Source organism: Streptomyces atroolivaceus (assembly GCF_000717025.1).
Classification (GTDB): Bacteria; Actinomycetota; Actinomycetes; order Streptomycetales; family Streptomycetaceae; genus Streptomyces; species Streptomyces atroolivaceus.
Map to the genome: position 1 here is coordinate 114789 of NZ_JNXG01000017.1, position 57671 is coordinate 172459.

The following is a 57671-nucleotide window of genomic DNA, read 5'->3' on the forward strand; positions in this document are numbered from 1 at the left end:
AGACGCCGTAGGGCGCCTTCGCAGCGGCCAGTTCGACGACGTGCGAGACGATCTCGATGCCCGCGGTCTCCTTGAGGTAGGAGCGGGCGACGGCACCGAGGGCGACACGGGCTGCGGTCTCCCGGGCGCTGGCGCGCTCCAGGACCGGCCGGGCCTCGTCGAAGCCGTACTTCTGCATCCCGGCCAGGTCGGCGTGGCCGGGCCTGGGGCGGGTCAGCGGGGCGTTACGGGCCTGCGCGGCCAGCACCTCGGGGTCGACGGGGTCGGCCGACATGACCTGCTCCCACTTCGGCCACTCGGTGTTGCCCACCATGACCGCGACGGGCGAACCCATGGTCAGGCCGTGCCGCACGCCGCCGAGGAAGGTGACCTCGTCCCTCTCGAACTTCATCCGGGCGCCGCGCCCGTAACCGAGCCGTCGCCTGGCGAGCGCGTCCGCCACCATCTCCGTGGTGACGGGGATACCGGCGGGAAGACCCTCCAGCGTCGCCACCAGTGCGGGGCCGTGCGACTCTCCGGCGGTCAGCCAGCGCAACCTGCTCAACGGTGCTCCTCATGCTCGCGCCTGTAACTGCAACGGCGCGACCGGGTGCGCGGCCCTGGCCCGCCACCCCCGATCCTCCCACGATCAGGAGGGCAGGCCTGCCGCCGGTCCAGCAGACGGACGTCCCGGACCCGTCCCTTGCGGGCGGGGAGCCGGCGCCGGAGCATGTGGGGGCGCCGGTCTCCCCGCGGGGAGGGGCCCCCGCACGACCTGCTCGCGGGTGTGGCCGTACCGGCCCCTCAGGGTGCCGGCGGGCGCTCGCGCGGAACTAACCCTCGCGCGCCGCGAGCGCCGCGGGAGGCGAGCGCGGTCGGCCAGGGCTCGTACAGCACGTCGAACAGCGTGCCGGGGGCCTCGGGGACGGCGGCCGCCAGGGAGTCCGTGGTTCCGGCCGGGGTGGTGGCGATCACCAGAGGGGCGTGCAGTGCCTCGCCGGCCCTCCCCCAGTCCGCGACGCGTACGTCCACCCCGAGGCGATCGCCCCAGCCGCGCATCTCGTCGCCACGCTCCCGGCTGCGCACGAATGCCGTGACCGGTCCCGTGCAGATCTCCGCCAGGGCGGCCAGCGCCGAGGACGCCGTGGCACCGGCGCCGAGGACGGCGGCGGACTCCACCTTCTCCACGCCGCGTTCGCGCAGGGCCGCGATCATGCCGGGGATGTCGGTGTTGTCACCGGTCCGGCGGCCGTCCTCGGTGAGGACGACGGTGTTGACCGCCTCGACCGAGGCCGCGGTACCGGTGATCTCGTCCAGCAGCGGGATGACCGCCCGCTTGAGCGGCATGGTCAGCGAGAGCCCGGCCCAGGAGGAGTCCAGACCTTCGACGAAGCCGGGGAGCCCTGCCTCGTCCACCTCGAAGCGGTCGTACGACCAGTGGCCGAGGCCGAGCTCCGCGTACGCCGCCCGGTGCAGGACCGGGGAGAGGGAGTGCGCGATGGGCGAGCCGAGGACGGCCGCCCTACGGACGGTACTCACTAGTTTTCCTGGTTCTCTTGGTACTTCTCGCGGTTACGCTCGTGCTCCTCGTTCGTCACCGCGAACAGCGTCTGGTCCTCGGTCACGGAGACGAAGTAGTACCAGGGGCCGGATGCCGGACTGATCGCCGAGTGCAGTGCCTCAGCGCCCGGGTTGGAGATCGGGCCGACCGGGAGCCCCTTGATGCGGTACGTGTTGTACGGATCGTCGATCTCCCGCAGTGCGTCCACCGCTCCCACATCCAGCGTGCTCTCAGCTCGGATGTAGTTGATCGTCGAGTCGAATTCCAGCCTTCCGACCGTTTCCAGGTTATCCGGCTTGAGGCGGTTGTAGACCACCGTGGCGACCTTGTCGAAGTCGTGCTTGTACTTGCCCTCTTTCTGGACAAGGCTCGCCACGGTAACGAGGTCGAGCGGAGAGTCCAGCTTCAGCCTCTTCGCGTTCGCCTCGAGATCAAGCTTGGCGTATTCCTTGTTCGCCCGCGTGACCATCTTCTTCAGCGCGTCCTCGGGCTTCGAACCCTTGGGTACCGCGTACGCCGCCGGGAAAAGGAAACCTTCCAGCGGATCCTTGATCTCCGGATTGTCATCTGCCCATTCGGGCAACCCGAGGCTCTCGGCCTTCGTCTCCGCGACACCTGCGGTGGTACCGGCCTTCAGCCCCAGCCTCTTGTCGATCGCCGTGTAGATGCCAGTGGTACTCGTTCCCTCGGGAATGACGAGTGCGTTCTGGCTCTTCGGGTCCAGCATCAGTTCGATGGCACTGTCGGCGGACATCTTCTCCTTCAGAAGATAGACGCCGGCCTGCAAGGAGCCACCCTTGGGATTCCCGTTCTGCGCCGAGACGAAGGCGTCCACGGACTTCACGACGCCGGCCTTCTTCAGGATGTTCGCGATCTCGTTGCCCAAGGCGCCCTCGGGGATTTCCACCTCGACCGAGCCCGTGCCGCTGCCCGCGTAGTCGGGCGCCGACCCGAACTGGTTCTGGAAGAACGAGTAGCCGACGTACCCCACCCCGCCGAGGCCGCCGACGAGGACCGCCGCGACGCCCAGGCAGGCGCAGCCGTTGCGGCTCTTCTTCTTGCCCTTGCCCCGGCGCTCGCCACCGCCCCTGCGCGACTCACGCGGGTCGTCGTCGTGTCCGTCGTCCTCGCCGGAACGGGAGTCACGGCCGTCGCCCGGCTCGTCCGCGCCCGTGAAGAAAGGATGCGTCTCCTCCTGCGGCACCTCCGGGTCCCAGTCCTGTCCCTGCTGCTGGGGTTCCTGCTCACGGCGGCCCGGGGGCTGCGGTGGCGGGTAGGCCTCGGGGGTCCCGTAGTGGTCGGCCTGTTCGCCGTAGCCGCCGGAGTTGTCGCTGTACTGGGGTTGCTGGGCCGCGTACGGCATCGCCGCCTGCTGACCGGTGTCCCAGCCGCCGTCGTACTGCGGCTGGGACTGCTGAGGCTGGGGCTGCTGCGGCTGCTGGGCGTACGGGTCGTGCGGCGCGCCGTACGGCTGCTGGTGCGGGTCCTGCTCGTGCTGATGCCGGTACGGGGCCTGCTGGTGCTGCTGCTGGTACGGGGCCTGCTGGTAGCCCTGCTGGGCGTACGGGTCCTGCGGGTAGGGCTGCTGCTGGCCTTCGTACTGGCCCTGGCCGTGGGCGGCCTGGTGGCCTCCCCATCCCTGGTCCCCGTACAAGGGGTCCTCGGGATGCCACGGTTCGGAGCCGGGGCCCCGGCCATACTCAGTCATCGATCCCCTTGAGCCGCGAGACGACGCTCCGTCTCTTCGCTTTGCTGTGCGGTGTCTGTTCGAACACCGGCGCATCGCGCGGAACGTTACCGTATCGCGATCAGACAACCACTTCGACGCCCTCGCCCGGAGCAGCGCCTGACGCCCGTTCGGACTCCAGAGCGTTCTGAAGGATCACCACAGCGGCAGCTTGGTCGATGACAGACCGGCCCTTCTTGGACTTCACGCCCGAAGCGCGCAGCCCCTGGGTGGCCGTGACTGTGGTCATCCTCTCGTCCACGAGACGTACAGGAACCGGTGCGATCGCGCGGGCGAACACCTGGGCGAAGGCACGGACCTTCGCGGCCGCCGGGCCCTCGCCACCGCCCAGGGAGCGGGGCAGTCCGACGATGACCTCGATCGGTTCGTACTCCTCGACGATCTGGCCGAGCCGCCGGTGGGCGGCCGGGACGTCGCGTCCCGGCACGGTCTCCACCGGCGTGGCGAGGATCCCATCGGGGTCGCACGAGGCGACCCCGATACGGGCGTCACCGACATCGACGGCGAGCCGGCGTCCACGGCGCATCTGCGACATGTCCGGCGTCACGCCGTCTCGGTGACGAGGCGTTCGACAGCGGCGACGGCGTCACCGATGGCGTCCGGGTTCTGGCCACCGCCCTGGGCGACGTCCGGCTTGCCGCCGCCACCGCCGCCGAGGGTCTTCGCGGCGGTACGCACCAGGTCACCGGCCTTGAGGCCGCGTTCGCGGGCGGCCTCGTTGGTGGCGATGACCGTCAGCGGACGCCCGTTGGCCGTGGTGAACAGGGCCACGACGGCCGGACGGCCGCCCTGGATGCGCCCGCGCACGTCGAGGACGAGCTTGCGCAGGTCGTCGGCCGAGGTGCCGTCCGGCACCTGTCCGGTGACCAGGGCGACACCGCGCACGTCCTTGGCCGACTCGACGAGCCCGGCGGCGGCCGCCAGGACCTTCTCCGCGCGGAACTTCTCGATCTCCTTCTCGGCGTCCTTCAGCTTGCCGAGCATCCCGGAGATCTTCTCGGGGAGCTCCTCGGGGCGGCCCTTGAGCAGCTCCTGGAGCTGGGCGACGACCGTGTGCTCCTTGGCGAGGAAGTTGTAGGCGTCGACGCCGACCAGGGCCTCGATGCGGCGTACACCCGAACCGATGGAGGACTCGCCGAGCAGCTTCACCAGGCCCAGCTGGGAGGTGTTGCGGACGTGCGTACCGCCGCACAGTTCCTTGGAGAAGTCGCCGATGGTGACGACGCGGACCCGCTCGCCGTACTTCTCGCCGAACTCCGCGATGGCGCCCTGCTTCTTGGCGTCGTCGATGGACATGACCTCGGCCTGGACGTCGAGTTCCCGGGAGAGGACCTCGTTGATCTTCTGCTCCACGTCGGTCAGGACCGTGCCGGGTACGGCGGCGGGCGAGCCGAAGTCGAAGCGGAAGCGTCCGGGCGAGTTCTCCGAACCGGCCTGGGCGGCCGTCGGCCCCAGGGCGTCGCGCAGCGCCTGGTGCGTGAGGTGCGTGGCGCTGTGGGCGCGGGCGATGGCGCGGCGGCGGGTGTTGTCGATGGCGGCGAACGCGGAGGCGCCGACCGTCACCTCGCCGACCTGGACCGAGCCCTTGTGGACCGAGACGCCCGGGACCGGCTGCTGTACGTCGCGGACTTGGATGACCGCACCCGTGTCGAGCCTGATCCTGCCCTGGTCGGCGAGCTGGCCGCCGCCCTCGGCGTAGAACGGGGTGCGGTCGAGGACGACCTCGACCTCGTCGCCCTCGGTGGCGGCCGGCGAGGGCACGCCGTCGACGAGCAGGCCGACGATCTTCGACTCGCCCTGGACGGAGGTGTAGCCGGTGAACTCGGTGACGCCCGACTTGTCGGCGACCTCACGGTAGGCGGACAGGTCGGCGTGACCGGTCTTCTTGGCCTTGGCGTCGGCCTTGGCGCGCTCCCGCTGTTCCTTCATCAGGCGGCGGAAGCCGTCCTCGTCGACGGAGAGGCCCTGTTCGGCGGCCATCTCCAGCGTGAGGTCGATCGGGAAGCCCCAGGTGTCGTGGAGCAGGAACGCCTTGTCGCCGGCCAGGACCTTGCCGCCGGCGGCCTTGGTCTCGGTGACGGCGGTGTCGAGGATGTTCGTGCCGCCCTTGAGGGCCTTGAGGAAGGCGGCCTCCTCGGCGAGGGCGACGGTCTCGATGCGCTTGCGGTCGGTGATCAGCTCCGGGTACTGCTGCCCCATGGTGTCGACGACGACGTCGACGAGCTCACGGACGACCGGGCCGGTGGCGCCCATGAGCCGCATGTTGCGGATGGCGCGGCGCATGATGCGGCGCAGGACGTAGCCGCGGCCCTCGTTGCCCGGGGTGACGCCGTCGCCGATGAGCATCACCGACGTACGGATGTGGTCGGCGACGACGCGGAGGGAGACGTCGGACCCCTGCTCGGCGCCGTAGCGCACGCCGGTCAGCTCGGTGGCCTTGTCCATGACGACGCGCAGGGTGTCGGTCTCGTACATGTTCTGTACGCCCTGCAGGATCATGGCGAGGCGTTCGAGGCCGAGACCGGTGTCGATGTTCTGCGACGGCAGGTCACCGAGGATCGGGAAGTCCTCCTTGCCGTCGCCGGCGCCCCGCTCGTACTGCATGAAGACCAGGTTCCAGATCTCCACGTAGCGCTCGTCGTTGACGGCGGGGCCGCCCTCGACGCCGAACTCGGGACCGCGGTCGTAGTTGATCTCGGAACACGGACCGCAGGGACCCGGGACGCCCATGGACCAGAAGTTGTCCTTCTTGCCCAGGCGCTGGATGCGCTCGGCCGGGACGCCGATCTTCTCTCGCCAGATCTGCTCGGCCTCGTCGTCGTCGAGATAGACGGTGATCCACAGACGCTCGGGGTCGAGCCCGAAGCCGCCGTCCTCCACGGAGTTCGTGAGCGCCGCCCAGGCGAACTCGATGGCGCCTTCCTTGAAGTAGTCGCCGAAGGAGAAGTTGCCGCACATCTGGAAGAACGTGCCGTGCCGGGTGGTCTTGCCGACCTCTTCGATGTCCGGCGTGCGCACGCACTTCTGCACGCTGGTGACGCGCGGGGCGGGCGGCTTGACCTCGCCGAGGAAGTAGGGCTTGAAGGGCACCATGCCGGCGGGGACCAGCAGCAGAGTCGGGTCGTCCGCGATGAGCGACGCCGAAGGCACGACGGTGTGACCGCGCTCCTCGAAGAAGCTCAGCCAGCGGCGGCGAATTTCAGCCGACTCCATCAGTAGTCCTCATTCCGGTTGCTCGAGTTGTAGGGAAGTGTCCGGTGGACGACGATCTCGGGTTCGGCCGGCGCCTCGATACCGAGGGCCCCGCCCAGTTCGGCCTCGCGCCTGACCATGCCCTCGCGCACGTCGAGGGCGAAGTCCTTCAGCTTGTGACCCGCCTCGATCGCCTTGTCGGCGGCCTGCGCCGCGAGGCTCTCGGGGGTCAGCTGCCGGATCTTGCGGTTGACCTTGGTGGTGGCCCAGACGCCGGCGGCTGCGCCGGCGGTGAACCAGAACGTACGGCGGAACATCGCTGGCTCAGTCCTTCTGTCCACGGGAGCTTCGGCCGTTCCGCCTCTTGTCGCGGGCGGACGGCACTGTACGGCCGACAATCACGGCGCGGCGGGAGGTCCGGCGTGCCGGTTCCGGCTCGGGGGCGGTGCGGCGGCCGATCGCCTGCCGCACCCCGTAGCCGAACGCGGCGACCTTCACGAGCGGGCCGCCGAACGTCGACGCGACGGTGGTGGACAGCGCGGAGGCGTTGGAGGTGACCTCCTGGACGTCGCTCGCGATGGCGTCGACCTTGTCGAGCTGGGTCTGCGCCGAACGCAGTGTGGCGGAGGCGTCGGCGAGCAGCGGGACCGCCTGCTCCGTGACGTCCGCCACCAGCGCGGTGGTCGCCTTCAGCGTCTGGGCCAGCCTCACCAGTACCACGGCGAGGAAGGAGACCAGGATCGCCCAGAAGACAGCCACCAGGATGCCGGCCACCTCTCCACCGGACACAGTGCACCGCTCTCTGTTCGTCGCCCGCATCGGCCGGGACTTCCCCCCGGCCGGTATCTGCCTGTCTCTGCTCGGCCGGCGCGTCCTGCCACCACTGCCGATCGTCGTCCCCCGAGCCTATCGCGCCGGGCGTCACGCGCCGTACCGCATTAGGAGCGGGCGGCGCGAGCCCCGGACCCGGGGAGATTGTACGGAGAGCTTATGTGCCAGTACTCTGCGTGTTCCATGCGACGCCCTCACAGCCCCTCCCCCGCCCCCGACGACGCGGAATCCGCGCCCGCGCGCGGAAATCTTCCGGCGGAGCTGAACACCTTCGTGGGCCGCGACGACGAACTGGCGGAGGTCGAGCGCCTCCTGGGGGAGTCCCGGCTCGTCACCGTGGCAGGGGTCGCCGGGGTCGGGAAGACCCGGTTCGTGACCCGGGTCGCCGCACTGATGGAGAAACGGTACTGCGATGGCGTCTGGATCGCCGAGCTGTCGGCCGTCCATGACCCCGAGCTCCTCGGACACGCGATCGCCGACGCGCTGGGACTCACCGACCACACCAGCAGACCGCCTCGCGTCACGCTGGCCGAACACTGTGCGGAGCGCCGGCTCCTGCTCGTGATCGACGGCTTCGAGCACCTCGCCGACGCGTGCGCCGGGCTCGTACGGGAACTGCTCCGCCGGGCGCCGCACCTCCAGGTGCTCGCGGCGGGGCGCCGCCCGCTGCGGGTGGACGGTGAACTCTGCTTCCCTCTGATGCCGATGAAGGACGACGACGCCCTGGAACTGTTCGCACGGCGCGCCATCGCCGTTCGTCCGGGGTTCCGGCTCACGGACGACGACCGGGAGACCGCGCGGGAGCTCTGCCGCCGGCTCGACGGCATCCCACTGGCGCTGGAGCTCGCCGCGGGGCGGTTGCGGGCCCTGACGACGGAGCAGGTGCTGCACCGTCTCGACGACCGTTTCCGGCTGCTGACCGGGGGCAGTCCGAGCGCGCTCCCCCGCCACCGGACACTGCGTACGGCCATCGGCTGGAGCCATGAGCTGTGCGCTCCCGAGCAGCGGCTTCTGTGGGCGCGGCTCTCGGTGTTCGCCGGGCAGTTCGACCTGGAGGCCGTCGAGTACATCTGCAGCGGGTCCGGCCTGCCCGCCGACTCCGTGCTGGACGTGCTGGACGAACTGCTGGCGCAGTCCGTGGTGCTGCGCGAGGACTCGGCCGTGGGCAGTCGCTACCGGCTGCTGGACACCGTCCGGGAGTACGGCGCCGAGTGGCTGCGGGCGACCGGGGACGCCGAACGGCTGCGCCGTAGGCACCGGGACTGGTATCTGGGACTCGCGACGTGGTGCGAACTCGACTGGTTCAGCCCCAGGCAGGCGGAGGCGGCGGCACGGATCGACTGCGAGCTGCCCAATCTCCGCCGGGCGATGGAGTGCTCGATGGAGAGCCCGGAGGAGGTCCATCTCGCGCAGTACCTGGCGGGCACGCTCTGGTTCTACTGGGCGGGCTGCGGCCGCCTGTCGGAGGGACGCCACTGGCTGGACCACGTACTGGAGGAGGACTCCCCGTACGACCACTCGCGGCTGAAGGCCCTGTGGGTGCTCGGGTACGTCGCGGTGCTGCAGGGGGACCCGGTCGGCGCGGTGTCGGCCCTGCAGGAGTGCCGCGAGGAGGGCGAGCGCGCGGGGGACGCCACCGCCGTGGCCTACGCCGTGCACCGCACGGGCTGCCTCTCGATCGTCACCGACGACCCGATCCGCGCCGAGGAGCTGCTGCGCGAGGCGCTCAGGCGCTACCGGGAGATCGGCGAGCTGAACAGCAACGTGCTGATGGCCCAGGTCGAACTGGGCATGGCGGTGGCGTTCCGCGGGGACCTGGACGCCGCCGCGGCGATCTGTGACGAGGTCCGGGAGATCTGCGAGGACCACGGCGAGCGGTGGACGCTGGCCTACGCGCTGTACGTCCTGGGATACGCGGCGCTCCGGTCCGGTCCTGGCGGGCGGGCGCGCCGGATGCTCGGGGAGTCCCTGTCCATCGCGCACGCCTTCCACGATCTGCTCGGCACGGTCCTCTCGCTGGAGTTGCTGGCCCTCATCACCGTGGCCGAGGGCGACGCGGCGGAGGCGGCGGTGCTGCAGGGTGCGGCGGACCGGATCTGGCCCTCGGTGGGGCTGCCGCTGTTCGGCTCCGCCCACTACGGCAGGCCGCGGGCCGAGTGCGAGGAGCGGGCCAGGGCGGAGCTCGGCGACGCACGGTACGACGCATCGCGGCGCTCGGGCCGGCAACTGGACGCGCAGGCCGCGGTGGCGCGCGCGCTCCGGGCCGGGGCGGACACCGGAACGGCCCCGGAGGGAACACCCCAGGGGAACCCGGAGGGGAAAACGCGAAGGCCCGCCGCCTCCCGTACACCAGGGAGGGGCGGGCCCGAGCTCGGTTGAGAGCTATGCCTGCGTGATCAGCGGGCGTAGTACTCGACGACGAGCTGCTCGTCGCAGATGACCGGGATTTCCTTGCGGTTCGGGTCCCGGTCCAGGCGGAAGGCCAGGGCCTTCAGGTTCACCTGGAGGTAGCGCGGGGTCTCACCGTCGGTGTCGAAGCCACCCTCACGGGCCACCTGGAAGGGGACCTTGGAGCGGCTGCGCTCGCGGACCTGCACGACGTCGTCGGGGCGCACGCGGAAGGACGGCTTGTCGACCTTGCCACCGTTGACCTCGATGTGGCCGTGGACGACCATCTGACGGGCCTGGTAGATGGTCTTGGCGATACCCGACCGCAGGACCAGGGCGTCGAGGCGGCGCTCGAGCTCGACGACCAGCGCCTCGCCCGTCTTGCCCTCGGCCTTACGGGCGCGGTCGTAGGCGCGCGCCATCTGGCGCTCGCTGATGTCGTACTGCGCACGCAGACGCTGCTTCTCGAGCAGACGGACCTTGTAGTCCGAGTTCTGCTTGCGGCCACGGCCGTGCTCGCCCGGCGGGTAGGGGCGGGCTTCGAAGTACTTGACAGCCTTCGGCGTCAGGGCGATGCCGAGGGCACGCGACTTCTTGACCTTGGGACGCGACTGGTTAGGCACGTTCTCCAGACCTCCGTTGTAGGTTAGGTTAGGCTTACCTTACTCAAGGAGATCGCATGTCTCGCCCTGGGAACACCACACACGTCACGGACAGCACAGACAGCGACGGCGCGCACGAAGGCGCCGTAACGACGGAAGGCCGATCTGATCGTGGTCAGCCGCGTCCCAGCGGGCTTGAAAACACTCGGATGCCGTCAGCAGCCGAACGCACACGAACTCTCGTACAGAGTACCTGCTCCGCGGTGCTGCTCGTACCGGGGCTGTCGGTGGTCCATCCGGACCAGGTGATGCCCGACAGCAGGAGCATCGGTCCGGAGGGGGATCTCTTCCTCGGCTTCCCCGTCGATTCCCCGGTCGTACGAGCCGCGACGCGCGCCCAGGGCGACGAACTGACCGCCGTGCTGGAGATCACCGACGTCGCACCGGTCTCCGTCCCGCACCGGATCCGCGGCCGCGCCCGGATCGCCGGCTGGCTCACGGCCGTACCCGGGCTCGCTCGGCCCGGCCGGATGATGCTCCGGCTGGAGACCGGGGAGGCGTCGGTCGACGATCTGTGGGGATTCGAGGAGGTGGATCCGGACGCCTTCCGGGACGCCGTCGCCGATCCGCTGGTCAGCCATGAGGCAGAGCTGCTCCAGCATCTGCACGCCGCACACAGCGACCGGATGGCCACACTGTCCGCACTGCTCGGTGACCGGGCCGAGTGCGGCTGTGAGGAGCACGGGCTCGGCGCCGTCCCGGTCGCGCTCGACCGCTTCGGCCTCCGGGTGCGGTTCGTCGAGGGCGGCGATGCCTGCTTCGACGCCCGGTTCGAATTTCCCGAGCCCGTGCGCGACATCGGCGAGCTGCGCCGCGCGATGCACACCCTCTTCGAAGCGGCGGCCTGCTGAGCGGCGGTCACGAGGACGCCGGGCCGCCCTTCTCACGGCCGAGCCGCTCGCGGACCCGGTCCGCCACGTCGGCGTAGCGCGCCTCGGCGCCGTACCGCGTGGGCTCGTAGTAACGCCTCCCGCGGACGGCGTCCGGGGCGTACTCCTGGGCGGCGATACCGCCGGGCACGTCGTGCGGGTAGACATAGCCCTGGGCGTGGCCGAGCTTGGCGGCGCCCTTGTAGTGGCCGTCGCGCAGATGGGCCGGGACCGGGCCCGCGAGTCCCCGGCGCACGTCTTCCTGCGCGGCGGAGATGGCCAGCGTCGCCGCATTCGACTTGGGGGCGAGCGCCAGCGCGATCGTGGCGTGGCTGAGGGTGAGCGCCGCCTCGGGGAAGCCGATCATGGCGACCGCCTGGGCCGCCGCCACCGCCGTGGGGAGCGCCGTCGGATCGGCGAGCCCGATGTCCTCGCTGGCGGAGATCATCAGCCGCCGGGCGATGAAGCGCGGGTCCTCCCCCGCCTCGATCATCCGGGCCAGATAGTGCAGGGCGGCGTCCACGTCGGACCCTCGGATCGACTTGATCAGGGCGCTCGCCACGTCGTAGTGCTGGTCGCCGTCACGGTCGTACTTCACAGCGGCGCGGTCGACGGTCTCCTCGAGCGTCGTGAGGGTGATCTCCCGCTCGTGCGTGGTGAGCGCCGCACCGGCCGCAGCCTCCAGCGCGGTCAGCGCACGCCGCGCGTCGCCGCCGGCGATGCGCAGCAGGTGGGCCTCGGCGTCCTCGGGCAGGGTGACGGCGCCGCCCAGGCCTCGCTCGTCGGTGAGAGCCCGGCGCAGGAGAGCGCGCAGATCCTCGTCCGTCAGTGGCTCCAGGGTCAGGAGCAGGGAGCGCGACAGCAGGGGGGAGATGATCGAGAAGTACGGATTCTCCGTGGTGGCCGCGATCAGCGTGACCCAGCGGTTCTCCACGGCCGGGAGCAGGGAGTCCTGCTGTGCCTTGGAGAAACGGTGGATCTCGTCCAGGAAGAGGACGGTCTCCTTGCCGAAGCCGCCTGTCGCGCGACGCGCGCCCTCGATGACGGCCCGGACCTCCTTGACGCCCGCGGTGATCGCCGAGAGCTCGACGAAACGCTTGTTGGTGGCCTTGCTGACCACGTACGCGAGGGTGGTCTTTCCCGTGCCGGGCGGGCCCCAGAGGATCACCGACGACGGACCGGCGGGACCTCCGCTGCCCTCGCCGACGAGGCGGCGCAGCGGCGAGCCCGGCTTGAGCAGATGCTGCTGTCCGACGACCTCGTCCAGCGTGCGGGGACGCATCCGGACAGCGAGGGGGCTGCTGGACGGGTCCTTCTCCTGGCGGTCTTCGGCTGCTGCGGTAAAGAGATCGGGCTCCACGTGAGGAAGCCTATGTCACCCCACCGACAGGACCGCCCGGCGCGTCAGCTGGTCCAGAAGTCCCACCAGCGGGTCAGGATCAGCATGCCGATGATCCCGATCCAGAGCACCGGCGGCACCCAGTGGAACTCGGTGAGGGTGTTCCGCAGCCAGGCGGGGGCGGGCAGGATTCCGTGCTTGATGTTGTGCGTGGTGACGTAGCAGAACATGAAGATCGTGGCGACCCAGGCCAGGCAGCACCACAGGCAGAGCGAGTTGATGTTGTACAGCGACTGGTACTGCAGCCAGGTGCAGAAGACGACGCCGAACAGGGTGCCCGCGTTGAGGCCCAGCCAGTACCAGGCGCGGAAACGCGCACCGGCGAGGAGCGCCATGCCGATGCCGATGACGACCGAGTAGGTGGCGATGCCGAGCATCGGGTTGGGGAAGCCGAATGCGGACGCCTGCTCGCTCTTCATGATGTTGCCGCACGCGACCACCGGGTTCAGGCTGCAGCCCGGGGTGAAGCTCGGGTCCTCGAGCAGCTTGAACTTGTCGATCGTGATCACCCAGGCGGCGAGCAGCCCGGCCGCACCGGTGATCACCAGCAGCAGCGCGAGCGCGCGACTGCCGCCGAAGGTCCTCGCGCCGCTGTCCTCGTCCTGCCGGGAGGAGGGGTGGTCTACCGCTGCCATCGTCATATCGCCGTTCCATCACTGAGTAGCCGGCCGGGCATGGACATTGTGCCGTACCACCGTTGCGGCCGACCGTTCGATCGGCATAAACGTGTGCGCGGAGAGGGGCCGGGACCGGTGGCCCCCGGGACGCTCGTATCGCCGCCGGAACGCCTGTTCCGCCGGGTCACCGCAGCCGTGGCGGGGCAGCGGTGCCTGCAATCAGCACCGACCCGGACGCCGCTCGGCAGCCACCTGTCGGAGGTATCCGCCAAGGTGAATCCGCTTTCGCGGAGTTGACGGGACGGGAAACGGTACGCACCGGGTCGCCCCGCGTTCGTGGCCGCACGCGCCGGGAAGGGTCGTCCCGCCGTCGATCCCTTCTCCGGACCCGGCCCCGCAGGAACGACCGGCGGGGCGAGGGTGTTCAACGGGCTGTGCCCGCCCGGGGACCGGGCGGGCACAGCGGTGAACAGCCTGCGGTCAGGCCAGCTTGGCCCGCACCGTGGTCACGAGTGCGTCGAGCGCGACCGGCGCCTGCTCACCGGACTCCATGTCCTTGAGCTGGACCGCGCCCTCGGCGAGATCGCGCTCGCCGGCCACGATCGTGTAGCGGGCACCGGACCGGTTCGCGTTCTTCATCGCGCCCTTCAGACCGCGGCCGCCGTACGCGAAGTCCGTGGCGATCCCGGCCTTCCGCAACTCCGTGACCAGGCCGAAGAGAACCCGTCGCGCCTCGTCACCGAGCGGTACGGCGTACACGCTGGTGGTGGCCGGGATCCCGAGCTCGATGCCCTCGGCTTCCAGGGCGAGCACCGTGCGGTCCACGCCGAGTGCCCAGCCCACCGAGGGCAGAGCGGGGCCGCCGATCATCTCGGACAGGCCGTCGTACCGGCCGCCTCCCCCCACCGCGGACTGGGAACCCAGGCCGTCGTGGACGAACTCGAAGGTCGTGCGGGTGTAGTAGTCCAGACCCCGGACCAGCTTCTCGTCGTCCTCGTACACCACGCCGGCCGCCGTCAGCAGATCGCGGACCTCCTCGTGGTACGCCTTGCAGGCGTCGCAGAGGAAGTCGCGCAGCATCGGGGCACCGGTCAGCTGCTTCCGGACGTCGGGCCGCTTGTCGTCGAGGACCCGCAGCGGGTTGATCTCGATGCGGCGACGGGTCTCCTCGTCGAGATCGAGGTCGCGCAGGAAGCTCTGGAGCGCCTCCCGGTAGACGGGGCGGCACTCCTTGTCGCCCAGCGAGTTCAGCAGGATGCGGAACTGGCTGAGGCCGAGCGAGCGGTACGCCTGGTCGGCGAGGATGATCAGCTCGGCGTCGAGCGCGGGGTCCTCGGTACCGATGGCCTCGGCGCCCACCTGCGAGAAGTGACGGTAACGGCCCGCCTGCGGCTTCTCGTAGCGGTAGTACGAGCCGGAGTACCAGAGCTTGACGGGCAGGTTGCCCGCCTTGTGCAGGTTCGCCTCCAGTGCCGCGCGCAGCACGGACGCGGTGCCCTCGGGGCGCAGCGCGAGCTGGTCACCACCCTTGGTCTCGAAGGCGTACATCTCCTTGGACACGATGTCGGTGGACTCACCGACACCGCGGGAGAAGAGGGCGACGTCCTCGAAGCCGGGCGTCTCGATGTAGCCGTAGCCGGAGTTCTTCAGGGGTGCGGAGATCGCCTCGCGCACCGCGAGGAACTTCGCGGAGCGCGGGGGGATCAGGTCGTACGTGCCCTTGGGGGCCTGGAAGGTACTCACGGTGGTTTTCTCTCGTCACATTCCTCGGCGGGGCGCGTCCAGACCGTTCAGGTACGGATTGGAGGCGCGCTCGCGGCCGATGGTCGTCTGGGGGCCGTGGCCGGACAGCACCACGGTCGAATCGTCGAGCGGCAGGCACACACGGGCCAGCGACTCGAGCAGCTCGGCGTGGTCGCCGCCGGGCAGGTCGGTACGTCCGACGGAGCCGGCGAAGAGGAGGTCACCCGAGAAGAGGACCTGCGGGACATCCGCGGCCTCGGGCATCCTGAACGTCACCGACCCCTTGGTATGGCCGGGCGCGTGCGCGACACCGAACTCCAGGCCCGCCAGCTCGAGCCGGGCGCCGTCGGCCAGCTCCTTGACGTCGTCCGGCTCGCCCACGGTCAGCTCACCCATCAGCGGCATCCCGATGGAGCGGCCAAGCGCCTTCTCCGGGTCGCTCATCATGTAGCGGTCCTCGGGGTGGATCCAGGCGGGGACGTCGTGGGCACCGCACACGGGGACGACCGAGGCGACATGGTCGATGTGGCCGTGGGTGAGGACGACGGCGACGGGCTTGAGCCGATGCTTCTTCAGTGCTTCCTCGACGCCCTGGGCGGCCTGGTGGCCCGGGTCGATGATCACGCACTCCTCACCTGCGGCGGGGGCGACCAGGTAGCAATTGGTCCCCCAGGCCCCGGCGGGGAACCCGGCAATGAGCACGATCGTCCTTAGTGTTCGTCCGAAGAGGAGGGCCGCGGAGGCGAATGCGGCAGATCAGAGACTACCGGCGCTCCTCATTCCACAGCTAACCCATATACCGTACGGGCATTCCAGGCCCGATCACACGACGTACAAGGAGACCATCCGGTGGTCAGCAGCGATCAGCGGCGGCGGCAGCTCGCCCGGGAGAAGTTCGAGCGGCAGCAGCAGCGTCGGGAGGAAGCGCGCCGGAGGACCAGGCGCCTCACGGTGATCATCGCTTCGTCGGTGGCCGTCGTGGCGGTCATCGGTGCGGGCGCGTATGTCTCGCTCGACGGCGACGACTCGAAGGACCCGGCGGACGCGGCTGCGAGCGCCAGCCCGTCGGCGTCGCCCTCGGAGAGCGAGAGCAAGGCTCCCGAGCCCGCGATGAAGATCGACAAGAAGGCGAAGTACTCGATGTCGCTCAGGACGAGCCAGGGCGACATCGGCATCGCGATGGACGCGGCGAAGACACCCCGCACCACGAACTCGTTCAAGGCCCTGGCGGACAAGGGGTACTTCGACAGCACGAAGTGTCACCGGCTGACGACGGAGGGCATCTTCGTCCTGCAGTGCGGTGACCCGAAGGGCGACGGGACGGGCGGTCCCGGTTACACGATTCCCGACGAGAATCTGACCGCGCTGGGCAAGGCGGGCGCCGACGGCTCGGTGACGTACCCGGCGGGCACCGTCGCGATGGCGAACACCGGCCAGCCGGGCACGGGAGGCAGCCAGTTCTTCCTGGTCTACAAGGACACCAAACTGCCGCCCAGCTACACGCCGTTCGGCACCATGGACGATGCGGGTCTGAAGGCCGTGAAGAAGATCGCCGAGGCGGGCGTCACCGGTGGGGCGGGCGACGGTGCTCCGAAGAAGACCGTCACGGTCGAGAAGGCGACAGTCGACAAGGCCTGACCGTCCGCGTGGCCGTCCGGCGCGGGCTCCCGGGAGCCCACCGGAGAATTTCAGCCGCGCTGAGTGCGGACAGCCGGGCGGCCGGTCGCCTAGATTGGCGTTGTGCAGGGCGGGCGCTGCCCGCCCCAGGAAACTGTGGACGATGCACGGGGGGCCAACCCCCTCGATGCATCAGGTGGAGGAGGCGCTGTGAGCAGCGACCCGTGGGGCCGTGTCGACGAGACGGGCACCGTGTACGTGCGTACGGCCGAGGGCGAGCAGGTCGTCGGATCGTGGCAGGCCGGTTCCCCTGAGGAGGCTCTGGCCTATTTCGAGCGCAAGTACGAGGGCTTGGTGGTCGAGATCGGCCTCCTCGAGCGGCGGGTGAAGACCACCGATCTGTCGGCGAAGGACGCGACGGCGGCGATCGAGCACCTTCGTCAGCAGGTCGACGAGCACCACGCCGTCGGCGACCTCGCCGCGCTCGGCAAGCGGCTGGACGCGCTCGTCGCGACGGTCGACTCCCGCCGCGAGGAGCGCAAGGTCCAGAAGGCGAAGCAGACCGACGAGGCCCGTAAGGCCAAGGAGGCGCTCGTCGTCGAGGCAGAGGAGCTGGCACAGAGCGAGCAGTGGCGGTCGGCGGGTGAGCGGCTGAGGGCGCTCGTCGACACCTGGAAGGGGCTGCCTCGTCTGGACCGCAAGTCCGACGACGAGCTGTGGCACCGCTTCTCGCATGCCCGTTCGGCCTTCTCCAAGCGTCGCAAGGCTCACTTCGCCGCGCTGGACGCCCAGCGCGAGGAAGCCCGCAAGGTCAAGGAGAAGCTGGTCGCCGAGGCCGAGTCGCTCTCCGGCTCGACCGACTGGGGCACGACGGCCGCCCGCTACCGCGACCTGATGACCGAGTGGAAGGCCGCGGGCCGCGCGCAGCGCGAGGCCGAGGACGAGCTGTGGAACCGCTTCCGCGGCGCCCAGGACGTGTTCTTCGCGGCCCGCAGCGGGGTCTTCGCCGAGCGGGACGCGGAGCAGGGCGAGAACCTCAAGCTCAAGGAGGAGCTCGCCGCCGAGGCCGAGAAGCTGGTCCCGGTGACGGATCTGAAGGCGGCCAGGGCCGCGTTCCGCTCCATCAACGAGCGCTGGGAGGCCATCGGCCACGTGCCGCGGGACGCCCGCCCGAAGGTCGAGGGCCGGGTGCAGGCGGTGGAGCGCGCGCTCCAGGAGGCCGAGGAGTCCGAGTGGCGCCGGACGAACCCTGAGGCGCGGGCACGCGCCGAGGGTCTGACCGGTCAGCTCCAGGCGGCCGTCGACAAACTGCGCACGCAGATCGACACGGCACGCGCCTCGGGCAACAACGCCAGGGCCGACAAGCTCTCCCGCGAGCTGGAGGGCCGGCAGGCGCTGCTGGACCAGGCGCTGAAGGGCCTGGAGGAGTTCGGCGGCTGAAGCCGGCGTTCCCTCACCCGGTGAGAGGGGCTCCCGTACGCGTCGCGTACGGGAGCCCCTCTCTCGTGTGAACGCGTGTGAACGGCGACGAGGGACCGTGAAGCACTGCCGGATTCCCGTGGTGATCCCGGGCATGCCGAGGCACGCTGATCTCCGCACCGGCATGTCGTGCGCGTGCCGGACCCGCTGGATTCACCGCGGTGCTGAAGCAGGTCCCCCCTGTGAGACCCACCCGGGCCGCACCGAACGCCGCGGCCACCGCCCTGGCCCCGCTCCTCTCCTGAGCGGCACGGCGTTCGCCGCCGGACCGTCGCCCTCGTCCGGCACCGCGACGACGGCACCGGCCGCGGACGGCCCGGAGCACGGGCGGAACGAGTCGACGCGTGGCCGGGCGGTCCCGCCGCGACGTGGGCCGGAGCCCCGTCGCCGACGGGGCCGACGCCGGGTGCGCTACGGGCGGCGCGCCGAGGTGACCCTGTAGACGTCGTAGACGCCCTCCACGCCGCGTACGGCCTTCAGGACGTGTCCCAGGTGCTTGGGGTCGCCCATCTCGAAGGTGAAGCGCGAGGTGGCCACCCGGTCCCGCGAGGTCTGCACGGCGGCCGACAGGATGTTCACGTGCTGGTCCGACAGGACCCGGGTGACGTCCGAGAGCAGCCGGGAGCGGTCCAGCGCCTCGACCTGGATGGCGACGAGGAAGACCGACGACTGGGTGGGGGCCCACTCGACGTCGAGGATCCGCTCGGGCTGCTGCGAGAGCGAGTCGACGTTGACGCAGTCCGCGCGGTGCACGGAGACTCCGCTGCCGCGCGTGACGAATCCGATGATCGGGTCGCCGGGCACGGGCGTGCAGCAGCGGGCCAGCTTGACCCAGACGTCCTCGACCCCCTTGACGACCACACCCGGATCCGCCTTGGCCCTGCGCTTGCCGCGCCCGTGCGAGGGCGGCGAGCTCTCCGCCAGGTCCTCGTTGGCCGCGTCCTCGCCGCCGAGCGCCTGGACGAGCTTCTGGACCACGCCCGCCGCGGCGACATGGCCCTCGCCGATCGCCGCGTACAGGGACGAGATGTCCGGGTAGCGCATCTCGTGCGCCAGCGTGACCAGGGAGTCGCCGGTCAGGATCCGCTGGATCGGCAGATTCTGCTTGCGCATGGCCCGCGCGATGGAGTCCTTGCCCTGCTCGATCGCCTCGTCACGCCGCTCCTTGGAGAACCAGGCGCGGATCTTGTTGCGCGCCCGGGGCGACTTGACGAACTGGAGCCAGTCGCGGGAGGGCCCGGCACCGGCCGCCTTGGAGGTGAAGACCTCCACCAGGTCGCCGTTGTCGAGGGTCGACTCCAGCGGTACGAGCCGCCCGTTGACCCGTGCCCCTATGGTCCGGTGGCCCACCTCCGTGTGGACGGCGTACGCGAAGTCGACCGGCGTCGCACCGGCGGGCAGCGCTATCACGTCGCCCTTCGGCGTGAAGACGAAGACCTCGTTGCGCGACAGGTCGAAGCGCAGGGACTCCAGGAACTCGCTGGGGTCCTCCGTCTCCTTCTGCCAGTCCAGGAGCTGGCGCAGCCACGCCATGTCGTTGACGGTGTCCTGGCCCCGGCCGCCGCCCGTGTTCTTGGGGATGTCGGTACGGACCTTGGAGGCGCCCGCGACGGCTTCCTGCTTGTACTTCCAGTGCGCGGCGATGCCGTACTCGGCGCGACGGTGCATGTCGAACGTACGGATCTGCAGCTCGACGGGCTTGCCGCTGGGACCGATCACCGTGGTGTGCAGCGACTGGTACATGTTGAACTTGGGCATCGCGATGTAGTCCTTGAACCGCCCGGGCACCGGGTTCCACCGGGCGTGGACGGTCCCGAGCGCCGCGTAGCAGTCGCGGACGGTGTCGACGAGGACGCGAATGCCCACCAGGTCGTAGATCTCCGCGAAGTCGCGGCCCCGCACGATCATCTTCTGGTAGACGCTGTAGTAGTGCTTCGGCCGTCCGGTGACGGTGGCCTTGATCCGGGCGGCACGCAGGTCGGCCTGGACCTCGTCGGTCACTATGGCGAGGTATTCGTCACGCTTGGGCGCGCGCTCGGCGACGAGGCGGACGATCTCGTCGTACATCTTGGGGTAGAGGATCGCGAAGGCGAGGTCCTCCAGCTCCCACTTGATGGTGTTCATGCCCAGGCGGTGAGCCAGCGGCGCGTAGATCTCGAGGGTCTCGCGGGCCTTCTTCTCCTGCTTCTCCCGCTTGAGGTACCGCATGGTGCGCATGTTGTGCAGCCGGTCGGCGAGCTTGATGACGAGGACCCGGGGGTCCTTGGCCATGGCGACGACCATCTTGCGTACGGTCTCCGCCTGGGCGGCCTCGCCGAACTTGACCTTGTCGAGCTTGGTGACGCCGTCGACGAGCAGCGCGACCTGGTCGCCGAAGTCCTTGCGCAGGGTGTCCAGGCCGTACTCGGTGTCCTCGACTGTGTCGTGCAGCAGCCCTGCCATCAGTGTCGCCGGATCCATGCCGAGCTCGGCGAGGATCGTGGTGACGGCCAGCGGGTGGGTGATGTAGGGGTCGCCGCTCTTGCGCTTCTGGCCCCGGTGCCAGCGTTCGGCGACCTGGTAGGCGTTCTCGATCTGGCGCAGCGTTGCGGACTCGATCTTGGGGTCGTTGCCCCGGACCGTGCGCAGGAGGGGTTCGAGGACCGGGTTGTACGGGCTGGAGCGCTGTACGCCCAGCCGGGCGAGGCGGGCCCGGACCCGGTTGGAGGAGCCGCCGGAACGCGCGGGCGTGGCCGGCGGGGTGGCGGCCGACCGGGCCGGAGGCTTCGCCGCGGGAGCGGGAGCCGGGGGCGTCGGCGCGGGGGCCGGTGGCGTCCGGGCGGGAGCCGGTGCCGGAGGCTCCGGCGCGGCGGATCCGGGGGCGGGCTTCGCCGGGGGTACGTGCTGCGCTCCCGAGGACGGCGCGGCCTTCGTGCCGGGAGGGGGCGTCGGCTTCGCTCCGCCGGGAGGGGACGGCTTCGCCTGAGCGGTGGGCGTTCGGGAGGCCGGATCCTGGGCAGGGCCCTGGGTGCGCTCGCCGGCGTCTCCGGGCGTGCCCGCCCCCCCGGACTGCGCCTTCCCGGGCGTGGCGGAGGCCGCCGCGGGCCTTTCGGGCTGCGGGGCGGCGGCTGGCTGGGCCTCGTCTGGCAAGAGCGCTCCTCGTGCGGATCCGGGCTACCGGAAAGCCCATGGTATCGACCCCCGGACAGGTCCTCGCCCTGGGAGTGTGGAACCCCTCACAACGCGGGACGGGTACCCGGATGTTCCCGGGTACCCGTCCTTCACGTTCCCACGCTCGCGGCGCAGGTCAGAGGGTGATCAAAGCCTCCAGCGGGGCGTCCCGCAGCCCTGCCTCGAGCCTGGCGCGGCCTGCGAGGAAGCCGAGCTCCATGAGGACCGACACCCCGGCGACCTGTGCTCCGGCCCGCCGGATCAGCTCCAGCGAGGCTTCGGCGGTGCCGCCGGTGGCCAGGACGTCGTCGATGACCATGACCCGGTCGTCGGCGGCCAGGTCCTCGGCGTGGATCTCGATCTCCGCCGTGCCGTACTCCAGCTCGTAGGCCTGCCCGAGCGTGGCGCCGGGCAGCTTCCCGGCCTTACGCACGGGTACGAACCCGAGTCCGGCCCGGACCGCTACCGGCGCGGCCAGGATGAAACCGCGCGCCTCGAGGCCGACGATCTTGGTGGCCCCGTGCCGCACGCACAGCTCCGCGAAGAAGTCGGTGAGCGCGCTGAAGGCGACCGGGTCCGCGAGCAGCGGGGTGATGTCCTTGAACAGCACTCCGGGCTTCGGATAGTCCGGCACGTCACGGATCCGGCTGAGCAGGAGCTCCCGGGTGGCGTCGGTGATGCTCGTACTGGTCACCGGCGGTTCCTCGGAGTCCGGCCGTGGCCTCCGGGCTGCCGGCGCTGGCCGACGACCGCCCCGGCGTGCTCGGTGTCGTCGAGGTCCTCGGCCCGGTCGTCGCGCTCGTCCTCGACGGACTCGCCCTTGGCCGCCGCGGCGGCACGCTTGGCGAGGATGCGCTTCTTCAGTGCCTTTATCTGCGGCTCGCGCTCCTTGAGGTCGGCGACCAGCGGGGTGGCGATGAAGATCGAGGAGTACGCGCCTGCGGCGAGGCCGACGAAGAGCGACAGCGAGATGTCGTTCAGCATGCCCGCGCCGAGCACACCGCCACCGATGAACAGCAGACCGGCGACCGGAAGCAGGGCGACGACGGTGGTGTTGATGGAGCGCACCAGCGTGCCGTTGATGGAGCGGTTGGCGATCTCGCTGTACGTCCAGCGGGTCTGCTTGGTGATCCCTGCCGTGCCCTCCTTGAGGCTGTCGAAGACGACGACCGTGTCGTAGAGGGAGTAACCGAGGATGGTCAGCAGACCGATCACGGTGCCGGGCGTGACCTCGAAGCCGACGAGGGCGTAGACGCCGACGGTGATGGTGATGTCGTGGATCAGCGCGATGAGCGCGGCGACGGCCATACGCCACTCGAAGGCGATGGCCAGGTAGATCACCACGAGGACCATGAAGATGCCGAGGCCGGCCCAGGCCTTGTTGGCGATCTGCTCACCCCAGCTGGGGCCCACCAGGTCCGCGTTGATCTCCGCCTCGGGGATGCCGAGGTCCTCGGAGAGCTGGGCCTTGATCTCGTCGGCCTTCTGGGTGTCGACCTCGGTGATCTGGATCCGGAGCCCGCCGTTGCCGAGCTCCTGGACGATCGCCTCGTGGCCGGAGGCCGCGACCGCGTCCTCGTGGGCCTGGGAGACGGACACCTTGGCCTTGGTGTCCGTCGTGAAGACGGCGCCGCCCTTGAACTCGATGCCCATGTTCAGGCCGCTGACCACCACGCCGAGGATGGCCGTGATGGTGATCAGGATCGAGACGCCGTACCAGATCTTGCGCTTGCCGATGAAGTCGTAACCGACCTCGCCACGGTAGAGCCGGGCGCCGAGATTGCCGAGTCGCGACATCTCACGCCTCCTTCGGGTGGTCGGTGCGGACGTTGACGCGGCGGGAGCGGCGCAGCGGCGGCTTGGCGCCGAGCCGCTTCGGGTCCAGGCCGGACCACGGGTGACCGCTGGCGAAGAACTTCGTGCGCGCCATCAGTGTCATGACGGGCTTGGTGAAGAGGAACACCACGACGACGTCGAGCAGGGTCGTGAGACCGAGCGTGAACGCGAAGCCCTGGACCTTGCCGACCGTGACGAGGAAGAGCACGGCCGCGGCGAGGAACGACACGAAGTCCGACACGAGGATGGTGCGCCGGGCCCTGGGCCAGGCGCGCTCGACGGCCGGGCGGAGCGTGCGGCCCTCCCGGATCTCGTCCCGGATGCGTTCGAAGTAGACGATGAACGAGTCCGCCGTGATACCGATCGCCACGATGGCACCGCAGACGGCCGGGAGGTTCAGCGCGAAGCCGATGGCCGGGCCGAGCAGAGCCATGATCGTGTAGGTCAGGACTCCGGATGCCAGCAGGCTGAGAAGCGCGATGAACGCCAGGCCGCGGTAGTAGGCCACCAGGTAGATGACGACCAGGGCCAGTCCGATGGCACCGGCGATCAGACCGGCCTCGAGCTGCTCGCCGCCGAGCGCGGCGGTGACGGTGGTGACGGTGTCCTCGCTGAACGACAGCGGGAGCGCACCGTAGGAGAGGACGTTGGCCAGGTCCTCCGCGGACTGCTGGGTGAAGCTGCCGGAGATCTCGGCGCTGCCGCTGAGCGTCTCGTTCACCTGGGGTGCGGAGACGACCTCACCGTCGAGGGAGATCGCGAACTGGTTCTGCGGGGACTGCTGCGTCGACAGCTTCTTCGTGATCGTCTGGAACTTCTTGGAGCCCTTGTCGGTGAACTCCATGGAGACGAGCCAGATGCCGCGCTGCTGGTCGAACTGGGCCTTCGCGTCGTCGACGTCCGTACCGGAGACCTCGGCCGGGCCGAGGAGGTACTTGGCGTCACCCTCGGAGCTGCACGCGACCGTGGGGTCCTCGGGCTTGACGCCGTCGCCGGCCTTGGCGCGGGCGGCCTCGTCGGTGCAGTTCAGCGCGGTGAACTTCTTCTCGAGCGCTGCGGTGGCGGCGTCGGGCGTCTCGGTCGCCGCGGGGGTCTCCGCCGCACCGGGGGCGCTGGCGGAGGGGGTCGGCGTCGTGTCCTTCTTCAGGGCGCCGGTGACCGCACGGCCCTGGGTGGTGGCACTCGCCGAGGGCGTCGCCTTCGAATCGGAGGCAGTCTCCGGGTCGCTCGCCTTCGCACTGGGCGTGGCGCTCGGCTTCCCGGAACCGCTCGGGGACGGGCTGGCGGAACCTTCGGGGGTGGGTTCGCCGCCGGTGACCGTGAGCACGGGCCGGAAGTAGAGCTGGGCGGTCGTCCCGACCTGCTCCCGGGCCTGCTTCGAATTCGTCCCCTTGGGGATGTTGACGATGATGTTCGACGCGCCCTGGGTCTGAACCTCGGCCTCGGAAACGCCCAGACCATTGACACGGCGTTCGATGATGCTGACCGCGGTGTTCATGTTGGTCTCGTTGATCGCCTCAGGCTTGCCGGGCTGGCTCTTCGCCTTGAGGGTGATCGAGGTGCCGCCCGCAAGGTCGATACCGAGCCGGGGCGTGGTGTGACCTGACAGGAACATCCCGCCGGTCAGGGCGACCATGGCGATGAGGATCAGAGCCAGGGCACGGCCCGGCCTGCCCTGTCCACCGGTTGAGCCCCGGCCTTTCTTCGGTGCTGCCACCTTTTCGTTTCTCCCTGTCCAACCGCCCCGCGCCGGGTACGCGCCCGAGCGGCCACGAAGTGTTGTGGGGACCCGCCCCCGCAGAAGACCGCACGGCCCGTGAGACGCCGGACACCTGTGGGTGTCCGGCGTCTCTGGGTCGTGGAACTACTTCGCGTCGCCCTCGCCGTCGGCCTTGGCGTCCTTGGCCTCGGCGCTCTTGGCCTCGGTCTCCTTCGGCGCGTCGTCATCCTCGGCCTTCTTGCCCAGGTCGATCTTCGCGACGTCGTCCGGGGACCCACCGGTGGTGAGCGAGGAGGCGTCGTCGGGCACGACCGTGTCGTCACCCTCCAGCTCGTCGTCGCCGTGGACGATGCGGTTGTACTCCGCGTCGTCCAGGACGGCGCCGATGGAGTTCTTGGCGTAGACGGCGTGGACGCCGGGCGCGACCTCGAGGAGAACCGTGTCTTCCTGAATCTCCTTGACGGTGGCGTACATGCCTCCGATCGTCCGGACGCCTGTACCGGGCTGCATGTCGTCGCGCATCTGCGCAGCCGCCTGCTGCTTCTTCTTGGCGGACCGGGTCATCAGGAACATGGCCCCGATGAGCACGATGAAGGGGAGGAGGGTCACGAGACTCACGGGACGGAACTTCCTTCGCACGACCACGCTGGATCAACGCGGGCTGGTCTACGGGGGTGGGTACACCGACCTGTACGGGCGGCATCGGCGGAGTCTAAGCGAGTCCGCATCATTGGAACAACGTCCAGCATCGCACCGTGGTTCCCCTGCTGGCCAGCCCGTCCGGTGTCACGCCCCGAACAGGCCCTGTTGTCCCTTTGCGCCGTGCTGCGGTGGCACGAGTCCGAGGTGAGCCCATGCCGCCGGGGTGGCGACCCTGCCCCGCGGGGTCCTCGCGAGCAGCCCTTCCCGGACGAGGAAGGGCTCCGCGACCTCCTCGACCGTCTCGCGCTCCTCCCCCACGGCCACCGCGAGGGTGGAGAGCCCGACCGGGCCTCCGCCGAAGAGTTTCAGCAGGGCGCCCAGCACCGCGCGGTCGAGCCGGTCGAGACCCCGTGCGTCGACCTCGTAGACCCGCAGTGCGGCGGCGGCGATGTCCCGGTCGATCCGCCCCTCGGCCTTGACCTGGGCGTAGTCCCGCACGCGGCGCAGCAGACGGTTGGCGATGCGGGGCGTGCCCCGGGAGCGTCCGGCGATCTCGGCGGCGCCCGCGGTGTCTATGGCCACGTCGAGCAGTCCGGCGGAGCGGTGGATGACGCGCTCCAGCTCGGTGGGGGCGTAGAACTCCATGTGACCGGTGAAGCCGAAACGGTCCCGCAGCGGCGGCGGCAGCAGTCCTGCCCTGGTGGTGGCGCCGACGAGTGTGAACGGCGGAAGCTCCAGCGGGATGGCCGTGGCGCCGGGTCCCTTGCCGACGATGACGTCGACCCGGAAGTCCTCCATCGCCATGTACAGCATCTCCTCGGCGGGCCGCGACATGCGGTGGATCTCGTCGAGGAAGAGGACCTCGCCCTCCTGGAGCGAGGAAAGGATCGCGGCGAGATCCCCGGCGTGCTGGATGGCGGGGCCGGAGGTGATCCGGATCGGCGCGCCCATCTCGGCCGCGATGATCATGGAGAGGGTCGTCTTGCCCAGCCCGGGAGCGCCGGAGAGCAGGACGTGATCGGCTGTGGCACCCCGGGCACGGGCGGCCTTGAGGACCAGGTCGAGCTGTTCGCGGACCTTCTCCTGGCCGACGAACTCGTGGAGGTCCTTCGGGCGCAGGGCGGCCTCGACCGCGGTGTCCTCGCCGTCCGCTCCGGCGTCGACCAGCCGGTCGTCCAGCCGCTCGTCCGTGAGCTCGCCGGTGTCGGTTCCGGTCTCGTCCCAGTTCATCTCGTCAGTCCCGCCTCGGGTCTTCGGTGCCGGTCCGGGCGGTGCTCCGGCCGGCGTACGGGGCGCGCGGGCCCCTGGGGTCAGCGTGCGCGGTTGAGTGTCTGCAAAGCGGCGCGCAGCAGCTGGGGCACGGGGGCCTGGCCGCTCTCGGCGACCGCCGCTTCGGCCTGCGGTGTCACGGCTGTCACCGCCTCGTCCGCCTCGCGGGTGGCGTAGCCGAGGCCGATCAGGGCGGCCTGCAGCTGGTCGCGCCAGGAGCTGCTGACGGCGGCGCCGATGCCCTGCTGCCCGATGTGGGCGCCGACCGGTTCACCGAGTCTGTCCTTGAGCTCGAGGAGGAGCTTCTGGGCACCCTTCTTGCCGATGCCGGACACCGCGGTGAGCGCCTTCTCGTCACCCGTGGCGACGGCGATGCGCAGGGCGTCCGGGCTGTGGGTGGCGAGCATGGCCTGGGCGAGCCGGGGACCGACGCCGCTGGCGGTCTGGAGCAGCTCAAAGACCTGGCGCTCGTCGTCGTCGGCGAAGCCGTAGAGGGTGAGCGAGTCCTCCCGCACGACGAGGGAGGTGGCCAGCTTGGCCTCCTGCCCGATCCGCAGGCCCGCGAGAGTGCCGGGGGCGCACTGGACGGCCATGCCGATGCCGCCGACCTCGATCACGGCTGTGGCCGGGGCGAGGGCGGCCACCGGGCCGGAGACGAAGGCGATCATGCGGTACGGCCTTTCAGCGTGCGATGGGCGGCGACGGCCTGCTGCAGTCGGTTCTGCGCGGGCGCACGCCAGATGTGGCAGATGGCGAGGGCGAGGGCGTCGGCCGCGTCGGCCGGCTTCGGCGGAGCGTCGAGCCGCAGCAGCCGGGTCACCATGGCCCCGACCTGTGCCTTGTCGGCGCGCCCCGATCCGGTGACGGCGGCCTTGACCTCGCTGGGGGTGTGCAGGGCGACCGGGATGCCGCGGCGGGACGCGCAGAGCATCGCGACGGCGCTGGCCTGCGCGGTGCCCATCACCGTACGCACGTTGTGCTGGCTGAACACCCGCTCCACGGCGACGAATTCGGGCCGGTGCTCGTCGAGCCACCTCTCGATGCCCTGCTCGATGGCGACGAGCCGGTGGCCGAGCTCCGCGTCGGGCGGGGTCCGCACGACGCCGACGCCGACCATGGTCAGCGGCCGGCCGGCCACCCCCTCGACGACTCCGACACCGCACCGGGTCAGCCCCGGGTCCACGCCCAGCACCCGCATGAATGGGCCCCCTCCGCCGCTTCGGTCATCTGTTCCCGCAGGCTATCGGCTACCGCTGACAATGCGACGGGCCGACGGGGTGTGTCCCGTCGGCCCGTCGGTGTGACCACGTGTCGCCCGCCTCAGGCGTCGACCTTCTCCATGACCTCGTCGGAGACGTCGAAGTTGGCGAAGACGTTCTGCACGTCGTCGCTGTCCTCCAGCACGTCGATCAGTTTGAAGATCTTGCGCGCGCCCTCTTCGTCCAGCTCGACCTGCATGGTCGGCACGAAGTTGGCCTCGGCCGAGTCGTAGTCGATGCCGGCCTCCTGGAGCGCCGTGCGGACCGCGACCATGTCGGTGGCCTCGCTGAGCACCTCGAAGGTGTCACCGAGGTCGTTGACCTCCTCGGCACCCGCGTCCAGCACCGCTCCGAGCACGTCGTCCTCGGTCAGCTCACCCTTGGGGACGATCACGACACCCTTGCGGTTGAACAGGTACGAGACCGAGCCCGGGTCCGCCATCGAACCGCCGTTGCGCGTCATGGCGACGCGGACGTCGGACGCCGCGCGGTTACGGTTGTCGGTGAGACACTCGATGAGCACCGCGACGCCGTTCGGCCCGTAGCCCTCGTACATGATCGTCTCGTAGTCGGCGCCGCCGGCCTCGAGGCCGGCGCCGCGCTTGACCGCCGAGTCGATGTTCTTGTTCGGGACCGAGCTCTTCTTCGCCTTCTGAATGGCGTCGAAGAGAGTCGGGTTGCCGGACACGTCGGCACCGCCCGTACGGGCCGCGACTTCGATGTTCTTGATCATCTTCGCGAAGAGCTTGCCGCGCTTGGCGTCGATCACGGCCTTCTTGTGCTTCGTCGTAGCCCATTTAGAGTGGCCGGACATCTGCCTTCTCCTTCGCGTCACCAAAATCGATCCGAACCCGAGAGATCCTACCGGGGTCGGGTCAGCCCACGGAGCGCACCATCTCGGTGAAGAGCGCGTGCACGCGGTGGTCGCCGGTCAGTTCCGGGTGGAACGAGGTGGCCAAGGCGTTTCCCTGGCGTACGGCCACGATATGCCCGCCGTGCACCGCGACGACCTCCGCGCGCGCGCCGACCGACTCCACCCAGGGGGCCCGGATGAACACGCCGTCGACGGGCCCTCCGAGCACCCCGGCGAACTCGACCGCGGCCTCGAAGGACTCGTTCTGCCGCCCGAAAGCGTTACGGCGCACGATCATGTCGATGCCGCCGACTGTCTCCTGGCCCGAGCGAGGGTCGAGAATCTTGTCGGCCAGGAGGATCATGCCGGCGCAGGTGCCGTAGACCGGCATCCCGGCGGCCACCCGTTCGCGCAGCGGTTCCAGCATGCCGAAGAGGACGGCCAGCTTGGACATCGTGGTGGACTCACCACCGGGTATGACGAGCCCGTCGACCTCGGCGAGCTCCTCGGGCCGCCTGACCGGCCTGGCCACGGCGTCCGCCGAGGCCAGGGCGATCAGGTGTTCCCGTACGTCGCCCTGGAGAGCCAGGACTCCGATGACAGGGGTGTCGGTCATCGGTGCTTACCAGCCGCGGTTGGCGTAGCGCTCGCCCTCGGGCAGCGTGTCGCAGTTGATGCCGACCATGGCTTCGCCGAGGTTGCGCGAGGCATCCGCGATGATCTTCGGGTCGTCGTAGAAGGTGGTGGCCTTCACGATGGCGGCGGCGCGCTTGGCCGGGTCGCCGGACTTGAAGATGCCGGAGCCCACGAAGACGCCCTCGGCGCCGAGCTGACGCATCAGAGCCGCGTCCGCGGGGGTGGCCACGCCGCCGGCCGAGAACAGGACGACGGGGAGCCGGCCGAGCTCGGAGACCTCCTTGACCAGTTCGTAGGGAGCGCGGAGCTCCTTGGCGGCGGCGTAGAGCTCGTTGTTGTCGTAACCGCGCAGCCGGGCGATCTCGTTCTTGATCTGGCGCAGGTGCCGGACCGCCTCGACGACGTTGCCCGTGCCCGCCTCACCCTTGGAGCGGATCATCGCGGCGCCCTCGGCGATACGGCGCAGGGCCTCGCCCAGGTTGGTGGCGCCGCAGACGAAGGGGGTGGTGAAGGCGAACTTGTCGCTGTGGTTGACCTCGTCGGCCGGGGTCAGGACCTCGGACTCGTCGATGTAGTCGACGCCGAGGGACTGCAGCACCTGGGCCTCGACGAAGTGGCCGATGCGGGACTTCGCCATGACGGGGATGGAGACGGCCTCGATGATCTCCTCGATCATGTTGGGGTCCGACATCCGGGCCACGCCGCCGTCCTTGCGGATGTCCGCCGGCACCCGCTCCAGGGCCATGACCGCCACGGCGCCCGCGTCCTCGGCGATCTTCGCCTGCTCGGCGTTGACGACGTCCATGATCACGCCGCCCTTGAGCTGCTCGGCCATGCCGCGCTTGACTCGGGCGGTGCCGGTGGCCGGGGTCTCGGTGGACTGCGGGGTGCTGGGAAGCGTGGACACGGATCGACCTCACTGGGGGTGGAAAGACGCTGGATTCTGCAGCCCCGAGCAAACGCTCCGGAAGCAGTCCACAGCAAGGGCCAATGAACACCCCGTGGACCGCTCCGCACCGCACTCGGGGCTCCCGGAACGGTCCGTCCCCTCCTGCCGGGCCGGCCCGTCCCCCCTCCCGGAGCGGGTCCGCCCTCAGCTGCCGGGCCGGTCGGCCAGGGCGACCGGCGGCGCGTCGTCCATCTCGAACGCGAGCGGGAACGGGGCGTGGCCCGCGAGCCGGAACAGCCGCACCGTCCGGTGCCTGCGCAGCGCCCGTGCGGCGCGCACCGCGTCGTTGTGGAAGCGGCGCGCCATCGGTACGCGGCGTACGGCGGCGGCCAGTTCCCGAGCCGCGTCCTCGCCGCCGGGGAACTCCTTCACCGCCTCGACCTGCGCCACCTCGCCGAACACGGCCCGCAGGGCGGTGCTCAGCTCGCTCTCGGCGACCTCGCGCTGGTCCTCCTCGGCCTGCCGCGCCGCGTGCGCCGCCTCGTAGAGCACGATCGACGCGGCGGGGTCCAGGACCCCGGACGTGGCCAGCTCCTGGGTGACCGAGGCACGGCGCAGCAGCTGGGCGTCCAGTGCCGCCCGGGCAGCGTCGATGCGGGCGTGGAGCCGGTCGAGCCGCCCGGCGGTCCAGCTGAGATACAGGCCGATCGCGAAGAGCGCGACGACGGTCCAGATGAGGATTTCGATCACGGGCGGCAAGGCTACCGTCGGAGGGGGCCCTCGTAGCCCGCCGGTACGCTCCGGCCCGGCTGCCGGGCGGGCGTATCCGCCGGGGCGGAGGCACCGCGCCTACCGGCGGGGCTCAGGCACCGGGCCCGGCGACGACGCTCAGTCCCTGGCGAGGCCGAAGCGTGCCCGGAGTCCCGTGCGTTCGTCGGTGTCCACGGACGCGGCTCCCTCCGTCACCGTCTCGTACACCCCGAGGATGTCCGCACCGACGGTCGTCCAGTCGAAGCGGCGCACGTGCGCGCTGCCCCGCTCCCGCAGTCCCGCACGCCGCTCCGGGTCGCCCAGGAGCCGGATCGCGGCCGAGGCCAGCGCGTCCGCGTCCTCATTGGCGAACAGGTCGCCCGCGGCTCCCTGGTCGAGCACCTGCGCGAACGCGTCCAGGTCACTGGCGAGGACGGGCGCTCCCGCCGACAGCGCCTCGACCAGGATGATGCCGAAGCTCTCGCCGCCGGTGTTCGGAGCGACGTACACGTCGACGCTGCGCAGCAGCCGTGCCTTGTCCTCGTCGCTCACCATGCCGAGGAATTCGACGCGCGGGCGCATCTCCCGCGGCAGCGAGGCGACCGCTTCCTCCTCGTCGCCGCGCCCCGCGACCAGCAGCCGGGTCTCCGGACGGGCTGCCAGGATCGCGGGGAGCGCCTTCATCAGGACGGGCAGCCCCTTGCGCGGCTCGTCGATGCGTCCTATGAAACCGAGCGTGCCGCCCTGCCACTCGGCCTTCGGCTCGGCCCCGGCGAAGAAGTCCACGTCGACACCGTTGGGGATGACCACGGCGTCCCCGCCCAGGTGCTCGACCAGGGTCCGCCGCGCGTACTCGCTCACCGCGATCCGCGCGCTGATCTTCTCCAGCGCCGGCTGGAGGATCGGGTACGCCGCGATCATGGCCCGGGAACGCGGGTTGGACGTGTGGAACGTGGCCACGATCGGCCCCTGCGCCGCCCAGCAGGTGAGCAGGCCCAGCGAGGGCGAGGTGGGCTCGTGGATGTGGATGACGTCGAAGGTGCCCTCGTTGAGCCAGCGCCGGACCCGGGCGGCGGACAGGAACCCGAAGTTCAGCCGGGCGACGGAGCCGTTGTACGGGACGGGCACGGCCCGGCCCGCGGACACGACGTAGGGCGGCAGCGGTGTCTCGTCGTCGGCGGGCGCGAGCACCGAGACGTCGTGGCCGAGACGGATCAGGTGCTCGGCCAGGTCACGGATGTGGAACTGCACCCCGCCCGGAACGTCCCAGGAGTACGGGCAGACGATGCCGATCTTCACGGAGCTTCCCCCTGGGGGTCCAGATCCGAGAGCCAGAGCCGCTGCAGCATGTGCCAGTCCTCCGGATGCTCGGCGATCCCGGTGGCGAAGGCATCGGCCAGCGCCTGTGTCATGGCGGACGTCTTCTCGATCCGGGTACCTGTCTCCGGTACGGCGACCGGCGGATGGACCTGCCCCTGCATCACGGGCGTGCCGTCGAACCAGAGGGTGACGGGCAGCAGCAGCGCACCGGTCTGCTGGGCCAGCAGAGCCGGACCGGCGGGCATGCGGGCGGTGTCGCCGAAGAAGTCCACCTCGACGCCGGAGGCGGACAGATCGCGGTCGGCGACGAGGCAGACCAGCCCGCCCGCGCGCAGCCGCCGGGCCAGGGTCCCGAACGCGGACCCGCCGTTGTGTGGCAGGACCTCCATGCCCAGGCCCTGGCGGTAGGCCACGAAGCGGTCGTAGAGGCTTTCCGGCTTGAGCCGCTCGGCGACCGTCGTGAAGGGCACCTTCAGGTCCGTGGTGGCCCACGCTCCCGCCAGGTCCCAGTTCCCCAGGTGCGGCAGCGCGGCCACGACGCCCTGGCCCGAGTCGAGAGCCTCGGTGATCCGGTGGACGTCGCGGACGTTGATGGACGCCTTGATCCGCTGCGGACTCCAGGTCGGCAGCCGGAAGGACTCCATCCAGTAGCGCATGTACGAGCGCATGCCGGCCTTCGACAGCTCGGCGAGCCGGGCGGCGTCCGCGTCGGGCACCACCCGGGCGAGGTTCGACTCGAGGCGGAGCACGGACTTTCCGCGCCGCTTCCACACCTGGTCGGCCAGGGTGCGGAAGAGCGCGGCCGCGGCCGGCTCGGGAAGCTTCTTGACCACTCCCCAGCCGAGGCCGTAGAGCCCGTCGGTCAGCCGTCCCCTCAGATCGATTCCGGTGCCGCTCACTGCGCGGCCTCGCTCCCCTGGTCCGCCGTCCCGCCCTGGGCGGCGGCCGCGGCGGCATCGGCTTCCGCCGACTCCCTGCGCACGGTCACCACCCGCTGGATCAGCGTGACCAGACTGCCCAGGGCGACGATCCACAGCGCGATCGGCAGCAGGACCTGGATGCCCGGCACCCCGAATCCGTGCAGTCCGGCGAGGCCGGCCGCGACCAGCGAGATCACGAGGCGCTCGGCGCGCTCCACCAGTCCGTTCACCGCGACCGGCAGTCCGATCGACTCGCCCCGCGCCTTCGTGTACGAGACCACCTGACCGCTGGCCAGGCAGAAGATCGCGACCGCGCACAGCACGTTGTCGTCGCCGCTGCCCGCGTACCAGAGCGCGAACCCGGCGAAGATCGCCCCGTCCGCGACCCGGTCGAGCGTCGAGTCCAGGAACGCGCCCCACCGGCTGGAGATCCCGGCCTGCCGGGCCATGTTGCCGTCGACGAGGTCCGAGAAGACGAAGACCGTGATCACGATCGTGCCCCAGAAGAACTCCCCCATCGGGAAGAAGACCAGCGCACCTGCCATCACTCCGGCCGTACCGACGAGAGTGACCGCGTCGGGGCTGACCCCGAGGCGGAGCAGCAGAGCGGCGAACGGTGTGAGGACACGCGTAAAAAATGCACGCGCGTACTTGTTCAGCATGGCCTTCCCGAGGTTCGGTGGGCGCCGTGCGGCCCCTTCGGCCACCGGCTGGCCCATCGTAGTCACCAGCCGTGCCGGGTAAGGCGGGGCACCCCGTCCGCCGGAGGTCCGGGAAGCCCTGCGTCGCCGTGTGCGTCGTATGGACGACCTCCGGCACGAGTGAAAAGCTCGAATGACCGCGGGCGTGACCGAAGCCGCCGCGACGGCTCCCCCGTGCCCGTGCATCCACTCCCCGGCGCTCTTGCGGTACCGCGCCACCACCGATCGGGAGGCACGCATCATGGGTGACAGGACACACACGCACACCGGGGCCGCCGGCAGGGCAGCGACGGCCGACCGGCCCGCGTCCGTACGGAACGTGGTGCTGGTCGGCCACAGCGGCTCGGGAAAGACCACCCTGGTCGAGGCACTCGCGCTGACGGCCGGGGCGCTGAACCGGGCCGGCCGGGTCGAGGACGGCGCCACCGTCTCCGACCACGACGAGATCGAACAGCGCCGACGACGTTCCGTACAGCTCTCGCTGGTCCCCGTCGAATGGGGCGGCTACAAGATCAATCTGCTGGACACCCCCGGCTACGCGGACTTCGTCGGGGAGCTCAGGGCCGGTCTGCGCGCGGCGGACGCGGCCCTCTTCGTCGTCTCGGCCGCCCAGGAGGCCGACGCGGTGGCAGGCACGGCCCGCGCGCTCTGGGAGGAGTGCGCGGCGGTCGGGATGCCACGAGCCGTCGTCGTCACGCACCTGGACACCGCGCGCACGTCTTTCGACGAGATGACCCGGATCTGCGGCCGGATCTTCGGGCACGACGACCCCGACGCCGTGCTTCCCCTCTACCTGCCGGTGCAGGGGCCGGAGGGCCCGGACGGCCACGCCCCGCTCACCGGGCTCACCGGACTCCTCACCCAGCGCGTCCTCGACTACTCCTCGGGGGAACGGCGGGAGACCCCGCCCGCCGATGACCGGCGCGGTCCCCTCCTGGAGGCCCGTGCCCGGCTCATCGAGGGGATCATCGCCGAGAGCGAGGACGAGACCCTCATGGAGCGCTACCTGGGTGGTGGCGAGATCGACGCCCCGATCCTCGTCGAGGATCTGGAACGCGCCGTCGCACGCGGCTCCTTCCACCCCCTCCTCACCGCCGCGCCCGCCGTCGAGGGCGCCCGCCAGGGCGTCGGCACCGTGGAGCTCCTCGACCTGATCACCCGCGGCTTCCCCTCCCCCGTGGAGCGCACCCTGCCGGCGGTCACCACCCCGGACGGCGCACCGCGCCCCGCCCCGGTCTGCGATCCGTCGGCACCCCTGCTCGCCGAGGTGGTGAAGACCTCGTCCGACCCGTACGTGGGGCGGGTCTCCCTCGTCCGTGTCTTCTCCGGCACCCTGCGACCCGAGGACACCGTGCACGTCTGCGGCCACGGTCTCTCCGGGCCCGGGGGCGGAGCGCGTCCCCGCCATGAGGCCGATGTACGGGCCGGAGCTCTCTCCGCACCCTTCGGCAAGCAGCAGCGCCCCCTGGACAGCTGTATCGCCGGAGACCTGGCCTGCGTCTCCAAGCTCGGCGGTGCGGAGACCGGGGACACCCTCTCGGGCGACGGCGACCCGCTGCTGATGGAGCCGTGGGTCATGCCCGACCCGCTGCTCCCGCTGGCGGTCCGCGCCCACGGCAAGGCCGATGAGGACAGGCTCTCGCAGGGCCTGGCGCGCCTGGTCGCCGAGGATCCCACGATGCGTCTGGAGCAGAACCAGGACACCCACCAGGTCGTGCTGTGGTGCATGGGCGAGGCGCACACGGAGGTCGCGCTGGAACGCCTGCGCAGCAGGTACGGCGTCCAGGTCGACGCCGAACCCCATCGCGTACCGCTGCGCGAGACGTTCGCCTCCCGTGCCGTCGGGCACGGCCGGCACGTCAAGCAGTCGGGCGGTCACGGCCAGTACGCGGTCTGCGAGATCGAGGTGGAGCCACTGCCGCCCGGTACGGGCATCGAGTTCGTCGACCAGGTGGTCGGCGGCTCGGTGCCGCGCCAGTTCGTCGCGTCCGTGGAGAAGGGGGTCCGCGCCCAGGCGGCGCGCGGTGTCGCGGCCGGCCACCCGCTCGTCGACGTACGCGTCACCCTGGTCGACGGGAAGTCACACTCGGTCGACTCCTCCGACGCCGCCTTCCAGACCGCCGGTGCGCTGGCGCTGCGCGAGGCCGCCGCCACCACCCGCGTACAGCTGCTCGAACCCGTCGCGGAGGTCGGCGTCCTGGTCCCCGACGCTTACGTGGGTGCCGTCATGAGTGATCTCGCGGGGCGGCGCGGCCGGGTCGTCGGCACCGAACAGGAGGCCGGGGAACGCACGCTCGTACGGGCCGAGGTGCCGGAGGCGGAGATCGGCAGGTACACCGTCGACCTCCGCTCCCTGACGCATGGGGCCGGACGGTTCGACCGGGCGTACGCCCGGCACGAACCGATGCCTCCGCAACTCGCCGACCGCATCCGCGAAGCACAGGAAAACAGCACAAAGGTGAGCTGGTTGACCGGTTCTGGCGCCTCGTGACCGCCCCGCGGCCTCGTCGGCGGGCGGAGGCACGGCCCGGACGATAGTCTGTGGGCCCAGCTCAGAAGGTGTGCGACGTACGGTAGTTGGGAACAGCCGCAGGAGCAGACCGTGCGGGCGAGTGGGGGCGACAGTGGCCAACGACGGATTCGATTTCTCTCCCGGAGCGCAGATCCCGCTCCAGGGTTCGGGAGGACAGGCGGTGGCGACCAACGCCCTCGCCTCCGCCGCGTACCGCGACAGCGATGTGACGGAGATCCTCAAGGCCAACAGCGAGTGGCACAAGTCCGAGGTGAAGCCGGGCGAGTCCAAGCTGTTCAAGTCCGACTATTTCAAGCCGAATCTGGGCGAGGCGTTCTCCAGGGCCGTCCAGGAACGCATGCTCGGCGGCGGCCGCAACGCGCTCATCCAGTCCTTCGGCACCGACCCGCAGACCGTCGTCGAGCACTGCCTGTCCGCGACACGGCTGCGCAAGGCGCGCGACACGAAGCTGACCCTGGTCACCGCGGTCTTCGGCTTCGCCTTCCTGCCCGGCCTGGTCCTCTGGGTACTCGCCTTCCGGCTCCGTGACTTCCTCAACAGGTCCAAGGACAAGTTCATCCAAGGGCTGGGCGGGATCCTGCTCGTCGCGCTCGGCGGCGCCGCCGCGTTCTTCCTGATCGCCATGCCGCTCACCGGGCTGCTGGGCCTCTACCTGCGTGCCGCCGCCATCGCCCCGCTGATCGGCTGGCTGCTCGCCAAACGGATCGCGGAGGACTCGGTCAAGGACCTGCGCGCTCGCTGGGAAGGGCTCCTCTCCGGCTCCGGCGTCAGCGCGAAGATCCCCGAAGCCGTACCCAAGAACCCCAACGAGACCGCCCGCGAGGCCCTGCGCCAGGGGCTGGAGAAGCTCTCCGCCGAGCAGCAGTCCAACTCCGTCTTCTACGCGGGCCCCAAGGGCGTCCTCGGCATGGGTACCCGCTGGGGCAGCTGGCAGCTCGCCGAGGAGCTCACACCGGAGGACCCCACCAGGGAGATCCACCAGTTCCGCAGCTGGGACGTCGTACGGGCCATCCACGACCAGCTGAAGATGCTCGAGCGCGGGCCGCTGAACACCGGCGGCTTCCCCACCCCGTCCGTCAAGCACTGGATCGTCACCCCCGTCGGCGAGAACGCGGACTCCGTCTCCCGCCCCGAGGGCGAGGACGTCGCCACCTTCCAGGTCAAGCCCCACGAGATACAGCGCATCTGCAACCACCAGCAGTTCGGCAGTGGCAACCGGCATTACCTGGGCGTCCAGTTCACGCTCTGGGACGGCCAGCTGGTGATCACGATGCTGATCACCGTCACCGTCCTCCACGAGACGCTGCGGATCGAGGTCACCGGCCACGCGCTGGGCCCCGTCCATTCGCTCTTCCTCACCAAGCCGGAGGCGGCGACCAAGACGGTCAAGAAGGCGGTCAGGTTCTGGGAGACGCGGAAGATCACGCTCCCCCTCGTCAAGGCCAGCGAGGTCGTGAGGCTCGCGCTGCGCGCCCCCTTCACCTGGTACCCGCCGCTGCTCGACTACCTGGGCGGCAAGATCGTCCTGCCCGAGCCCTTCGGTCTGCGCCACGCCTGGGCGGCGAAGCCCTGGGGCCACCGTTTCATGGCCGACGACGCCATGCGGACGGCCACCCCGGTCCTGCGCGTCGTCCACTCCGCGACGATGCGGGTCCTGAAGGAACACGGCGTCGACACCGAGCGCTTCGACAACCGCTCCATGATCCTCAGCGGCCTGGTCCAGGACCCCGCCCCGAGGAAGGCCGACGTCTACGACGCGTGAGCCCGCCCGGGCGACCACGCCCGGGGCGGGATCCCGCTCAGACGGACAGGGGCCCGGCCGGCCACACGCCGGCCAGCATCGTCCGGGTGTCCCCGAGGAGCTGCGGGAGCACCTTCGTGTGTCCGACGACCGGCATGAAGTTGGTGTCCCCGCCCCAACGCGGCACCACGTGCTGGTGGAGGTGGGCGGCGATGCCCGCGCCGGCCTCCGCGCCCTGGTTCATCCCGATGTTGAAGCCGTGCGCCCCGGAGGCGGCCCGCAACGCGACCATGGCCCGCTTGGTGAAGTCGGCCAGCTCCGCGGTCTCCGGGCCGTCGAGCTCCGTGTAGTCGGCCACGTGCCGGTAGGGCACCACCATCAGGTGCCCGCCGTTGTACGGGTACAGATTGAGCACCGCGTAGACCTTCTCACCACGCGCGATGACCAGCCCGTCCTCGTCGGACTTCGACGGAATCTCGCAGAACGGACAGCCGTCCCCGGCTCCCGGACCGCTCGGCTTGCTCTCCCCCTGGATGTAGGCCATCCGGTGGGGCGTCCACAGGCGCTGGAACGCGTCGGGCGTCCCCACTCCGATCTGCTGCTCCGGCTCACTCGTCATGCCGGTCAGCATATTGCGTCGCTCCTCCCGCGCGTGTCGCCGGGGCCGAGCGCGCCCGCGCACCGCGATGCTGACGCCATGAGCGACCGCCCCACGGCCCCCGTCCCCGACCGGCTGAAGGAATGGGAGCAGCGCACCGAGGTGCCGCTCTTCGCCGCGGCCCTGGTCTTCCTCACCGGTTACGCGGTCCGCGTCCTCGCCCCTCTCGACGCCCAGCCGTGGCGCGACGTCGCGCTCGCCCTCGTCGCCGCCGCCTGGCTGCTCTTCGCCGTGGACTACGGCGTACGGCTCCGGCTCAGCGGTCAGGGCCGGCACTTCGTACGCACCCACTGGCTGGACACGATCGTCCTCCTGCTGCCGCTGCTGCGCCCGTTGCGCGTGGTCCAGCTCTACACGGCGGTCCAGAAGCGCCGGGAGCGGCCCCGGCTGAGCCTGTACGCCCGGGTGATGACGTACGCGGGACTCACGACCGTGCTCCTGGGCTTCTCCGCGGCGCTCGCGGTGTACCACCAGGAGAAGGGAGCGCCCGGCTCCACGATCCGCACGTTCGGGGACGCGGTGTGGTGGGCGTGCGCGACGCTCACCACGGTGGGTTACGGGGACGCCGTACCGGTCACGTTCGGCGGCCGGGTCGTCGCGGCGGGGCTGATGGCCTGCGGGCTGGCGCTGCTGGGGGCGGTGACGGGTTCGTTCTCGTCCTGGCTGTTGCAGGTGTTCACCCGGGAGGACGAGCGGAGGCCCCCGGGGAGCGCGTAGCTCCCCGGGGGCCTCACCGGCATCCCGCGGCAGGGATCACACCTGTACGCGGCGCTCCACCACGTCGGCGAGCTTGGCGATCGCCTCGTCGCGGGCGATGCCGTTCTCCTGCGAACCGTCGCGGTACCGGAAGGACACCGTCCCGGCGTTCATGTCGTCGTCACCCACGATGATCATGAACGGGACCTTCGCCTTCTGGTGGTTCCTGATCTTCTTCTGCATGCGGTCGGAGGAGGCGTCCACCTCGACCCGCAGCCCCTTCTTCCGGGCCTCCGCGGCGAACTCCTGGAGGTACGGGATGTGGGTGTCACCGATCGGGATGCCGACCGCCTGGACCGGGGCCAGCCAGACCGGGAACGCGCCCGCGTAGTGCTCCAGCAGCACCGCGAAGAAGCGCTCGATGGAGCCGAAGAGCGCACGGTGGATCATGACCGGGCGCTGCTTGGTGCCGTCCGGGCCGGTGTACTCCAGGTCGAAGCGCTCGGGCAGGTTGAAGTCGAGCTGCACGGTCGACATCTGCCACGTACGGCCGATGGCGTCCTTGCACTGCACCGAGATCTTCGGGCCGTAGAACGCGGCGCCGCCCGGGTCCGGGACCAGCGGGAGGCCCTGCTTCTCGGCGACCTGGCGCAGCGTCTCGGTGGCCTCCTCCCAGACCTCGTCGCTGCCGACGAACTTCTCCGGGTCCTTGGTGGAGAGCTCCAGGTAGAAGTCCGTGAGGCCGTAGTCACGGAGGAGGTTCAGGACGAAGGTGAGCGTCCTGTCGAGCTCCTCCGCCATCTGCTCCTTGGTGCAGTAGATGTGCGCGTCGTCCTGGGTGAAGCCCCGCGAGCGGGTCAGGCCGTGGACGACACCCGACTTCTCGTACCGGTAGACCGTGCCGAACTCGAAGAGGCGCAGCGGCAGTTCACGGTAGGAGCGGCCGCGCGCGTCGAAGATCAGGTTGTGCATCGGGCAGTTCATCGGCTTGAGGTAGTAGTCCACCCCGTCGTCGAGCTGCATGGGCGGGTACATGCCGTCGGCGTACCAGTCGAGGTGGCCGGACTTCTCGAAGAGCTTGCCCTTGGTCGCGTGCGGGCTGTAGACGAACTCGTAGCCCTCCTCCTCGTGGCGGCGCCGCGAGTAGTCCTCCATGGCCCGGCGGATGACGCCGCCCTTGGGGTGGAAGACCGCGAGACCGGGACCGATCTCGTCGGGGAAGGAGAACAGGTCCAGCTCGTTGCCCAGCTTGCGGTGGTCGCGCTTGGCGGCCTCCTCCAGGAACGTGAGGTGCGCCTTGAGCTCGTCCTTGGTGGGCCAGGCGGTGCCGTAGATGCGCTGGAGCATGGGGTTCTTCTCGCTGCCGCGCCAGTACGCCGCGGCGTTCCGCATCAGCTTGAACGCGGGGATGAACCGGGTGGTGGGCAGGTGCGGGCCCCGGCAGAGGTCCTTCCAGCACAGGTCGCCGGTCTTGGCGTCCAGGTTGTCGTAGATGGTCAGCTCGCCGCCGCCCACCTCGACGTCCGCGCCGTCGTCGGACGACGCGGAGCCCTTGATGCCGATGAGCTCCAGCTTGTACGGCTCGTTCGCCAGCTCCTCGCGGGCGGCCTCGTCGGTGACGACACGGCGGGAGAAGCGCTGGCCCCGCTTCTGGATCTCCTGCATCTTCTTCTCGACGGCCTTGAGGTCCTCGGGCGTGAACGGCCTCTCGACGTCGAAGTCGTAGTAGAAGCCGTCCTTGACCGGCGGGCCGATGCCCAGCTTGGCCTCGGGGAACAGCTCCTGCACGGCCTGCGCCATGACGTGCGCGGTGGAGTGCCGCAGGATGTTCAGGCCGTCCTCGGAGGAGATCTCGACGGGCTCGACGACCTCGCCGTCCCGAAGCTCGTACGCGAGGTCACGCAGCTCGCCCTCGACCCGCGCCGCCACGACGGTGCGCTGCCCGGGGAAGAGCTCGGCGGCCGTCGTGCCCGTCGTCACCACGCGCTCTTCCCGCTCGGAATCGCGTTGGATGATCACACGGACGTCTGACACCGGTCTCTCCTGACTGAGGGGGTGCGGCGCTTTCCTCCTGCGCGCGCAAGAGGAATCGTACCGAGCCGGGGGGCCTCGACGCGAAAGGGATACCGCGCGCTACGTCTCGTCCCCCGTGCAGGCCTCCTCGAAGAAGTCGACGTTCTCGTGGAGCGACTTCATCAGCCGGTCCCGCTCCGCCTCGTCCACCTGGACGGGCGCGACCTGCGAGGCGCCGCCGAGCCGCCGGAAACCGCCCCGGTTCTCCAGCCTCCCCTCCACCCGCAGCGGCAGACCGACCAGGTGCGCGTGGCCTGCGATCCGGTACGCCTCCTCGTCGAGCTCCATCCGGACGTGCGCGACCTCCGCGCCTGCCAGCACCCGCAGCCGCACGACACCGGGGCCGCGCGGCCCGGAGCGGCGCAGCCGCACCACGGCTCCGGTGATCCGTACGGGAACGGCGGGTTCGTCCTGGAGGTAGCGCGCTCCCGCCAGCCGGAGGGCGGGCAGGTCGCCCGGGGAGAACTCGACGGGCTCGGGGCTCGCGGGGCAGCCCTCGGGGGTCCCGGCGGCGGGCGCCCAGGCAAGGGTGATCCTGGCGCACTCCGCTCCCCGGACGAGCGCGACGACCGCTTCCGTCAGTTCCCGGCTGACGCCGGCGGCGACCGCGGAGTCGAACGCCTCCGTTCCGCCGGTGGCCCGCTGGTAGTCGACGGCCTCACGGGCCGCGTGCAGCGCCGCGTAGAGCTGTACGGCGACGGCTCGCCCCTCGGTGACGGGGACGAACGCGGTGAGGCTGCGGCCGTCCGCCGCCGGTCCGACGAGCGTGCCGTCCAGGGCGCTCCGGGCCTTCCTGCGGTGGCGGGCCCCGTGGTAGCCCGCCCGGCCACGCACGGCGAGTGACCCGGCGAGGAGGATCTGCCGGGCCGCCGTGCGCAGCTGGTCGGAGCCGGCCCAGTCGGCGGCTCCCGAGGCACCTTCGGGGACGTCACGCCACCAGCGGATCTCGTCGCTGGGGACGGTGAGGGCGACCAGGATGTCGCGGGCGGAGGGCGCGGCGCTGCGGGTGAGCGCGGTGAGGGCCTCGGCGAGCAGTTCCTCGCCGTCGGGGAAGGCGGTGCTGTCCGGCACGAGCAGGCTGGTGCCGCCGGTGGCCGGGCCTGGCGGGACCCAGCGGCTGTAGCGGCCCTGGGCGCCTCCGCGCCGGTGCCAGCCGTGCCGCCGCAGCAGGGCTCCGAGAACGGCGGGGTCGACACGTGCGGGGTCGGGGGTCTGCCCGGGCCCCGGCCCGCCGGCGTGGGGATGTGCACGGCTGCCCGCCGGAATCGTCCCTCCGGTGGGCTCGTCCGTCGACCGGTGCATCAGGGTCTCCCTCCCGCCCCGACTCGGGCCATGATGTCGCAGAGTGCGCGGTCGTCGAAGATCCGCGAGGTCGGGATCCGCACGGTGGTCCGGTTCCTGCCCGTCACCGGGTGGCCGGCCAGGTTCGTCCAGTAACAGCAGTGCCGCAGGTCCAGCCGTTCGTGTCCGGCCCGCAGCCAGTCGTCCTGGCTGCGGGGCACGAGCATCACGACCAGGATCTTGTGCACCGACACGGGAGTACGCGCGAGCTTCACCAGATGGGCGTTGTCGAGGGTGAAGGAGAACGCGGCGCCGGGCGGGTGCGGGGGGATCTGGTAGGTGCATTTGAGCTGCACCTTGATGGTCACCTCGTCGTCGACGGTGTGGCCGGGGGCGCCGTGGCTGACGTGCCAGTCGATGCCGTTGTCGGGAAAGGGCTGCGAGAGCGAGCAGCCCGCTGCGGCTGCTACCGCGTGGAGGTAGCCCACCTGGAGGGTCTCCATGCAGGCGGTGGTGGCGAGTGTGCCGCGCAGCGGTGGGGTGTTCCGCTGCTGCGGCGGCTTCACCCCGTGCTCATCGGCGCGGGCGGGACTCCCTGGGTTCGGCTGCGCGAGCGCCATGGCTCCGTGCCTTCCGGGCTGTGCCGACCGGTTGCCCGGTCTCCGCTGGCGGGCTGGTCAACTTCCTTGCCCGTCCCTTGTGTTGTCACCGCAGGAGCCGGGCCGTAAACGGCGTATCAGGCATAGGGTGCGGGTATCACCGAACCGGGCGGAGGAATCCCGTCATCCGCCCAGCAGGCGCGAGGAGTTCGGGGATGACGCATTGGTTCGAGGGGCCGCTGGCGGCTTTTGACACCGAGACAACAGGCGTGGACGTCGAGGAGGACCGGATCGTCTCGGCCGCTCTCGTCGTCCAGGACGCTGCGGGCGGACGGCTCCGCGTCACCCGCTGGCTGGTCAATCCGGGGATTCCGGTGCCGCCCGGCGCCACCGAGATCCACGGCCTGACCGACGACCATCTGCAGCGCAACGGCCGCTGGCCCGCGCCGGTCGTCGAGGAGATAGCCCGAGCACTGGCGGAGCAGTGCGCGACGGGACGGCCGCTGGTCGTGATGAACGCGCCGTTCGACCTGACTCTGCTGGACCGGGAGCTGAGGCGCCACCGGGCCTCGTCGCTGGCCGGCTATCTGCGGAACAAGCCGCTGTGCGTGCTGGACCCCCGGGTGCTGGACAAGCACCTCGACCGCTACCGCAAGGGCCGCCGCACGCTGACGGACCTGTGCGAGCTGTACGGGGTGACGCTGGACGGCGCGCACGACGCGGCGGCCGACGCGGCGGCCTCCCTCGAGCTCGTGCGGGCCGTGGGGCGCCGGTTCTCCGCCCGGCTGGAGCGGCTGTCCCCGGCGGAGGTGCACTCGCTGCAGGCGGTGTGGCACGCGGCTCAGGCACGTGGCCTGCAGGCGTGGTTCGAGAAGAACGGCACCGCGGAGGCGGTGGATCCGGCGTGGCCGTTGCGTCCGGAACTGCCTGCGGCGGCCTGATCCCGGCCCGGGGTACGCGAAAGCCGGTCCGTCGATGATGACGACGGACCGGCTTTTCCCGGGTGGGCGATACTGGGTTCGAACCAGTGACCTCTTCGGTGTGAACGAAGCGCTCTCCCACTGAGCTAATCGCCCGGGAACGGGTTGAACCATACAGGGCTCGGCGGTCTCCGTTCAAACCGCTCGGAGCCACGCCCTCAGTCCGCGGCGTCCGGCCCGCATCATGAGCGTGTGGTTGGCCCGGAAGACGAGGCGCCCGGGGACGGCGAGGCGGCGGAGCAGCGCCTTGCGTACGTCGGCCTCCTGTTCGTACACGATCCGGCTTCCGCCCTCGTGGGGGACGACGGTCCAGCGCGCCCAGCCGTCGAGGTCGCCGCTCATCTCCGCCTCGAGGGTCCGCGGGACGGAGTCGCCGCGACGCTGCCGCAGCGTCAGGACGAGGTCGTACGGGAGGAACGAGCGGAATCGCGCCGTGGCGGTCACGTCGTCGACACGGCTGACCTCGCGGACCTGCGGCCACCACCGCGGATAGTCCTCGGCGCGTTGCAGGGCGGCGTACACGGCGTCGGGCGGTGCGGGCAGCTCCCACACACTGGTGAAGCGGTAGTGGTTCCAGTCCATGGCTCCAGTCTGCGCGCACGCGCCTACTCAGACCCGGAACTGAGTATCCGGGCCCATGCACGCCGTTGTGGCCGCCGCCACACTCCCGTACATGAGACATGTGCCGCCGCCCGCAGAGGAACTGGCTCTCCTCGATCACGAACTGGCCCGGCTGGACGCCCGTCGGCTGCAGCTGCTGAACCGTCGTGCCTGGCTGCTGAGCGTGCTGCGCGCTCCGGCCGTTCCGTCGCCTCCGCAGGCGCCGGCCGCCCGGTCCTTCGCCCCGCCGTACGCTCCGTCCACGTCCGGGCCCGCGTCCTCGCGCGGCACCCAGAACGTGCTGCTGGTCCTCGGTGGGCTGCTGCTGACGGTGGCGGCGATCGCGTTCACCCTGTTCAGCTGGGGCGAGATGGGCATCGCCGGCCGCTCGGCGGTGCTGGCGGCGGTGACCGCGGGCGCTCTGGTCGCTCCCGCGCTGCTGCTCAGCCGCTCCCTGCCCTCGACGGCGGAGGCGGTGGCCGCTCTGGCCCTGGTGCTGACGGTGCTGGACGCGGTCGCGCTGCACGCGGTGGCGGCGCCGGAGACGGACGGGCTCGTGTTCTCGGCGGTCGCGTCGACGGTCCTGGTGGCGGTGTGGACCCTGTACGGGCTGCTGCTCGGCCGCCTGCGGACGCCGCTGCCCGCGGCCGTCGTGGCGGGACAGCTGCCCCTGGTCCTCACCGCGTGGGCCGCCGGGGCGTCGGCGACCGGCTTCGGCTGGGCGCTCCTGGTGACGGCGGCGGCGGATGTCGCTGTGGCGTCGTGGGGCCGGGGGCTCGCGGTGCGCGTCACCGCGTGCGTCGGGGCGTTGCTGACGGGGCTGATCTCGCTAGCCCTCGGGCTGGGACTGTCCGTGTCGGCCGACGATGTGCTCGGGGCCGTCGGTCCGGGCGCGTTGCTGCTGGCGGGGGCCGTGGTGGCGGGGGGCGGGGCGTGGCGCGCGCCGAGCGGGACGGCCGTCCTCGGCGGTGTGGTGGCGGGTCTCGCGGCGGTGGCCGCGGTGGGCGGTGTGCTGGGTGCGGGGCTGCCGTGGGACTGGGCAGTCCTGGTGTATCTGCTCTCCGGCGCGGCGTTGACGGTGGTACTGCGCTTCCGGACCCCGCGGCCGGTCGTGTGGGGCGTCCTGGGCGCGTCGGCCTCGGTCGTGGCGGGCGCGGTGCTGTGGGCGGCGCCGGTGGTGGCCGCGGTGCTGCTGGGCCCGGCGTCGGTGACGGCGGAGGTGTGGTCCGGGGCGCCGGGGAGTTTCCGGGGGGCGCTGGGGCCCTCGGTGCCGTGGCCGGAGGCGACCTCCACCCCGGTGGTGCTCGCCGTGGCGGCGGGCCTGTCGGCCGCGCTCCACCTCCGGTGGCCGTCGGTGCTCCCGGAGAGGGGCCGGAGCGTCGCGGCGCCCGGTGGGGCGGTCCTGGCCTGGGGGGCGGTGCACGCGCTGCTCGCGGTGACGGACGTGCCGTACGCGGTGGCCCTGGGCGTGGAGCTGCTGCTGGCCGCCGTGCTGCTGGCCCTCGTGACGCGCCGCGCGGCCGACGCGTTCGCGGTGACCTGCCTGGTGTGTGCGCTGGTGGGGTCCGCGAGCGTGGGACTGCTCGGACTGGCCTCCGAGCCGGCGACGTACGCGGTGTCAGGGGCGCTGGCCGTGCTGTTCGCGGGCTCGGCGACCGCTTCCCGGGTGCCCGTGGTGCGGTCGGTGCTCGCCTGCGCCTCGGTGCTGAGCGCGATCGCCGTCGCCGCCGCGGCGGGGGCGTCGCTGGGGTGGAACGCCCCGCACACGGCACCTCTGCTGCTGGTGGTGACGGCGGCGACGGCGCTGCTCGGGGCGCGGCTGCGGGAGCCCGTGGTGGCGGCTTCGGTGGAGCTGGCGGGGGTGTTCGCCGCGGTGGTGGCCGTGGTCCTCGCGATGACGGACGCGCCGTTCCTGGCCCTGGTGCTGGGGCTGTGCGGGGTGCTGGCCGCGGCCACGGCGCTGCGGCCGGAGCGGCGGCGCGTGGCGGGGTATGCGGCGGCTGCACTGTTCGTCGCGGCGGCGTGGGTGCGGCTGGCGGCTTCGGGGGTGACGGACCCCGAGGCGTACACGCTGCCCGTGTCCGTGGCCGCGTTCGCGGTCGGGTACCTGCGCCGCCGCGGTGACCGGGCCGCGTCCTCGTGGGTGGCGTACGGCCCCGCCCTGTCCATGACGATGGTGCCGAGCCTCGTGGTGGCGTGGGGCGACCCGCACTGGCTGAGGCCCCTGCTGCTGGGGGTGGCGGCGCTGGTGGTCACGCTGGCCGGAGCCCGTCTGCGTCTTCAGGCGCCCCTGGTGCTGGGCGGTTCGGTCCTGGCGCTGGACGGGCTGCACGAGCTGGCCCCGCATGTGGTCCAGGTCTTCGACGCGCTCCCGCGCTGGGCGCCCCCGGCGCTCGCCGGGCTGCTGCTGCTCGCGGTCGGTGCGACCTACGAGCAGCGGCTGCGCGACGCGCGCCGGGTGCGGGAGAGCTTCGGCCGGATGCGCTGAGGCATCTCCCGGACGGTCAGGGCATCTTGTCTCCGACCAGCGCGAGGTTCTGGATGGCCGCCAGGCCGTACAGGGCGGTGGTGTTGGTGCTGACCCAGGCCGCTTCGCTGCCCGGTACGGGCCCGGTGGGCCCTTCGACCTTCCTGGTGCTCCAGTCGGTGTTCTCCTTGTAGTCCCAGGTGTCCGCGCTGCTGTAGAACTGCTTCCACGCCCGGGTGGCCAGCGTGACGTCGCCGGTCCGTACGGCGGCGTAGGCGTCCTGCCGGGAGTGGCCCTGGAACAGCAGGAGCGTGCCGAAGTTGCTGCCGTAGCGGGCGGCCTGTTCGGCCTTGGTGGCGTTGAAGTAGCGGCAGTAGTCGATCCAGGCGGCCTCGAACGCCGGCATGTCGATCATGTCGATGAGCTCGGCGTTGAGCTCGACCAGGCCGAACATGGCCGACAGGTGCGAGACGCCGACCGCGGGCTTCTCGGCTATCGCGAACCTCCCGGTGTCGAGGTCGTAGAGGCCGACGCCCTGCACGAAGCCGTTGGGCTGGGCGGCGATGGTCTCCATGGTGGACAGGACGCGGGCCCTGGCCTTCTCCCACTTGGGTCCCCGCCGCTCCCACTCGGTGAGCCAGGCGGAGACCAGGCCGCTCCAGTCCGTGCCGAAGCCGATGGACAGCGCGTGGCGGTCGGGCGTGTAGGGCTCGGTGCGGATCTTGCGGATGGGGTCGAGGGCCAGGAAGGTCTCGTCCGAGTCGACGTTGGCGTGCATGAGGTCGCCGACGCGTTCGTCGGCGGTGAGGAAGTAGAACATGCGCCGGTAGGTGGTGTTGGCGATGCGCTGCTGCTTCGCGCTGTCGGCGTAGTGCTGGACCCCGTGGCGGGTGCCGAGGCCGGCCCACTTGCCGAGGTGGTAGACGTCGACCTCGCCGGTGTGCCGGGTCATGGCCTCGGCGAAGCGGTAGATGTCGGCGCGGCCGGAGCGCATGTAGGCGTACCAGAGCCAGAGGTCGGGCGAGAGTTCGGAGTTGTCCCAGGCGTAGCCGCCGACGTCGTAGCACCACTGGTGGCGGGTCGGGTCGTAGGTGTGCATGATGTCGCCGTAGTCCCAGAAGCCGTACCAACGACGCATCTCCACCTGGTCCTTGTAGTACGTGAAGAGGAAGTCCAGGTGGTCCTCGATCTTCGACTTGGCGGCGGTGGAGCGGTCGGGCTCGGCGAAGAGGCCGCCGAAGACCTTCGCCCTGACGAGCTGCTTCGGCGGGGCGGCGAGCTGGGGCGGTGTGCGTACGGCGTCGACCTGCTGGGCCAGTGCCTCGGGGGCGGGGGTGGACTCGTTGGCCCAGAAGAGGAGTTCGCTGGTCCTCGCGATGCCGTACGGGGTGCCGAAGCCGGGCTCGTAGTCCTCGTAGGTGATGTTGAGGCCTTCGAGCTGTTCGGGATAGGTGTCCTGTTCCATGCCGTCGTGGTAGAAGCGCAGGTCCATGGGCTGGGCTTCGGGCGACCAGAGCCAGAGGGTGACCTCGGCCTCGTCGGTGTGCGCGTCGCGGATGTCGAGCTGGGCGGGGTGCTTCTCCCAGAAGTCACGGAGCCCGAAGGAGAAACCGCCGCTGGGGCCGCCGACGTACCCGAATCCGGAGGCCCTCCTGCCGCCGCCCGCGCCGATCCAGCCGTGCCCCTTCTTCGTGCGCTTGCGCAGGCCGAAGCCGTCGGCGGTCAGCTGGGAGAGGGTGTAGTCGCCCCATTCGGGGATGTACTGGAGCCGGGTGGTGACCCGCTGGTCCCAGGTGGCGGGGTCGGGGAGCTTCCGACCGGCGAACTGCGCCTCGCGCACGGCCGCCCCTGGGTCGCGGCGCAGGCCGGTGATCCCCTTCACCGCTTCGCGCAGCAGCCCGGTGCCCTCGCCGCCGATCCGGATGTGGCGGTCGTAGGCCGCGTCACGCATGGGCACGGTGAAGCGGACACCGAGGCCCCGGACGAAGTCGCCGCTCGCCTTGCCCGGCTCCTGGGTGCCGTCGTAGGTGATGGTGTGCACCATGCGGAAGGAGTCGGCACCGGCGTAGAAGTAGAGGCGCACGGAGAACGGCATCCAGGACCGTGAGCCCCTGCGGTGCTTGCCGTCGATGCGGACGACGGCACGGACGGGTCCGTCCTGTTCGACCACCGCCTCCCCGATGACGCTCTCGAAGCGCTCGTACTTCTCGTTGCCCTGGTCGCCGTCCTCGATCTCACCCTGGCGTACGAGGACGAGCCGGCCGTCGCGGGCGATCTCGGTGGAACCGCGGGTGACGGTCCTGACGAGCGCGGAGCCGTTCGTCCCGAGCTCGGCGGTGATCACGCCGGTGGACACCGTGATCGTGCCGCCCTTGCGGACCGCCGTGACCTTCTTCGACGGAGCGGCCGGGGCACCAGGGGCGAGGGAGAACGTCTTGGCGGTGACCTCGGGCCCCACGGCGTGCGCGGTCCACTTGAGCGAACCGTCCGGCCAGTAGCCGATCGGCCAGGTCTGCACGGGGACGTCCTTGCCGTCGTCCGTGGACAGCGCGAACGTCTGGTCCTTCGCGTACTGCCCCTTCGGCCAGGGCACGCCGAGCGTGGAGCCGGGCGCCGCTCCGAGGCCGCCGGACTCCAGCCAGGTCAGGGTGACGGGTTCGCCGCTGTGCTCCGCGCTCCCTGCGGCCGACGCGGGAGTGGCACCGAGGGACCAGCTGAACTGTGCGGCCGCGCCGGCCGCTGCCGCGGCCTTCAGGAGGGTTCTCCGGGGCATCCTGGACATGGTTGTGCCTCTCTCCGTGCGAAATTCGGGACAGGGGACGAACAGGGAAGGGTCTGTCTGTCAGAGCGGGAGCCGGCGCGCCCGCACCGCGGTGGCGGCGGCGGCGACGGCCCCGAGGACGGGGACGGCCAACGGCAGCACCAGTGCGCCGGACAGCACGACGACGGCCATTCCGCAGACGAGCAGGAAGGATCCGGCCGGGTCGCGGACCGTGTTGCGGCCCGCCTCGGCCAGGAGGGAGCGCCACAGGGTGCCCGGCTCCCAGCACGAGGCGGCGCGTACCACGGCGACCAGGAAACCGATCATGGCGAGGATGCCGACGGCGCCCACGAAGGGTCCGCCGGGCAGACCGGCCCGGACTGCCGCCAGGTCGAGCCGGAGCAGGGCCGCGGCTGCCAACACGGCCGCACCGACGACCCACCCGCCGCGGGCGGCGGCCCGGGCGTCGGCGGCGAACTCCCGCAGGCCCCCGTGCTCCCCCGCGAGGTAGCGGCGCAGGTGCCGGGTCCCCGCGGCGAAGGCCGCGGGGAACGTGAGCAGGGGCAGCGCGGCGACCGCGATCCACACGCCGACGAGCAGACATTCGGAGAACAGGGCGAAGCGGTCCATGACGAGCGAACGCCTGGCCGGGGTGCGGGTCTTCGTCGCCACGGCGCGTCAGCCCTTCAGGCCCGAGGTGGCCATGCCGTCGATCAGGTACCGCTGGAACGCCACGAAGAAGGCCAGCACCGGGAGCAGGGCCACCAGTGACATGGCGATCATGCCTCCGTAGTCCGCGACCGCGTCCTGGTCGATGAACATCTTCAGCCCCAGGGAGACGGTGTACTTGTCCGGTTCGTTGAGGTACAGCAGGGGGCCCATGAAGTCGTTCCAGGCATTGATGAACGTGAAGATCGCGCTGGTGACGAGTGCCGGCCGGCACAGCGGCATGACGATGGACCAGTAGGTCCTCAGGTGGCCGCAGCCGTCCAGCCGTGCCGCCTCGTCGAGCTCCTTGGGCAGCCCGCGCATGAACTGCACCATGAGGAAGACGAAGAAGGCGTCGGTGGCCAGGTACTTGCCGATCAGCAGCGGGGTGAAGGTGTTGATCAGTTCCAGTTCCTGGAACAGGACGTACTGCGGAATGATCAGCACGTGGTACGGCAGCAGGAGGGTGCCGATCATGATGGCGAACATGACGTTGCGGCCGGCGAACCGCACCTTCGCGAAGGCGTAGGCGGTCAGCGAGCAGGACAGCACCACGCCGACCACGGAACCGACGGCTATGTAGGCCGAGTTCAGGAAGAACGTCGAGATGGGGATGTCCGCGATGCCCTCGGTGAGCCGGGTGTAGTTGTCGCCGATCGGGTCGGCCGGGAACAGGTCGAGGGCGCCGATGATCTCGGCACTGGGCTTGAAGGACGCCCCGAGCGTCCACACCACCGGATAGAGGACCACGGCGAGGATGACGAGCGCACCGAGGTGCCAGGCGAGTGCGCCGGGTCCCCGGCGTCGTACGGCTGCGTACAGGAGACTCATCGGCCGCCCTCCTCGTAGTGCACCCAGCGCTTCTGGGACCAGAACAGCACGGCGGTGACCAGGCCGACCGCGACCAGCAGCAGCCATCCCATGGCCGAGGCGAAGCCCATGCGGCTGTTCACGAAGCCTTGTTCGTACAGGTAACAGGTGTAGACGAGCGTCGCGTCGGCCGGACCGCAGCTGCCGTTGCTGACGATGTAGGCCGAGCCGAAGATCTGGAAGGAGTGGATGGTCTCCAGCAGGACGTTGAAGAACAGCACCGGCGAGATCATCGGCAGCGTGATGTGGAAGAACCTGCGCCAGGGGCCGGCGCCGTCCACCTCGGCCGCTTCGTACAGCTCCCGCGGGACCTGCTTGAGGCCGGCCAGGAAGATGACCATCGGCGCGCCGAACTGCCAGACGGTGAGGGCGATCAACGCGTAGATGATCATCGAGGGGTCGCCGATCCAGCCGCCGACCTCGACGCCGAACACCTTCTGCGTACGGTCGACGATCGCGTCGTCCGAGAACAGCGCGCGCCAGACGATGGCCGCCGAGACGCTCGCGCCGATCAGGGACGGGGCGTAGAAGGCGGCACGGTAGAAGGACTGACCCCACCGCTTCTGGGCGAGCAGCATGGCGACGGCGAGCGCCGCGGCCAGCTTGATCGGGGTGCCGATCAGCACGTACCAGGAGGTGACCTCGACCGACTGGCGCCAGCGGGGGTCCGCGAACATGTCGGTGAAGTTCTGGAGGCCGATCCAGCGGGGCGCCTCGAAGAGGTTGTACTCGGTGAACGACAGGTACAGCGAGAACACCATCGGCCCGGCGATCAGGAACAGGAAGCCCGCGATCCAGGGCGACATGAACAGGTAGCCGGCCACGTTCTCGCGACGGTTCCGCCGCTCCGGGGCGGCGGGCGGCGCGTTTCCTCCGGGACCGTTCCTCTTGGCGACGGAGCGGCCGTCCCCGGCGTCGAGCTCGCCCGGGGAGGTGTGGATGTGAGTCACCACGGTCCTCTCAGTTCGAGGCGAGGGCGGTCTTCGCCTCGGAGAAGAACTGCTTCACGGAGTCCTTCGGCGAGGTCTTGCCCAGGGCCAGGTCGGCACCGATGCGCAGGAAGGCCGCCTCGATGACGTCCGCGCCGGCCGGGTGCGGGGTGATGGGCTCCAGGACACCCGCGTCGGCGATCGCGGTCTCGTACGCGCCGATGGCCTTGCTGGGGGCGTCGGCGGGCTGGTAGGCCTCGAACTGCGCGGTGGTGGCGGGCACGCCGCGGTCGTATCCCATGATCCGGGCGACCTCGGGGTCGTGGGTCATGAAGCTGATGAAGGTCGCCACCTCGGCGGGGTGCTTGGTCCGCGCCGTGCCGCTCAGCATCAGCGAACCCAGGTACTGTCCGGTCTTCTTGCCGTCGGTGCTCGGGATGGGCGCGAGGCCGTAGCTGCTCCTGCCCTCCGCGCTGTAGCGGACCGAGAAGTTGTCCCAGGTGAACTCTCCGGCGGACAGGCCCTTGGCGGTCGCCGACGCGGGCTTGATCTGCTCGACCTTGCCGGGGTCGGCGTAGAGCCCCGACTTGACCCGCTCGAGGGCTTCGGTCCAGTACGGCAGCAGCTCGGCCTCGCCGAACCCCATGCCGTCCTCGCTGAAGAAGGCCTTGCCGTTCTGGCGCAGGATCAGGTCGTAGAGGTACATCACGCCGTGCGGTCCGGCGTCACCGGCGATCTTCTGACCGCTCTTGATCTTCTGCAGGCCGGCGAGCCAGTCGTCCCACGTCCAGCCGATCTCGGGCGTGATGCCCGCCTTCTCGTACACCTTCTCGTCGATGACGAGCGCCATCGAGTTGCTGCCGACCGGCACACCGAGCAGCTTGCCGTCGATCTCGGCGAACTTCTCCAGCCCGGAGCGGAAGCCGCCGAGGTCGAGGTTGCCCTTCTCCACCTGGGGGCTGAGGTCGAGGAGGACGTTCTTCGCCTCGTACTTGCGCAGGAAGGTCACGGCGTTCTGGATGACGTCGGGAGGGTTGCCACCGGCCGCCTGGGTGTTGAACTTCTTCCAGAAGTCCGGGTACTGCTGGAAGTCGGTCTTCACCTTGATCTTCGGGTGCTTCTTCTCGAAGAGACCCACGCACTGCTGGATCTTCTTTGCGCGGTCGTCGGCGCCCCACCAGGAGTGCCGGATGGTGACCGGACCGCCGGAACCGCTGCCACCCGAGCCGCAGCCGGCCGCGGTCAGTCCGAGACCGGCCGCAGAGAGGCCGGCCAGCCTCAGCAGCTGCCGCCTGTCCATGCCGTTGTTTTGAGACATAGCTCGCCCCCAGCGTTCGCATTGAATCGTTTTAGAAAGCGCTTGCTGGGTCAAAGTAAGGAGCAGCACCGGGCGCGTCAACGGTTAGGACGAAATTCCGGCGGCCTGACGACGGGCCGAACACTCGGGGCGGGCCGCACGGCCCGGCGGCGCCACGGACAAGACTTCCGGGGACACACGGAAACGCCGATGGCCCGGAAGCTTCTGAGAAGCTTCCGGGCCATCGGTCCGGGGTGGGCGATACTGGGTTCGAACCAGTGACCTCTTCGGTGTGAACGAAGCGCTCTCCCACTGAGCTAATCGCCCCGGCGCACGGCATACATTACCCCATGTCAGCGGCGCCCCAGGACCATCACCGGGTCACTGGTCGATCTTCCACGGCATCACTATGCCGAACTTCCAGACGTAGATCCCCACCAGCACCGCGATGATCACGAGTCCCAGCGTGGTGAGGATGATGTTGCGCCGCCGGACCTTCGGGTCGAGGGCGCGCTGGGCGGCTTCGGTGACCTTGCGCCGCGTCCAGCGCAGGACGAGCTGGGCCCAGACGAACTCGGTCGCCCAGATCGCCATACCACCGAAGATCACCAGCCATCCGGGCCCCGGCAGCACCAGCATCAGGACGCCCGCGACGACCACGGCCAGACCGACCACGAAGATCCCGACCTGCCAGCTCAGATGAAGCACCCTCGATTGCTTGATGAACCCGGGCGCGCGCGACCCCAGCTCGCGCTCCGCCGCCTGCTCGTCCCCCGCAGCGGACTCAGGGGCCACCGTGGCGGTGACCTCTCTCCGCTCGTCACTCTCCGCGTTCATGGAGCCCAACCTACCGGAACCGCGAGCGTCACCGGAATGGGCGAATGACCTAAAGTTACACACCGCTGGACGAGCGACCTGAAGCATCACAAATAGGTCAGAGGGGTTTACAACGCCACCGTAGGTGGCATGTCGATTTCGCCGACGTGCGAATCCCCGAGCGCACACTGAGCGAAAGGCCCTGGCGCTTATGAACACCACGGTCAGCTGCGAGCTGCACCTGCGCCTCGTTGTGTCGAGCGAGTCCTCACTGCCTGTACCAGCGGGCCTGCGGTATGACACGGCCGATCCCTATGCCGTGCACGCCACCTTCCACACCGGAGCGGAGGAGACGGTCGAATGGGTTTTCGCCCGTGACCTCCTTGCCGAGGGGCTGCACCGGCCCACCGGCACCGGAGACGTCCGCGTCTGGCCATCTCGGAGTCACGGCCAAGGCGTCGTCTGCATCGCACTGAGCTCCCCGGAGGGCGAAGCCCTGCTGGAAGCCCCGGCGAGGGCTCTGGAGTCGTTCCTGAAGAGGACCGACGCCGCGGTCCCGCCCGGTACCGAGCACCGTCACTTCGACCTCGATACGGAGCTCTCACACATCCTGGCAGAGAGCTGAGCCAGGCCGACAGCTGCGGGACGCCGTCCGACTCGGGGAGACGGCGTCGCGCGGACAACCTCATAGGGCAGGCACCGGCGCCGTCGCCGCGGAACCCACCGCGGTCGGCGGCGTCGGTGCGCGCGGCCCCCGGCCCTGCTGGCCCGAGACCGGCGGCCGAGGACTGATGGCCGGAGACAGGCGTCACAGGCGCCTCATTCGCATCATGCACCCCACGGCTACCTCCGGAATCGCCCCCGGAGGCCTCAGGAGGCCTCGCAGGATCCGGCAGGGCCGTCCGGCCAGGAAAAGGGGCCACCTCCTCGTCCTGAGCCCGTACCCGGCCCTGAGCGCGTCCGCCGAGCCAGTAGAGTCAGCCCGCATCGGTGGACGCCCGTCCGCCGGAGGCCAGGGAGCAAAGCGTGCTGATCCCACACGACACCCGGATCGCCCTAGAAACGGTGGTCGATCTGGTGAACACCGCACCGGAGAGCGACACGGGCGACGGGCTCGCGGACATCGCAGCCCTCTACGGCTTCGCGGAACGCCACGACATCAGCGGCGTCGGCGTCCTGGGCGAGAAGGACCTGCGAGCCGTGCAGGACGTCCGGAGCCGGTTCGCCGAGGTCTTCGCGGCACCGGACGCCCGCACCGCCGCGGACCTCGTCAACACCCTGGTGGCGGCGGCAGGCACCACACCGCAGCTCACGAACCACGACGGCTACGACTGGCACGTCCACTACTTCGCGCCGGACGCCTCGATCGCGGACCACCTCGCGGCCGACTGCGGCATGGCCCTGGCCTTCATCGTGGTGGCGGGCGAACAGGAACGTCTGCGCCGTTGCGAGGCCCCGGACTGCCGGGACGCCTTCGTCGACCTGTCGCGCAACCGTTCCCGCCGCTACTGCTCGAGCCGCACCTGCGGCAACCGGCTCCATGTCGCCGCGTACCGGGCCCGGCGCCGGGAAGCGGCAGGCTGAACCACCGGCGCGCCCGCCGGGCGCCGGCGCGCAGGAGGGGGACGGCCCTGCGGTGTGGTGGGAACCCGGACCGGGCGGCCGCTCACAGGAGGAAGAGATCGTGCAGGGCTGCCATCAGCAGCAGGCCACCGACGACCGTCAGAAAGATCATCAGCGGCGGCTGGGAAAGCGCGAAGAGGCAGCCACGAGGCTCTTCGGCGGGGGGTGCGGGGGCGTCGCCCCGGGATGTGTCCACCATCTCGTAGTGATCATGACGCAGAGCGGCCCCTGTTGGCGATCAACAGAGCCTTTCACAAGGCGAGTTCACTCACTCCGGGATGAACGGAATCGCTCCCGCGTCCGAAGACGCACAGCGCGTTCGCCCTGCGGGTCTCCAGCCGGTGCGTCCGGCCATGCGGACCCACCCTGCGCGGGCGCCGGCCCCGGCCCCTCCGGGGAGGTCAGCGCGGGGCCGCGCTGGAGGCGCGTACGACCAGTTCCGGCTGGAGCACCACGCTCCGGTGGCGGTGACTGCCGTCCTCGTCCTCCGCTTCCTCCAGGAGCAGCTCGGCCGCCATCCTGCCCATCACCACGGCCGGCTGCCGGACCGAGGTGAGGGGTACGGCGGCGGCCGCGGCGAACTCGATGTCGTCGTAGCCGACGATGGCGACGTCCTGGGGCACCCGCACTCCGGCGGCGTACAGCGACTGCAGGACGCCGAGCGCCAGCAGGTCGTTGGCGCAGAACACGGCGGTCGGCCGGGGTACGAGGCCGAGCAGCCTGGCCCCGGCGTCGCGGCCCGCCGCCACGTCCAGGCGGTCGGAGGGGATCTCGACGAGCGCCTCGGGGCCGAGCCCCGCCTCGGCGAGCGCCGCCAGGGCACCCTCGCGGCGGTCCCTGATCTGATGGAGATCACCGGGCCCGCTCACATAGGCGACGGAACGGTGGCCGGCCGAGACGAGGTGCCCGACGGCCAGCATGCCTCCGCGTACGTCGTCCACGGAGACGGCGCAGCTGTCCTTGGACGACGCCACCCGGTCGACCAGCACGTGCGGGATCCGGTGCCGGGC

The 57671-nt window shown here is 70.6% G+C and carries 51 protein-coding genes and 2 tRNA genes (2 of these 53 cut by a window edge); 11 read left to right on the top strand and 42 right to left on the bottom strand.

All coding sequences use genetic code 11. The features are described 5' to 3' along the window. The 7 genes from aroC to OO67_RS27500 form a co-directional block, all read right to left on the bottom strand. Positions 1-544, bottom strand: partial view of a chorismate synthase gene (gene aroC, locus OO67_RS27470; RefSeq protein ID WP_033304331.1) — the 5' portion only. It extends 641 nt beyond the left edge of the window; the window shows 544 of its 1185 coding nt (coding positions 1-544); the start codon lies at positions 542-544; its stop codon lies off the left edge, out of view. A gap of 239 nt (positions 545-783) precedes the next feature. Next, on the bottom strand, positions 784-1518 hold the full coding sequence (locus OO67_RS27475) for a shikimate dehydrogenase (protein WP_078598312.1): 735 nt from the start codon (positions 1516-1518) through the stop codon (positions 784-786). Next, positions 1518-3248 (bottom strand): endolytic transglycosylase MltG, encoded by a 1731-nt coding sequence (gene mltG, locus OO67_RS27480; RefSeq protein WP_033304332.1) that lies wholly within the window; start codon positions 3246-3248, stop codon positions 1518-1520. Before mltG ends, OO67_RS27475 begins: the two co-directional genes overlap by 1 nt. Before the next feature lie 100 nt (positions 3249-3348). Continuing rightward, on the bottom strand, positions 3349-3822 hold the full coding sequence (gene ruvX / locus OO67_RS27485; RefSeq protein ID WP_208861097.1) for a Holliday junction resolvase RuvX: 474 nt from the start codon (positions 3820-3822) through the stop codon (positions 3349-3351). An 8-nt stretch (positions 3823-3830) separates the two neighbouring features. Continuing rightward, a complete protein-coding gene (gene alaS / locus OO67_RS27490) occupies positions 3831-6500 on the bottom strand; it encodes an alanine--tRNA ligase (protein ID WP_033304335.1) in 2670 nt (889 codons plus the stop codon). Then, entirely contained in the window at positions 6500-6796 is a 297-nt protein-coding gene (locus OO67_RS27495; RefSeq protein ID WP_033304337.1) for a DUF6167 family protein, read from the bottom strand. The genes alaS and OO67_RS27495 overlap by 1 nt, the downstream gene beginning before the upstream one ends. Positions 6797-6803: 7 nt before the next feature. Then, complete coding sequence (locus OO67_RS27500) at positions 6804-7253, bottom strand: DUF948 domain-containing protein (RefSeq protein ID WP_033304338.1); 450 nt, start codon at positions 7251-7253, stop codon at positions 6804-6806. Between the two features lie 240 nt (positions 7254-7493). Between OO67_RS27500 and OO67_RS27505 the strand changes: the two genes are divergently transcribed. Further along, complete coding sequence (locus OO67_RS27505) at positions 7494-9689, top strand: ATP-binding protein (RefSeq protein WP_033304339.1); 2196 nt, start codon at positions 7494-7496, stop codon at positions 9687-9689. Positions 9690-9706: 17 nt separating this feature from the next. On the opposite strand, the gene rpsD is transcribed toward OO67_RS27505, so the two are convergent. Next, positions 9707-10321, bottom strand: coding sequence for a 30S ribosomal protein S4 (gene rpsD / locus OO67_RS27510; RefSeq protein WP_033304340.1), 615 nt, complete (start codon positions 10319-10321; stop codon positions 9707-9709). Between the two features lie 188 nt (positions 10322-10509). Between rpsD and OO67_RS27515 the strand changes: the two genes are divergently transcribed. Further along, positions 10510-11211, top strand: coding sequence for a DUF2470 domain-containing protein (locus tag OO67_RS27515; RefSeq protein WP_167748678.1), 702 nt, complete (start codon positions 10510-10512; stop codon positions 11209-11211). Positions 11212-11218: 7 nt separating this feature from the next. Here the strand turns inward: OO67_RS27515 and OO67_RS27520 are convergent, their stop codons facing one another. The 4 genes from OO67_RS27520 to OO67_RS27535 form a co-directional block, all read right to left on the bottom strand. Continuing rightward, entirely contained in the window at positions 11219-12589 is a 1371-nt protein-coding gene (locus OO67_RS27520; RefSeq protein ID WP_033304342.1) for a replication-associated recombination protein A, read from the bottom strand. Positions 12590-12633: 44 nt separating this feature from the next. Continuing rightward, positions 12634-13269, bottom strand: a complete 636-nt coding sequence (locus OO67_RS27525; protein WP_033304344.1) for a vitamin K epoxide reductase family protein — start codon at positions 13267-13269, stop codon at positions 12634-12636. A gap of 456 nt (positions 13270-13725) precedes the next feature. Then, positions 13726-14988, bottom strand: a complete 1263-nt coding sequence (gene hisS, locus OO67_RS27530) for a histidine--tRNA ligase (protein WP_033304345.1) — start codon at positions 14986-14988, stop codon at positions 13726-13728. 15 nt (positions 14989-15003) lie between these two features. Further along, positions 15004-15690, bottom strand: coding sequence for an MBL fold metallo-hydrolase (locus tag OO67_RS27535; protein WP_033304347.1), 687 nt, complete (start codon positions 15688-15690; stop codon positions 15004-15006). 147 nt (positions 15691-15837) lie between these two features. On the opposite strand from OO67_RS27535, the gene OO67_RS27540 reads away from it, so the two are divergent. Next, positions 15838-16626, top strand: coding sequence for a peptidylprolyl isomerase (locus tag OO67_RS27540; protein ID WP_033304348.1), 789 nt, complete (start codon positions 15838-15840; stop codon positions 16624-16626). A gap of 189 nt (positions 16627-16815) precedes the next feature. Next, on the top strand, positions 16816-18045 hold the full coding sequence (locus tag OO67_RS27545) for a DUF349 domain-containing protein (protein ID WP_033304349.1): 1230 nt from the start codon (positions 16816-16818) through the stop codon (positions 18043-18045). Positions 18046-18495: 450 nt separating this feature from the next. On the opposite strand, the gene OO67_RS27550 is transcribed toward OO67_RS27545, so the two are convergent. From OO67_RS27550 to pgsA, 15 genes are all read right to left on the bottom strand, one after another. Continuing rightward, positions 18496-21213, bottom strand: a complete 2718-nt coding sequence (locus OO67_RS27550; protein ID WP_033304350.1) for a RelA/SpoT family protein — start codon at positions 21211-21213, stop codon at positions 18496-18498. 157 nt (positions 21214-21370) lie between these two features. Next, on the bottom strand, positions 21371-21928 hold the full coding sequence (locus OO67_RS27555) for an adenine phosphoribosyltransferase (protein WP_078598313.1): 558 nt from the start codon (positions 21926-21928) through the stop codon (positions 21371-21373). Beyond that, entirely contained in the window at positions 21925-23031 is a 1107-nt protein-coding gene (gene secF / locus OO67_RS27560; RefSeq protein WP_033304351.1) for a protein translocase subunit SecF, read from the bottom strand. The genes OO67_RS27555 and secF overlap by 4 nt, the downstream gene beginning before the upstream one ends. 1 nt (position 23032) lies before the next feature. Next, entirely contained in the window at positions 23033-24787 is a 1755-nt protein-coding gene (gene secD, locus OO67_RS27565; RefSeq protein WP_033304352.1) for a protein translocase subunit SecD, read from the bottom strand. A 147-nt stretch (positions 24788-24934) separates the two neighbouring features. After that, positions 24935-25408, bottom strand: a complete 474-nt coding sequence (gene yajC / locus OO67_RS27570; protein WP_033304353.1) for a preprotein translocase subunit YajC — start codon at positions 25406-25408, stop codon at positions 24935-24937. Positions 25409-25576: 168 nt separating this feature from the next. Beyond that, positions 25577-26662 carry a Holliday junction branch migration DNA helicase RuvB gene (gene ruvB / locus OO67_RS27575; protein ID WP_033304354.1) on the bottom strand — a complete coding sequence of 362 codons (1086 nt, stop codon included), beginning with the start codon at positions 26660-26662 and terminating at the stop codon, positions 25577-25579. Positions 26663-26742: 80 nt separating this feature from the next. After that, on the bottom strand, positions 26743-27369 hold the full coding sequence (gene ruvA, locus OO67_RS27580; RefSeq protein WP_033304356.1) for a Holliday junction branch migration protein RuvA: 627 nt from the start codon (positions 27367-27369) through the stop codon (positions 26743-26745). Continuing rightward, complete coding sequence (gene ruvC, locus OO67_RS27585; RefSeq protein ID WP_033304357.1) at positions 27366-27899, bottom strand: crossover junction endodeoxyribonuclease RuvC; 534 nt, start codon at positions 27897-27899, stop codon at positions 27366-27368. Before ruvC ends, ruvA begins: the two co-directional genes overlap by 4 nt. 122 nt (positions 27900-28021) lie before the next feature. Continuing rightward, positions 28022-28774, bottom strand: a complete 753-nt coding sequence (locus OO67_RS27590; RefSeq protein ID WP_033304359.1) for a YebC/PmpR family DNA-binding transcriptional regulator — start codon at positions 28772-28774, stop codon at positions 28022-28024. Between the two features lie 61 nt (positions 28775-28835). Continuing rightward, complete coding sequence (pdxT, locus tag OO67_RS27595) at positions 28836-29429, bottom strand: pyridoxal 5'-phosphate synthase glutaminase subunit PdxT (protein ID WP_033304360.1); 594 nt, start codon at positions 29427-29429, stop codon at positions 28836-28838. A gap of 6 nt (positions 29430-29435) precedes the next feature. Then, positions 29436-30356: a pyridoxal 5'-phosphate synthase lyase subunit PdxS gene (pdxS, locus tag OO67_RS27600; protein WP_033304361.1), complete on the bottom strand. Its 921-nt coding sequence runs from the start codon at positions 30354-30356 to the stop codon at positions 29436-29438. Positions 30357-30542: 186 nt separating this feature from the next. Beyond that, a complete protein-coding gene (locus OO67_RS27605) occupies positions 30543-31088 on the bottom strand; it encodes a LemA family protein (protein ID WP_033304363.1) in 546 nt (181 codons plus the stop codon). 138 nt (positions 31089-31226) lie between these two features. Beyond that, positions 31227-32387 carry a glycosyltransferase family 4 protein gene (locus OO67_RS27610; RefSeq protein WP_033304365.1) on the bottom strand — a complete coding sequence of 387 codons (1161 nt, stop codon included), beginning with the start codon at positions 32385-32387 and terminating at the stop codon, positions 31227-31229. Beyond that, the gene (locus tag OO67_RS27615) at positions 32384-33307 is read right to left on the bottom strand and encodes a phosphatidylinositol mannoside acyltransferase (protein ID WP_033304368.1); all 924 of its coding nucleotides are present in this window, start codon (positions 33305-33307) and stop codon (positions 32384-32386) included. Before OO67_RS27615 ends, OO67_RS27610 begins: the two co-directional genes overlap by 4 nt. Continuing rightward, entirely contained in the window at positions 33304-33990 is a 687-nt protein-coding gene (gene pgsA, locus OO67_RS27620) for a phosphatidylinositol phosphate synthase (RefSeq protein ID WP_033304687.1), read from the bottom strand. The genes OO67_RS27615 and pgsA overlap by 4 nt, the downstream gene beginning before the upstream one ends. Before the next feature lie 280 nt (positions 33991-34270). On the opposite strand from pgsA, the gene OO67_RS27625 reads away from it, so the two are divergent. After that, the gene (locus OO67_RS27625) at positions 34271-36520 is read left to right on the top strand and encodes an elongation factor G-like protein EF-G2 (RefSeq protein WP_033304688.1); all 2250 of its coding nucleotides are present in this window, start codon (positions 34271-34273) and stop codon (positions 36518-36520) included. Between the two features lie 133 nt (positions 36521-36653). Next, positions 36654-38324 (top strand): membrane protein, encoded by a 1671-nt coding sequence (locus tag OO67_RS27630; RefSeq protein ID WP_033304369.1) that lies wholly within the window; start codon positions 36654-36656, stop codon positions 38322-38324. Positions 38325-38361: 37 nt separating this feature from the next. Here OO67_RS27630 and OO67_RS27635 read toward each other — a convergent pair whose 3' ends face one another. Next, a complete protein-coding gene (locus tag OO67_RS27635) occupies positions 38362-38934 on the bottom strand; it encodes an HIT family protein (RefSeq protein WP_033304372.1) in 573 nt (190 codons plus the stop codon). A gap of 66 nt (positions 38935-39000) precedes the next feature. Between OO67_RS27635 and OO67_RS27640 the strand changes: the two genes are divergently transcribed. Continuing rightward, positions 39001-39678, top strand: coding sequence for a potassium channel family protein (locus tag OO67_RS27640; protein ID WP_033304373.1), 678 nt, complete (start codon positions 39001-39003; stop codon positions 39676-39678). A 36-nt stretch (positions 39679-39714) separates the two neighbouring features. Here OO67_RS27640 and thrS read toward each other — a convergent pair whose 3' ends face one another. From thrS to OO67_RS27655, 3 genes are all read right to left on the bottom strand, one after another. Then, positions 39715-41691 carry a threonine--tRNA ligase gene (thrS, locus tag OO67_RS27645; protein ID WP_033304374.1) on the bottom strand — a complete coding sequence of 659 codons (1977 nt, stop codon included), beginning with the start codon at positions 41689-41691 and terminating at the stop codon, positions 39715-39717. A gap of 99 nt (positions 41692-41790) precedes the next feature. Beyond that, the gene (locus OO67_RS27650) at positions 41791-43032 is read right to left on the bottom strand and encodes a hypothetical protein (protein ID WP_033304375.1); all 1242 of its coding nucleotides are present in this window, start codon (positions 43030-43032) and stop codon (positions 41791-41793) included. After that, positions 43032-43631, bottom strand: a complete 600-nt coding sequence (locus OO67_RS27655) for a DUF4365 domain-containing protein (RefSeq protein ID WP_033304377.1) — start codon at positions 43629-43631, stop codon at positions 43032-43034. Before OO67_RS27655 ends, OO67_RS27650 begins: the two co-directional genes overlap by 1 nt. A 194-nt stretch (positions 43632-43825) precedes the next feature. Here OO67_RS27655 and OO67_RS27660 point away from each other — a divergent pair, with 194 nt between their 5' ends. Then, positions 43826-44551: a 3'-5' exonuclease gene (locus OO67_RS27660; RefSeq protein ID WP_033304379.1), complete on the top strand. Its 726-nt coding sequence runs from the start codon at positions 43826-43828 to the stop codon at positions 44549-44551. Positions 44552-44614: 63 nt separating this feature from the next. On the opposite strand, the gene OO67_RS27665 is transcribed toward OO67_RS27660, so the two are convergent. Beyond that, a tRNA-Val gene (locus tag OO67_RS27665) sits at positions 44615-44686 on the bottom strand. 39 nt (positions 44687-44725) lie between these two features. After that, complete coding sequence (locus OO67_RS27670) at positions 44726-45172, bottom strand: SRPBCC family protein (RefSeq protein WP_033304380.1); 447 nt, start codon at positions 45170-45172, stop codon at positions 44726-44728. A gap of 91 nt (positions 45173-45263) precedes the next feature. On the opposite strand from OO67_RS27670, the gene OO67_RS27675 reads away from it, so the two are divergent. Continuing rightward, the gene (locus OO67_RS27675; protein ID WP_208861091.1) at positions 45264-47678 is read left to right on the top strand and encodes an SCO7613 C-terminal domain-containing membrane protein; all 2415 of its coding nucleotides are present in this window, start codon (positions 45264-45266) and stop codon (positions 47676-47678) included. Positions 47679-47694: 16 nt separating this feature from the next. Here the strand turns inward: OO67_RS27675 and OO67_RS27680 are convergent, their stop codons facing one another. From OO67_RS27680 to OO67_RS27710, 7 genes are all read right to left on the bottom strand, one after another. Further along, positions 47695-50439, bottom strand: a complete 2745-nt coding sequence (locus tag OO67_RS27680; RefSeq protein WP_033304383.1) for an exo-rhamnogalacturonan lyase family protein — start codon at positions 50437-50439, stop codon at positions 47695-47697. Between the two features lie 60 nt (positions 50440-50499). Then, positions 50500-51048, bottom strand: coding sequence for a hypothetical protein (locus tag OO67_RS27685; protein WP_051709944.1), 549 nt, complete (start codon positions 51046-51048; stop codon positions 50500-50502). 48 nt (positions 51049-51096) lie between these two features. Then, positions 51097-51957: a carbohydrate ABC transporter permease gene (locus OO67_RS27690; RefSeq protein ID WP_033304385.1), complete on the bottom strand. Its 861-nt coding sequence runs from the start codon at positions 51955-51957 to the stop codon at positions 51097-51099. Continuing rightward, positions 51954-52946 carry a carbohydrate ABC transporter permease gene (locus OO67_RS27695; RefSeq protein ID WP_033304689.1) on the bottom strand — a complete coding sequence of 331 codons (993 nt, stop codon included), beginning with the start codon at positions 52944-52946 and terminating at the stop codon, positions 51954-51956. The genes OO67_RS27690 and OO67_RS27695 overlap by 4 nt, the downstream gene beginning before the upstream one ends. Before the next feature lie 10 nt (positions 52947-52956). Then, positions 52957-54243 (bottom strand): ABC transporter substrate-binding protein, encoded by a 1287-nt coding sequence (locus OO67_RS27700; RefSeq protein WP_033304386.1) that lies wholly within the window; start codon positions 54241-54243, stop codon positions 52957-52959. A gap of 234 nt (positions 54244-54477) precedes the next feature. Continuing rightward, positions 54478-54549: transfer RNA gene (locus OO67_RS27705), tRNA-Val, on the bottom strand. 54 nt (positions 54550-54603) lie between these two features. Beyond that, positions 54604-55059, bottom strand: a complete 456-nt coding sequence (locus tag OO67_RS27710) for a TIGR02611 family protein (protein ID WP_033304387.1) — start codon at positions 55057-55059, stop codon at positions 54604-54606. Positions 55060-55249: 190 nt separating this feature from the next. On the opposite strand from OO67_RS27710, the gene OO67_RS27715 reads away from it, so the two are divergent. After that, positions 55250-55663, top strand: a complete 414-nt coding sequence (locus OO67_RS27715) for an SsgA family sporulation/cell division regulator (RefSeq protein ID WP_003959770.1) — start codon at positions 55250-55252, stop codon at positions 55661-55663. Positions 55664-56064: 401 nt separating this feature from the next. Beyond that, the gene (locus OO67_RS27720) at positions 56065-56622 is read left to right on the top strand and encodes a CGNR zinc finger domain-containing protein (RefSeq protein ID WP_033304389.1); all 558 of its coding nucleotides are present in this window, start codon (positions 56065-56067) and stop codon (positions 56620-56622) included. Between the two features lie 82 nt (positions 56623-56704). On the opposite strand, the gene OO67_RS39145 is transcribed toward OO67_RS27720, so the two are convergent. Both OO67_RS39145 and OO67_RS27725 read right to left on the bottom strand, forming a co-directional pair. Next, positions 56705-56860: a hypothetical protein gene (locus OO67_RS39145; RefSeq protein ID WP_164493806.1), complete on the bottom strand. Its 156-nt coding sequence runs from the start codon at positions 56858-56860 to the stop codon at positions 56705-56707. A gap of 202 nt (positions 56861-57062) precedes the next feature. Beyond that, positions 57063-57671: the 3' portion of a LacI family DNA-binding transcriptional regulator gene (locus tag OO67_RS27725; RefSeq protein WP_033304391.1), read on the bottom strand. It continues 411 nt past the right edge of the window; the window shows 609 of its 1020 coding nt (coding positions 412-1020); its start codon lies beyond the right edge, outside the window; it ends in the stop codon at positions 57063-57065.

What these genes read in the sequence shown, in the direction of transcription:
- mltG (WP_033304332.1), bottom strand. Translation starts at nt 3,248, where the DNA reads ATGACTGAGTATGGCCGGGGCCCCGGCTCCGAACCGTGGCATCCCGAG.
- ruvX (WP_208861097.1), bottom strand. Translation starts at nt 3,822, where the DNA reads ATGTCGCAGATGCGCCGTGGACGCCGGCTCGCCGTCGATGTCGGTGAC.
- alaS (WP_033304335.1), bottom strand. Translation starts at nt 6,500, where the DNA reads ATGGAGTCGGCTGAAATTCGCCGCCGCTGGCTGAGCTTCTTCGAGGAG.
- OO67_RS27495 (WP_033304337.1), bottom strand. Translation starts at nt 6,796, where the DNA reads ATGTTCCGCCGTACGTTCTGGTTCACCGCCGGCGCAGCCGCCGGCGTC.
- OO67_RS27505 (WP_033304339.1), top strand. Translation starts at nt 7,494, where the DNA reads ATGCGACGCCCTCACAGCCCCTCCCCCGCCCCCGACGACGCGGAATCC.
- OO67_RS27515 (WP_167748678.1), top strand. Translation starts at nt 10,510, where the DNA reads ATGCCGTCAGCAGCCGAACGCACACGAACTCTCGTACAGAGTACCTGC.
- OO67_RS27525 (WP_033304344.1), bottom strand. Translation starts at nt 13,269, where the DNA reads ATGACGATGGCAGCGGTAGACCACCCCTCCTCCCGGCAGGACGAGGAC.
- secF (WP_033304351.1), bottom strand. Translation starts at nt 23,031, where the DNA reads ATGTCGCGACTCGGCAATCTCGGCGCCCGGCTCTACCGTGGCGAGGTC.
- ruvB (WP_033304354.1), bottom strand. Translation starts at nt 26,662, where the DNA reads ATGAACTGGGACGAGACCGGAACCGACACCGGCGAGCTCACGGACGAG.
- ruvA (WP_033304356.1), bottom strand. Translation starts at nt 27,369, where the DNA reads ATGATCGCCTTCGTCTCCGGCCCGGTGGCCGCCCTCGCCCCGGCCACA.
- ruvC (WP_033304357.1), bottom strand. Translation starts at nt 27,899, where the DNA reads ATGCGGGTGCTGGGCGTGGACCCGGGGCTGACCCGGTGCGGTGTCGGA.
- OO67_RS27590 (WP_033304359.1), bottom strand. Translation starts at nt 28,774, where the DNA reads ATGTCCGGCCACTCTAAATGGGCTACGACGAAGCACAAGAAGGCCGTG.
- pdxT (WP_033304360.1), bottom strand. Translation starts at nt 29,429, where the DNA reads ATGACCGACACCCCTGTCATCGGAGTCCTGGCTCTCCAGGGCGACGTA.
- pgsA (WP_033304687.1), bottom strand. Translation starts at nt 33,990, where the DNA reads ATGCTGAACAAGTACGCGCGTGCATTTTTTACGCGTGTCCTCACACCG.
- OO67_RS27625 (WP_033304688.1), top strand. Translation starts at nt 34,271, where the DNA reads ATGGGTGACAGGACACACACGCACACCGGGGCCGCCGGCAGGGCAGCG.
- OO67_RS27635 (WP_033304372.1), bottom strand. Translation starts at nt 38,934, where the DNA reads ATGCTGACCGGCATGACGAGTGAGCCGGAGCAGCAGATCGGAGTGGGG.
- OO67_RS27640 (WP_033304373.1), top strand. Translation starts at nt 39,001, where the DNA reads ATGAGCGACCGCCCCACGGCCCCCGTCCCCGACCGGCTGAAGGAATGG.
- OO67_RS27650 (WP_033304375.1), bottom strand. Translation starts at nt 43,032, where the DNA reads ATGCACCGGTCGACGGACGAGCCCACCGGAGGGACGATTCCGGCGGGC.
- OO67_RS27655 (WP_033304377.1), bottom strand. Translation starts at nt 43,631, where the DNA reads ATGGCGCTCGCGCAGCCGAACCCAGGGAGTCCCGCCCGCGCCGATGAG.
- OO67_RS27660 (WP_033304379.1), top strand. Translation starts at nt 43,826, where the DNA reads ATGACGCATTGGTTCGAGGGGCCGCTGGCGGCTTTTGACACCGAGACA.
- OO67_RS27670 (WP_033304380.1), bottom strand. Translation starts at nt 45,172, where the DNA reads ATGGACTGGAACCACTACCGCTTCACCAGTGTGTGGGAGCTGCCCGCA.
- OO67_RS27675 (WP_208861091.1), top strand. Translation starts at nt 45,264, where the DNA reads ATGAGACATGTGCCGCCGCCCGCAGAGGAACTGGCTCTCCTCGATCAC.
- OO67_RS27680 (WP_033304383.1), bottom strand. Translation starts at nt 50,439, where the DNA reads ATGTCCAGGATGCCCCGGAGAACCCTCCTGAAGGCCGCGGCAGCGGCC.
- OO67_RS27685 (WP_051709944.1), bottom strand. Translation starts at nt 51,048, where the DNA reads ATGGACCGCTTCGCCCTGTTCTCCGAATGTCTGCTCGTCGGCGTGTGG.
- OO67_RS27690 (WP_033304385.1), bottom strand. Translation starts at nt 51,957, where the DNA reads ATGAGTCTCCTGTACGCAGCCGTACGACGCCGGGGACCCGGCGCACTC.
- OO67_RS27700 (WP_033304386.1), bottom strand. Translation starts at nt 54,243, where the DNA reads ATGTCTCAAAACAACGGCATGGACAGGCGGCAGCTGCTGAGGCTGGCC.
- OO67_RS27710 (WP_033304387.1), bottom strand. Translation starts at nt 55,059, where the DNA reads ATGAACGCGGAGAGTGACGAGCGGAGAGAGGTCACCGCCACGGTGGCC.
- OO67_RS27715 (WP_003959770.1), top strand. Translation starts at nt 55,250, where the DNA reads ATGAACACCACGGTCAGCTGCGAGCTGCACCTGCGCCTCGTTGTGTCG.
- OO67_RS39145 (WP_164493806.1), bottom strand. Translation starts at nt 56,860, where the DNA reads ATGGTGGACACATCCCGGGGCGACGCCCCCGCACCCCCCGCCGAAGAG.